The organism is Bradyrhizobium sp. AUGA SZCCT0431 (assembly GCF_018131065.1).
Taxonomy (GTDB): Bacteria; Pseudomonadota; Alphaproteobacteria; order Rhizobiales; family Xanthobacteraceae; genus Bradyrhizobium.
On record NZ_JAFCLR010000060.1, the window covers coordinates 1 to 43,594 of the forward strand.

General features: G+C 62.1%; 39 protein-coding genes and 1 tRNA gene. 17 read left to right on the forward strand and 23 right to left on the reverse strand.

Annotated elements, in window-relative coordinates:
* The first annotated feature begins 944 nt into the window (after positions 1 to 944).
* Entirely contained in the window at positions 945 to 1,136 is a 192-nt protein-coding gene (locus JQ567_RS35375) for a hypothetical protein (protein ID WP_212443099.1), read from the forward strand.
* A gap of 103 nt (positions 1,137 to 1,239) precedes the next feature.
* Here the strand turns inward: JQ567_RS35375 and JQ567_RS35380 are convergent, their stop codons facing one another.
* From JQ567_RS35380 to JQ567_RS35390, 3 genes are all read right to left on the reverse strand, one after another.
* The gene (locus JQ567_RS35380) at positions 1,240 to 1,476 is read right to left on the reverse strand and encodes a response regulator (RefSeq protein WP_249165941.1); all 237 of its coding nucleotides are present in this window, start codon (positions 1,474 to 1,476) and stop codon (positions 1,240 to 1,242) included.
* A gap of 88 nt (positions 1,477 to 1,564) precedes the next feature.
* Positions 1,565 to 1,759 (reverse strand): hypothetical protein, encoded by a 195-nt coding sequence (locus JQ567_RS35385; protein ID WP_212443100.1) that lies wholly within the window; start codon positions 1,757 to 1,759, stop codon positions 1,565 to 1,567.
* A gap of 62 nt (positions 1,760 to 1,821) precedes the next feature.
* Positions 1,822 to 2,010, reverse strand: coding sequence for a hypothetical protein (locus JQ567_RS35390; protein ID WP_212443101.1), 189 nt, complete (start codon positions 2,008 to 2,010; stop codon positions 1,822 to 1,824).
* 301 nt (positions 2,011 to 2,311) lie between these two features.
* Between JQ567_RS35390 and JQ567_RS35395 the strand changes: the two genes are divergently transcribed.
* Positions 2,312 to 2,476, forward strand: coding sequence for a hypothetical protein (locus JQ567_RS35395; RefSeq protein WP_212443102.1), 165 nt, complete (start codon positions 2,312 to 2,314; stop codon positions 2,474 to 2,476).
* 177 nt (positions 2,477 to 2,653) lie between these two features.
* The gene (locus JQ567_RS35400; RefSeq protein WP_212443103.1) at positions 2,654 to 4,912 is read left to right on the forward strand and encodes a lytic transglycosylase domain-containing protein; all 2,259 of its coding nucleotides are present in this window, start codon (positions 2,654 to 2,656) and stop codon (positions 4,910 to 4,912) included.
* A gap of 168 nt (positions 4,913 to 5,080) precedes the next feature.
* Here the strand turns inward: JQ567_RS35400 and JQ567_RS35405 are convergent, their stop codons facing one another.
* The 11 genes from JQ567_RS35405 to JQ567_RS35455 form a co-directional block, all read right to left on the reverse strand.
* A complete protein-coding gene (locus JQ567_RS35405; RefSeq protein ID WP_212443104.1) occupies positions 5,081 to 6,049 on the reverse strand; it encodes a tripartite tricarboxylate transporter substrate binding protein BugD in 969 nt (322 codons plus the stop codon).
* Positions 6,050 to 6,183: 134 nt separating this feature from the next.
* Complete coding sequence (locus JQ567_RS35410; protein WP_212443105.1) at positions 6,184 to 7,425, reverse strand: threonine synthase; 1,242 nt, start codon at positions 7,423 to 7,425, stop codon at positions 6,184 to 6,186.
* Between the two features lie 127 nt (positions 7,426 to 7,552).
* Positions 7,553 to 8,971, reverse strand: coding sequence for a dihydrolipoyl dehydrogenase (gene lpdA / locus JQ567_RS35415; protein WP_212443106.1), 1,419 nt, complete (start codon positions 8,969 to 8,971; stop codon positions 7,553 to 7,555).
* Between the two features lie 123 nt (positions 8,972 to 9,094).
* Positions 9,095 to 10,447 (reverse strand): pyruvate dehydrogenase complex dihydrolipoamide acetyltransferase, encoded by a 1,353-nt coding sequence (locus tag JQ567_RS35420; protein ID WP_212443107.1) that lies wholly within the window; start codon positions 10,445 to 10,447, stop codon positions 9,095 to 9,097.
* A gap of 2 nt (positions 10,448 to 10,449) precedes the next feature.
* Positions 10,450 to 10,755: a DUF5076 domain-containing protein gene (locus JQ567_RS35425; protein ID WP_192739539.1), complete on the reverse strand. Its 306-nt coding sequence runs from the start codon at positions 10,753 to 10,755 to the stop codon at positions 10,450 to 10,452.
* 6 nt (positions 10,756 to 10,761) lie between these two features.
* Complete coding sequence (locus tag JQ567_RS35430) at positions 10,762 to 12,165, reverse strand: pyruvate dehydrogenase complex E1 component subunit beta (protein WP_212443108.1); 1,404 nt, start codon at positions 12,163 to 12,165, stop codon at positions 10,762 to 10,764.
* Between the two features lie 56 nt (positions 12,166 to 12,221).
* Positions 12,222 to 13,268 (reverse strand): pyruvate dehydrogenase (acetyl-transferring) E1 component subunit alpha, encoded by a 1,047-nt coding sequence (gene pdhA / locus JQ567_RS35435; RefSeq protein ID WP_212443109.1) that lies wholly within the window; start codon positions 13,266 to 13,268, stop codon positions 12,222 to 12,224.
* A 216-nt stretch (positions 13,269 to 13,484) separates the two neighbouring features.
* The gene (locus JQ567_RS35440; protein ID WP_192739542.1) at positions 13,485 to 13,802 is read right to left on the reverse strand and encodes a septum formation initiator family protein; all 318 of its coding nucleotides are present in this window, start codon (positions 13,800 to 13,802) and stop codon (positions 13,485 to 13,487) included.
* 225 nt (positions 13,803 to 14,027) lie between these two features.
* Entirely contained in the window at positions 14,028 to 14,579 is a 552-nt protein-coding gene (locus JQ567_RS35445) for an NADPH-dependent FMN reductase (RefSeq protein WP_212443110.1), read from the reverse strand.
* Positions 14,580 to 14,705: 126 nt separating this feature from the next.
* Positions 14,706 to 15,668, reverse strand: coding sequence for an ABC transporter substrate-binding protein (locus JQ567_RS35450; protein WP_212443111.1), 963 nt, complete (start codon positions 15,666 to 15,668; stop codon positions 14,706 to 14,708).
* An 81-nt stretch (positions 15,669 to 15,749) separates the two neighbouring features.
* The gene (locus JQ567_RS35455) at positions 15,750 to 16,886 is read right to left on the reverse strand and encodes a zinc-binding dehydrogenase (protein WP_212443112.1); all 1,137 of its coding nucleotides are present in this window, start codon (positions 16,884 to 16,886) and stop codon (positions 15,750 to 15,752) included.
* A 666-nt stretch (positions 16,887 to 17,552) separates the two neighbouring features.
* Here JQ567_RS35455 and JQ567_RS35460 point away from each other — a divergent pair.
* Positions 17,553 to 18,656, forward strand: coding sequence for a hypothetical protein (locus JQ567_RS35460; RefSeq protein ID WP_409363654.1), 1,104 nt, complete (start codon positions 17,553 to 17,555; stop codon positions 18,654 to 18,656).
* 2 nt (positions 18,657 to 18,658) lie between these two features.
* Here JQ567_RS35460 and eno read toward each other — a convergent pair whose 3' ends face one another.
* Positions 18,659 to 19,942, reverse strand: coding sequence for a phosphopyruvate hydratase (eno, locus tag JQ567_RS35465; RefSeq protein ID WP_212214360.1), 1,284 nt, complete (start codon positions 19,940 to 19,942; stop codon positions 18,659 to 18,661).
* Between the two features lie 178 nt (positions 19,943 to 20,120).
* Here eno and JQ567_RS35470 point away from each other — a divergent pair, with 178 nt between their 5' ends.
* The 5 genes from JQ567_RS35470 (at position 20,121) to JQ567_RS35490 (ending at position 24,175) form a co-directional block, all read left to right on the forward strand.
* Positions 20,121 to 21,113 (forward strand): lyase, encoded by a 993-nt coding sequence (locus JQ567_RS35470; RefSeq protein WP_212443113.1) that lies wholly within the window; start codon positions 20,121 to 20,123, stop codon positions 21,111 to 21,113.
* The gene (locus JQ567_RS35475; protein ID WP_212443114.1) at positions 21,110 to 21,484 is read left to right on the forward strand and encodes a cytochrome c family protein; all 375 of its coding nucleotides are present in this window, start codon (positions 21,110 to 21,112) and stop codon (positions 21,482 to 21,484) included. The genes JQ567_RS35470 and JQ567_RS35475 overlap by 4 nt, the downstream gene beginning before the upstream one ends.
* A gap of 56 nt (positions 21,485 to 21,540) precedes the next feature.
* On the forward strand, positions 21,541 to 21,993 hold the full coding sequence (gene queF / locus JQ567_RS35480) for a preQ(1) synthase (protein ID WP_212443115.1): 453 nt from the start codon (positions 21,541 to 21,543) through the stop codon (positions 21,991 to 21,993).
* A 31-nt stretch (positions 21,994 to 22,024) separates the two neighbouring features.
* A complete protein-coding gene (locus JQ567_RS35485; RefSeq protein WP_212443116.1) occupies positions 22,025 to 22,993 on the forward strand; it encodes a hypothetical protein in 969 nt (322 codons plus the stop codon).
* Positions 22,994 to 23,206: 213 nt separating this feature from the next.
* Positions 23,207 to 24,175, forward strand: a complete 969-nt coding sequence (locus tag JQ567_RS35490; RefSeq protein WP_212443117.1) for a tripartite tricarboxylate transporter substrate binding protein — start codon at positions 23,207 to 23,209, stop codon at positions 24,173 to 24,175.
* Positions 24,176 to 24,223: 48 nt separating this feature from the next.
* Here JQ567_RS35490 and glsA read toward each other — a convergent pair whose 3' ends face one another.
* The 6 genes from glsA to secG form a co-directional block, all read right to left on the reverse strand.
* A complete protein-coding gene (glsA, locus tag JQ567_RS35495; RefSeq protein WP_212443118.1) occupies positions 24,224 to 26,098 on the reverse strand; it encodes a glutaminase A in 1,875 nt (624 codons plus the stop codon).
* 148 nt (positions 26,099 to 26,246) lie between these two features.
* Complete coding sequence (locus tag JQ567_RS35500; protein ID WP_212443119.1) at positions 26,247 to 27,443, reverse strand: MFS transporter; 1,197 nt, start codon at positions 27,441 to 27,443, stop codon at positions 26,247 to 26,249.
* 16 nt (positions 27,444 to 27,459) lie between these two features.
* Complete coding sequence (kdsA, locus tag JQ567_RS35505) at positions 27,460 to 28,326, reverse strand: 3-deoxy-8-phosphooctulonate synthase (protein WP_212443120.1); 867 nt, start codon at positions 28,324 to 28,326, stop codon at positions 27,460 to 27,462.
* A 93-nt stretch (positions 28,327 to 28,419) separates the two neighbouring features.
* Positions 28,420 to 28,746: an NIPSNAP family protein gene (locus tag JQ567_RS35510; RefSeq protein ID WP_212443121.1), complete on the reverse strand. Its 327-nt coding sequence runs from the start codon at positions 28,744 to 28,746 to the stop codon at positions 28,420 to 28,422.
* A gap of 87 nt (positions 28,747 to 28,833) precedes the next feature.
* Positions 28,834 to 30,465 carry a CTP synthase gene (locus tag JQ567_RS35515; RefSeq protein WP_212443122.1) on the reverse strand — a complete coding sequence of 544 codons (1,632 nt, stop codon included), beginning with the start codon at positions 30,463 to 30,465 and terminating at the stop codon, positions 28,834 to 28,836.
* Between the two features lie 166 nt (positions 30,466 to 30,631).
* Positions 30,632 to 31,015, reverse strand: coding sequence for a preprotein translocase subunit SecG (gene secG / locus JQ567_RS35520; RefSeq protein WP_212038300.1), 384 nt, complete (start codon positions 31,013 to 31,015; stop codon positions 30,632 to 30,634).
* A 225-nt stretch (positions 31,016 to 31,240) separates the two neighbouring features.
* On the opposite strand from secG, the gene JQ567_RS35525 reads away from it, so the two are divergent.
* The 3 genes from JQ567_RS35525 to JQ567_RS35535 are packed head-to-tail and all read left to right on the forward strand — an operon-like array spanning position 31,241 to position 32,696.
* On the forward strand, positions 31,241 to 31,807 hold the full coding sequence (locus JQ567_RS35525) for an XRE family transcriptional regulator (protein WP_212443123.1): 567 nt from the start codon (positions 31,241 to 31,243) through the stop codon (positions 31,805 to 31,807).
* Positions 31,808 to 31,812: 5 nt separating this feature from the next.
* A complete protein-coding gene (locus tag JQ567_RS35530; RefSeq protein WP_249165942.1) occupies positions 31,813 to 32,157 on the forward strand; it encodes a hypothetical protein in 345 nt (114 codons plus the stop codon).
* A 5-nt stretch (positions 32,158 to 32,162) separates the two neighbouring features.
* A complete protein-coding gene (locus JQ567_RS35535; RefSeq protein WP_212443124.1) occupies positions 32,163 to 32,696 on the forward strand; it encodes an N-acetyltransferase in 534 nt (177 codons plus the stop codon).
* 2 nt (positions 32,697 to 32,698) lie between these two features.
* Here the strand turns inward: JQ567_RS35535 and tpiA are convergent, their stop codons facing one another.
* Positions 32,699 to 33,451 (reverse strand): triose-phosphate isomerase, encoded by a 753-nt coding sequence (gene tpiA / locus JQ567_RS35540; protein ID WP_212443125.1) that lies wholly within the window; start codon positions 33,449 to 33,451, stop codon positions 32,699 to 32,701.
* 273 nt (positions 33,452 to 33,724) lie between these two features.
* Between tpiA and JQ567_RS35545 the strand changes: the two genes are divergently transcribed.
* From JQ567_RS35545 to JQ567_RS35565, 5 genes are all read left to right on the forward strand, one after another.
* A tRNA-Ser gene (locus JQ567_RS35545) sits at positions 33,725 to 33,797 on the forward strand.
* A gap of 458 nt (positions 33,798 to 34,255) precedes the next feature.
* Positions 34,256 to 35,941, forward strand: a complete 1,686-nt coding sequence (locus JQ567_RS35550; RefSeq protein WP_212443126.1) for a TolC family outer membrane protein — start codon at positions 34,256 to 34,258, stop codon at positions 35,939 to 35,941.
* Between the two features lie 308 nt (positions 35,942 to 36,249).
* Entirely contained in the window at positions 36,250 to 38,406 is a 2,157-nt protein-coding gene (locus JQ567_RS35555; protein ID WP_249165946.1) for a type I secretion system permease/ATPase, read from the forward strand.
* Positions 38,393 to 39,643 carry an HlyD family type I secretion periplasmic adaptor subunit gene (locus JQ567_RS35560; RefSeq protein ID WP_212443127.1) on the forward strand — a complete coding sequence of 417 codons (1,251 nt, stop codon included), beginning with the start codon at positions 38,393 to 38,395 and terminating at the stop codon, positions 39,641 to 39,643. Before JQ567_RS35555 ends, JQ567_RS35560 begins: the two co-directional genes overlap by 14 nt.
* Positions 39,644 to 39,857: 214 nt before the next feature.
* On the forward strand, positions 39,858 to 40,886 hold the full coding sequence (locus JQ567_RS35565) for a transglutaminase-like cysteine peptidase (protein ID WP_212443128.1): 1,029 nt from the start codon (positions 39,858 to 39,860) through the stop codon (positions 40,884 to 40,886).
* 83 nt (positions 40,887 to 40,969) lie between these two features.
* Here the strand turns inward: JQ567_RS35565 and JQ567_RS35570 are convergent.
* The coding region (locus JQ567_RS35570; protein WP_212443129.1) for an S-layer family protein at positions 40,970 to 43,594 on the reverse strand (2,625 nt) is incomplete at its 5' end.

A 43,594-nucleotide genomic window follows, 5' to 3' on the forward strand; every position in this document is an offset into this window, starting at 1 on the left:
AGGGAAGACCGGGTGCGCGCTGCACCCGCGGTCTCGCGTGCGGTTTGCACAAAACAAAGTGCACACGAGCATACAGGTCCAGCGGAGAACACCCGGCCTTCCCTGCGCAGTGGCTTTACGGCTTATATCGAGCTCTCCCTGGTGAACGGGCTTTCTTGCCACCATTGCCCCTGATCAGCTTTTGGCTTCTCAAGAACGTGACGCCAGCAACGGGGCGCCAGGACCACACGACTTCGCCGTACGCGTCAGTGCCGTTCGTCGCCAGCACTTCAGCGTCCACCGCAACCCGTCCAACGTCCGTGACGACGGCCGACGCCCTCTGAGTGGGACGGGATGGCTATTATGTGCCACTGATTTGGCCTTCGGGAAAAGCGAAATATTTTTTATTTTGGGGGCTTGACACGACTTCCGAAAAACAGAAGTGATTTGCCCCGGCTTCGCCAAGGCTACGCCGGGCGCGGCGGCCGTCGGGTTGATTTGTCGCACATTACCTGCCGTCAGCGCGATATGGCACAGCGCCATGAGCGGCATTCAACGGTGAGTTCTCCGACGTCACCTGCTCCCTATGCCGGCAAAGGTGTCGTGCGCCACGCGTGGTGATGAACTTTCGAATGTTCAGCGTAGGCCGGAACATCGGGCATGCGACATCTGATCACAATTTGTGAAGTTCGGTCTCGCCCGAAAGGCGATCGCCCGCGATTCCCGTGGCGAGTGGGCCGTCGGCCCATTGGGCCGCCTCCATCCTCGGCGGAGCAAGTTTATCGCAGAACACGCATTTCAGTTCGGCCCTGCCGCTCAAGCCGGAGGTGCGGACCAATCTTTTTCCGCAGCGCAAACACCGCGTCACCCGATCCATCTTCTGACTCCTGTTGCACCCGGTAATTCCGATGGGGAACTTTCGTTCCAATCGGAGGTTCCCTTTCTGGGGGCGTAAGGAGACTGCCATGCAAACGGCGATTGACCGTGTGATGAAGACCTACGGAATGATGGTCAATCTCACTTCGGAGCAGGAACGGCAGGCCAGGGACGAAGTCGCCAAATTTCTCGAAGGCAAGCGCTTCGATGAACGCACGCTGGCCGTTGAGGGTCTCAAATATCTGAGAGGCCGTCCCTCAAGGCGGCGCGAGCCGATCTAGTTCAGGACGGCGGCGAGTAACTCATCTGGCAGATAGGGTTTCATCAGGAAACGCGTATCCTGCGGAATGTAAGGTGGGCCGCGTCCGGACACCATCACCACGTTCAAAAGGGGGAACTTGCGTTTGGTACTGCGCCAGTTTCGACGCCGGACATATCGCCCGCGAGATTCACGTCCGTCACCAGGGCCCGCAGCTCAGTACCGGTCGCAACCAGCACGAGTTCGGCAGCCTCCGCGCTCGCGCACTCGACCACTTCGAGGCCTTGCTCTTTCAGCAGGTCAGCCAAAAACGCCCGCTGCAACGGGTCGTCTTCCACAACAAGAGCAATAAAATTCATCATGGTGGCCTCTGGGATTATCCAATCCCGGAAAGCCACTTTTGTTCACCAGGCCCTCGCCTGGCCACCCGATCGGCCGCGATAGCGCACGCTAACCGCTTCTCAATCGGTCGCGGTGTTGTTCGACCGCCCTTATCGCCACGTTGGTAAGCCGCATGCGACTGCGCACACCTGCGCGCCAGGCGTCCGCGATGGCATTTGCGGCCACCGTCTGCGTCTCCCGGAATTCGACGGCCTGCTCAGTGCGAATGAGATAGTCCATCGCGATATTGAGCGCGTCATCCATCACATTGTCGAATTCGCCAAACCGCCAAGGGTACATGGGACGCCCCTGAACCGGAGATACTCTCATCCTTGAAGGTCACCACGCGTCGTGCCGGACGCGGGGCTGTCGATCTTCTCCAGCCTCTCGGCGTCGGCGTCGTACTGTTTGGACAAGTCTTTCAATTTCACGGAGGCCTCGAGGTCGCTGATCGTCAGCGCGAGGCGGCTTGCTCGTCGGGCTTGCTCTCTGAGATCTTCGCTTTGCTTGCTCATCTGAACTTACCCCGAGAGTCCGCTAACCGACATAATTGTCATTCGTTCCGGGGCGGCCGCACCTTCTGTTTTTGGGGGAGCGAGAACCGGTAGCCAAGGAAACGGCCCCAGTAGGAGGGGGGCTAATGGCTGGGGCCGCCATTCCGCATCGGACGCAATCAGCGGTAATCGCCCGATGGATTGAATCAAGTTCATTGGGAAATGTTGGTTCCAACAGGTCCATCACGGCGGCTTGTTCTGGTTCTGGGAACACCGCCCGCCCCCTGCGATTGATTCGTGGGGCAGCAAGACTGGTGCTGCCATGTGGACCTCGCTACTGGCGTACTCCGCCGCCGCCATTGTCCTCGCGGCAATCGTGGTCGTTGGCCTGTTCCGCCTCGCGGCCTTGAAGCGGCCCGACGACCTGAAGGCCCCGTCCCAAGCGGACGAATGGGCCTCCTCCCACGAACTGCAGACGCCAAAATAGGTCAGCCGCCCTGCTGGGTTCCATCGACCTTCTGGTTCCGTTCCCCCTCGCGGTTTGTCGCGCGCTGTTGCGCCGATGCGACAATTGATTAATCGATCTCATGCTACCTCTCGGACGGCTCGGGCCGCACGTGACGTGCGAATTCTTGGTTTGTGACTCGCAGGGGAGCACCATGGAATGAACCGTTGCTTGCGTTCACTGTCCTGTCTTCTCGCCGCAACCGCGCTCGCCTTGTTCGCACCCGAGGCGACGGCGCGGACCAATCCCAAACAGCAACCCGCCAAGAAAACGCACGATGCGAAGAAGCCGCACGATGCGAAAAAGGATGCTGGTCCGCAACGCAACGCTGCGGTCGAAAAACGCCGCCACGCGAAACTTGCGAAGAACGCCAAACATACCGATGCGAAGAGGAAATCAAAGCGAGCAAAGGACGCCCCTGCTCCCAGGGAAACTGTCAAGGAAACTGTCAAGGAGGCCGCTCCAGCACTGACCGGCGATCTCGCACTGGTGAAGGAAGCGATCAATCTCGCGCGCAAGGCGAAGACCGACGAGGCGACCGCGACGCGCAACAGGATCGCCGATCCGGCCGCCCAAAAGCTCGTCGAATGGTTCATCCTGCGCCACTCCGAGACCACGGCGAATTTCAGCCGCTATGCCGCCTTCATCGCCGCCAATCCGGAATGGCCGAGCGCGGCGCAGCTGCGCCGGCGGGCCGAAGCGCGGCTGTGGCAGGAGCGCGCCGATGGCACCAAGGTGCGCGGCTTCACCGGGGAGGCGCCGATCAGCGCCAGGGGCAAACTCGCGCTCGCGCGCGTCAAGCTCAGTGAAGGCGATCGCGACGGCGCGGGCCGGCTGGCGCGCGACGCGTGGCGCTCGGACGAATTGTCGGAACGCGTCGAACCCGACGTGCTGGAGCTGTTCCGCGACCTCCTCACCCGCGACGACCACCGCGCGCGCATGGACAAACGCATCGGCGCCAAGGATCTCGCAGGCGCGAAGCGCGCCGCAAAACTCCTCGGCGACGACGACCTGGCGATCGTAAAGGCCTGTGCCGCGGTCAGGGGCAAATCGAACAAGGCCAAGGATGCGCTCGACGACGTCCCGGCCGAGGCGCGCGCCGATCTTGGCTACACGCTGTGCCGGATCCAGTGGATGCTCGCCGAGAAGCGCATCGATGACGCGGCCCGCCTGATGCTGGCGGCGCGGCCCGAGACGATGGCGCTGCAGGACACCGATCAATGGTGGCGCGAGCGGCGCTCGCTCGCCCGCAAGCTGCTCGATGAAGGCAAATTCCTGACCGCCTACCAGGTCATCCAGCCGGCCGCAGCGCCTGCCAACGAGTACTACCGCTCCGACTACCATTTCATGTGCGGCTGGATCGCCCTGCGCTATCTCGATGAACCCATTAGCGCGCGCGAGCATTTCGCCCGCATCGACGAAGGCCAGGCCAATCCCACCGTGCTGTCGCGGGCGAATTACTGGCGCGGGCGGGCCGCCGAAACCCTTGGCAACAACGACATGATGCGCGCAAGCTATGAAGCAGCCGCACGCTACCCGACCGCCTATTACGGCCAGCTCGCGCACGCAAAACTTGGCCGCGACAGGATCGAATTGCGCCCGCCCTCACCGGCTCTCGCGTCGGCCGACGCTTCGAGCGTTGACGAACGCGTTCGCGCCGCCGACATGCTGTACGAAATCGGCGAGCGCGACGTCGTGCTGTATTTCGTCACCGATCTCGGCGAACAGAGCTCCGACGTCACCCTGCTCGAAGCGCTCGGCGAACTCACCGGCCGCCGCAACGATGCCCGCGCGATGCTGCAGATCGGAAAACCCTCGCTCGGCCGCGGGCTGGCGCTCGACCATTACGCGTTCCCGACCATCGGAATTCCACCGCACAAGCAGATCGCGCCCGAAATCGAGCACAGCATGATCTATTCGGTGGCGCGCACCGAGAGCGCGTTCGACCAGCGCGACAAGTCTCACGCCAATGCGGTCGGGCTGATGCAGATCACCCCGGAGGCCGGACGCGATACCGCCAAGCGCTTTGGCGTCAAATATGATTGGGACCGGATGGTTTCCGATCCCGTCTACAACACGCAAATGGGCGCCGGCGAACTCAGCGCGCTGCTCAGCGAATACAAGGGCTCCCACATCATGACCTTCGCCGGCTACAACGCCGGCCGCGGCCGGGTGCGGGACTGGATCAAGGCGTATGGCGATCCGCGCGATCCCAAGGTCGATCCGGTCGACTGGGTCGAGCGCATCCCGTTCTCCGAGACGCGAAACTATGTCCAGCGCGTGATCGAGAATCTGGCGGTCTACCGCGTCCGCTTCGACAGCGGCACGGCGATGGCGGCGAAGAGCGGCGAGCGCGTTGCGACGCAGGAGACCAATGCGGCACCGCTTCCGGCGGCAGCGGCAAGCGCGGCGCAATAATTCTCACCGTCGTCCCGGACAAGCGAAGCGCGATCTCAGATGCGCAATTGCGCATCGGGGGACCCATACGCCGCGGCGGTTATTTTGCGGAAGGTGTCTAACGCCGGTGTCTCCACCGATAGGCCGCGGCGTATGGGTCCCGGCTCAAGGCCGGGACGACAGTGAGCCTCAATCCACCTTCACATTCGCGGCCTTGATCATCGGCCACCATTTTGCGATTTCCGCCTTCTGCCACTCACCGAGCGCTTCAGGCGTCAGCTTGTCCTTCGGCGTCATTTGCAGGCCGAGGTTTTCGAGCTGCTTGCGCACCGCTGGATCGTTCAACGCCTCGACGGCGGCGGCATTCAACCTGGTGACGATTTCCTTCGGCGTACCCTTCGGTACCCACAAGCCCGACCACAGCGTCATGTGAAATCCGCCCAAGCCCGCCTCTTCGGCGGTCGGGATGTCGGAGGCGGATTCCGAACGCTTGGTATCGGTGACGGCGTAGCCGCGGATGTTTCCGGCGCGCACCTGGTTGATCGAATTGGAGAGCTGATCGACGATCATATCGATCTGTCCGGCGACGAGATCGTTCATCGCCGGCCCGGTGCCGCGATACGGCACATATTGCAGCTTGATGCCGGTGACGTTCTCGAAATAGAGCCCGGCGATGTGACTGCCGGATCCGGCGCCGGCGGTACCGGTCGCCGCCGGCTCGGGCCTCGCCTTGAGCCACGCCAGCAATTCGCTCAGCGATTTCGCCGGCACCGCATTCTTGCTGACGACGATCATGGTGTTGCTCGGCAGCAGCACGACCGGTTCAAGATCGGTGACGAGGTCGTAGCCGAGCTTGTAGATCGCGCCGTTGGCCACATGGGTGCCGAGATGGCCGAAGCTGATGGTGTAGCCGTCAGGGGCTGACCGTACCGCGCGGCCGACGCCGATCGATCCGGCGGCGCCGGTGACATTCTCGATCTGGACGACCTCGCCCAGCGTCGCCTTCATGCGCTCGGCCAGGATTCGCGCCATCACGTCGGAGGGGCCGCCGGCGGAGAACGGCACGATGATGGTGATGGGACGTGACGGAAAATTCTGCGCGACCGCGGCGCCGCCGAACGCCAACACCGCAAACGCCGCCAGAACGAGTTTTCGCATCGCGCTCTCCCCTCAAAAACGTTTTCACCACCGTCATTGCGAGGAGCACTTGCGACGAAGCAATCCATGCTTCTGATGCCGCGCTATGGATTGCTTCGCTTCGCTCGCAATGACGATCTATAGTTTCGCACGGCCTAAAATTGCGCGTAGTCGATCGGCTGATGACGATCGAGCGCGCGCGTGACCGGCGGCAACGGATACTTAAGCCCTGTCGCACAATTGAACAGCATCACGCGATCATTCTTCGTGACGCGGCCGTCGGCAAGGCTTTGCTTGTAGGCAGCATAGGTCGCAGCGCCCTCCGGACACAACAAAAAGCCTTCCTCGCGCGCGACTTCGTTCAATGCAGCAGAAATCTTCTCGTCATCGACCGCAATGGCGAAACCTCTGCTCTCGCGGACCGCGCGCAGGATCAGAAAATCTCCGACCGCCTGCGGCACGCGAATACCCGATGCAATGGTGTGGGCGTCCTCCCAGCGCGGCGCGTGCTCGGTGCCGTTCTCGAAGGCGCGGACCATCGGCGCACAGCCCGACGCCTGCACCGCCACCATCCGCGGACGTTTTGAACCGATGAAGCCGATGGCCTCGAGTTCGGCAAACGCCTTCCACATCCCGATCAGGCCGGTGCCGCCGCCGGTCGGATAGAAGATCACGTCGGGCACGTCCCAGCCGAGCTGTTCGGCGAGCTCCAGCCCCATCGTCTTCTTGCCTTCGATCCGGTACGGCTCCTTCAGGGTCGAAGTGTCGAACCAGCCCGCCTTGGCCTTGCCTTCGCCGACGATCTTGCCGCAGTCATCGATCAGGCCGTTGACCCGATAGACCGTGGCGCCCTGCAGCTCGATTTCGCTGACATTCACTTCCGGCGTATCTGCCGGGCAGAAGATCGTGGTCTTGATGCCGCAGGAGGTGGCGTAGGCGGCGAGCGCCGCACCCGCATTGCCGTTGGTCGGCATCGCCATGTGCCTGATGCCGAGCGCCTTGCCCATCGACACCGCCATCACGAGGCCGCGGGCCTTGAACGATCCGGTCGGCAGCCGGCCCTCGTCCTTGACGATGATCTCGCCGCCGCCGAGTTTTTTGCCGAGCTTTGGCAGCCGGATCAGCGGCGTCGTGACCTCGCCGAGGCTGACGATATCGCTGACCTTGCGCACCGGGAGCATCTCGCGGTAGCGCCACATGTCGCCCGGCCGCCGCGCCAGCGCGTCCTTGGTCAGCACCTTCTTCACGCCGGCGAGATCGTAGCGCACCAGCAGCGGCTTGTTGGCCTTGGAGAGATTGTGGATCTGGTCGGCGGGATAATAATCGCCTTCCATCGCGCATTCGAGATGGGTGACGAACGTCGGACGTTCGATGGTCAGGTTGTCGTTGTCTTTCACGGGCCGTTTCTTTCTTGTTTGAATAGTTCTGTTGTCCGTCATTGCGAGGAGCGTCAGCGACGAAGCAATCCATAGCGCCGCGCGCGGATGGGTGGATTGCTTCGCTTCGCTCGCAATGACGCCGGCACTACATGTTCAGCACGCGGCCATAGGCGTCCAGCACCGCTTCCTTCATCATTTCAGACAGCGTCGGATGCGGGAAGATGGTGTGCATCAGTTCCTCTTCCGTCGTCTCCAGATTCATCGCCACGACGTAACCCTGGATCAGTTCGGTGACTTCGGCGCCGATCATGTGGGCACCGAGCAACTGGCCGGTTTTCTTGTCGAAGATCACCTTGACCAGGCCCTGGTCCTCGCCGAGCGCGATCGCCTTGCCGTTGCCGACGAACGGGAAACGCCCGACGCGGATTTCGCGGCCGGCCTCTTTCGCCTTCGCTTCGGTGAGGCCAACGGAGGCGACCTGCGGGTGGCAATAGGTGCAGCCGGGAATGAGGTTCTTGTCCATGGCGTGCGGATGCATGCCCTTGATCGCCTCGATGCAGACCACGCCCTCATGCTCGGCCTTGTGCGCCAGCATCGGGGGGCCTGCGACGTCGCCGATGGCGTAGATGCCGGGTACGTTGGTCTTGCCATAGCCGTCGATCACCACGCAGCCGCGATCGGTCTTGACGCCGAGTTTTTCCAGCCCGAGGTTTTCGATATTGCCGACGACGCCGACGGCGGAAATCACCCGCTCGAACTCAACCGTCTGCGGTTTCTTGCCGTCGTCGATGGTGGCGATGACGCTGTCGCTCTTCTTGTCGAGTTTTGTGACTTTGGTATTGGTGAGGAGCTTGATGCCCAGTTTCTCGAACGCCTTGTGGGCGAATTTCGATATCTCGGCATCTTCCACCGGCAGGATCTGCGGCAGCACTTCGACAACCGTCACCTCGGAGCCCATGGTGCGAAAGAACGAGGCGAACTCCATGCCGATCGCGCCGGAGCCGACCACCAGCAGCGACTTCGGCATCTTGTCGGGCACCATCGCCTCGAAATAGGTCCAGACCAGTTTCTTGTCGGGCTCCAGCCCCGGCAGCACGCGCGGCCGCGCGCCGGTTGCAAGGATGATGTGCTTGGCCTGATAGGCGCCCTCACCCAAGGTGCCCTTCGGCGACTCGACCGCGGACTTCTTCACCGTGACCTTGCCGGGCGCGTCGATCGAGGCGTCGCCCCAGATGATCTGGACCTTGTTCTTCTTCATCAGGAAGCCGACGCCGTCATTGAGGCGTTTTGAGACCCCGCGCGAACGTTGCACCACGGCCTTCGGATCGTAGGATACTTTTTCCGCCGACAGGCCGTAATCCTTGGCGTGCTGCATGTAGTGGTAGATTTCCGCCGAGCGTAACAGCGCCTTGGTCGGGATGCAGCCCCAGTTCAGGCAGATGCCGCCAAGATATGATTTCTCGACGATCGCGGTCTTGAAGCCAAGCTGCGCGGCGCGGATCGCCGTGACGTAACCGCCGGGGCCGGAGCCGATGATGATGACGTCGAAGGAAGTGTCGGCCATGCGCTCATTCTCATCATTCAACCGGACTATTCGCTTCCGTCATTGCGAGGAGCACTTGCGACGAAGCAATCCATGTTTCCGGTGGTGAAATGGATTGCTTCGCTGCGCTCGCAATGACGGGGGTCACACCATCATCATGACGGGGTTTTCAATCAGCATCTTGAAGGCGCCGATCAGTTCGGCGCCGAGCGCGCCGTCGACCGCGCGGTGATCGCAGGACAGCGTCACGCTCATGATGTGGGCGGCTTCGATCTTGCCGGCCCGCACCACCGCGCGCTCCTCACTGGTGCCGACCGCGAGGATGGTGGCATGCGGCGGGTTGATCACGGCGGTGAAATCCTTGATGCCGTACATGCCGAGGTTGGAGACGGCCGTGGTGCCGCCCTGGTATTCGTCGGGCTTCAGCTTGCGCGAGCGAGCGCGCGCGGCGAAATCCTTCATCTCGGCCGAGATGGTCGAGAGCGATTTGGTTTCGGCCTTGCGGATGATCGGCGTGATCAGGCCGCCGGGCATCGCCACGGCAACGCCGATGTCGGAATGCTTGTGCTTGAGCATGCCGCTTTCGGTCCAACTGACGTTGCAGTTCGGAATCCGCTGCAGCGCGATCGCCATCGCCTTGATGACGAAGTCGTTGACCGAGAGCTTGTAGAGCGGCTTCTTGTCTTTGTCCTTGGGAGCTGCGGCGTTGATCTCTTCACGCGCGGCGAGAAGCTTGCCGATGTCGCAGTCCATCGTCAGGTAGAAATGCGGCACCGTCTGCACCGAGGCGGTGAGACGCTGCGCAATGGTGCGGCGCATGCCGTCATGCGGCACGACTTCGTAGGAGCCCTCCTCGAACAGCGCGAGGATCTGCTTGTCCGACATCGACGGCGCGACCGAGGGTCCAGCGGCGGGAGCCGCGGTCGGCGCCTTGAGGCCCTTGCCGGATTTGGCTCCTTCGACGTCGCGCGCGACGATGCGGCCGTGCGGACCCGAACCGTTGATGCGCCCGAGTTCGATGCCGGCTTCTTTGGCAAGGCGCCGGGCAAGCGGCGACGAAAACACGCGGGCATGGCCATTGGCTTGCGGGGCGGAAGCCGCCGCCTGCGGCGCGGCAGCCTGCGTCGGCCCCGTTGCTGCGGGCTTTGGCGCGGGCGCGGCAGGCGCCGGTGCGGCTGCGGCAGGAGTTGCGGCGGGTGCAGGTGCAGCTTTTGCAGCCGGCGCAGGCGCGGCTCCGGCCGCCTTCACGTCCTCGCCATCGCCGGCCAGGACCGCGATGATGTCATTGACGGGAACGTCCTGCGTGCCTTCAGGCACCAGGATCCTGGCGATCGTGCCCTCGTCGACGGCCTCGACTTCCATCGTCGCCTTGTCGGTCTCGATCTCAGCGATCACGTCGCCGGACTTGACCTTGTCGCCCTCTTTCTTGAGCCACTTGGCAAGGTTGCCCTTTTCCATCGTCGGCGACAGCGCGGGCATCAAAATGTTGATCGGCATTGTCAGTGACCCTGTTGCGACCGCAGCGTGGTGTTACCCACGTCAGTCGGCCGATTTATTTCGGCTTCGAACATTTCGACGATACGCGCCAGCGCCTCGTCCTCGGTGTGGCCGCTTTCACGCGCATAGGCCCTCGCCGCATGGCGCGCGATGTCGACCAGCAGCAGGCCCCACATATCCGGCTCCTCGAACGCCCGCTGGAACGCGATCGAGAGCCCGCCATCGACCACGAAGGCGCGCAGCACTTCGATCGCGTCGTCACGACCGATGACGTCGGGCGGTAAAGGTTGCTCCTTCGGACCGGCCATCGGAGTTTACCGGTATGAAACGGCTTTGGCGGCGGCGACCACCTCGGCCACATTGGGCAATGCGAGCTTTTCCAAATTCGCCGCATAGGGCATCGGCACGTCCTTGCCCGACACCCGCGCCACCGGCGCATCCAGATAGTCGAAGGCGTGCTCCATGATGCGGGCGGCGATCTCGGCGCCGACGCCGCTCTGCTGCCAGCCCTCCTCCACCGTGACCGCGCGGCCGGTCTTCTTGACCGAGGCGATGATGGTGTCTGTGTCCATCGGCCGCAGCGTGCGCAGGTCGATCACCTCGGCCTCGATGCCTTCTTTTGCCAACTCGTCGGCGGCCTTGAGCGCGTAGCTCATGCCGTTCGACCAGGAGATGATCGTGACATGGCCGCCGGAGCGGACGATGCGCGCCTTGCCGATCGGGATCACATAATCGTCGAGTTTCGGGACTTCGCCGGTGTGGCCGTACAGCATCTCGTTTTCGAGGAAGATCACCGGATTGGGATCGCGGATCGCGGCTTTCAGCAGGCCCTTGTAGTCGGCGGCCGAGTACGGCGCGACCACCTTCAACCCCGGAATCTGCGAGTACCAGGCCGAATAATCCTGGCTGTGCTGGGCGGCGACGCGGGACGCGGCGCCGTTGGGGCCACGGAACACGATCGAACAGCCCATCTGGCCGCCCGACATGTACAGCGTCTTGGCCGCCGAATTGATGATCTGGTCGATCGCCTGCATCGCGAAATTGAACGTCATGAATTCGACGATCGGCTTCAGGCCGGACATCGCCGCGCCAACGCCGACGCCGGCAAAACCATGCTCGGTGATCGGCGTATCGATCACGCGCCTGGCGCCGAATTCCTGCAGCAGGCCCTGCGTTACCTTGTAGGCGCCCTGATATTCGGCGACCTCTTCGCCCATGATGAACACGTCGGGGTCGCGCCGCATCTCTTCGGCCATGGCGTCGCGCAGCGCTTCGCGGATGGTCTGGGAGATCATCTCGGTGCCCTCAGGCACTTCCGGATCGGGCTCGGCCACGGCAGCGGGTGCCGCGGTCGCCTTTGGCGCCGAGATCATCGGCTTGCCTTCGCCGACCGGCGAACGGGATTCTTCGACCTCCTTCGCGACACTGGGCGCGGGAGCTGGTGCTGCGGCCTTGCCGAGATCGGCAGCGCTTTCGCCATCGGCCAAAATGGTCGCGATCGGCGTGTTGACCGCGACGTCGTTGGTGCCTTCCGGGATCAATATCTTGCCGAGCGTGCCCTCATCGGTCGCCTCGACTTCCATCGTCGCCTTGTCGGTTTCGATCTCGGCGATGACATCGCCCGACTTGATCGTCTCGCCTTCCTTCTTCAGCCATTTGGCAAGGTTGCCCTTCTCCATGGTTGGCGAAAGCGCAGGCATCAATACTTGAATGGGCATATCAGCTCCCGAGATCACTCTTTAGTTTTGTTCTGAGCTACTTCGTTGGACGCGTATCAACGATAAACATCGGTCCACAACTCAGCCGCATCTGGCTCGGGATCGTGCTGGGCGAAATCCGCCGACTCATTGACGATCTCGCGCACTTCGGCGTCGATGGCCTTCAATTCCTGCTCGGTCACCTTGGCCGCCAGCAGGCGATTGCGCACCTGCTCGATCGGATCCTGGTCGTGGCGGACCTTTTCGACCTCCTCGCGGGTCCGGTACTTCGCCGGATCCGACATCGAATGGCCGCGGTAGCGATAGGTCTGCATTTCCAGGATGAACGGCCCCTTGCCGGCGCGGCAATGGGCCACCGCCTTGTCGCCGGCGGCCTTCACCGCACGCACGTCCATGCCATCGACCTGCTCGCCGGGGATGTTGAAGGAAATGCCGCGCTTGGAGAAATCGGTCTGGGCGGACGAGCGCGTCACCGACGTGCCCATGGCGTAGCGGTTGTTCTCGATGATGTAGATCACCGGCAGCTTCCAGAGCTCCGCCATGTTGAAGCTCTCATAGACCTGCCCCTGGTTGGAGGCGCCGTCGCCGAAATAAGCGAGGCTGACGAAATCATTGCCGCGGTAGCGGTTGGCGAAGGCGAGCCCCGTCCCGAGCGAAACCTGGGCGCCGACGATGCCGTGGCCGCCGTAGAAATTCTGCTCCTTGCTGAACATGTGCATGGAGCCGCCCTTGCCCTTGGAATAGCCGCCCTGGCGTCCGGTCAATTCGGCCATCACGCCCTTGGCTTCCATCCCGCAGGCCAGCATATGCCCGTGGTCGCGGTATCCGGTTATGACCTGATCGCCCTTTTTCAGGGCCATCTGCATGCCGACCACGATGGCTTCCTGGCCGATATAGAGATGGCAGAAACCGCCGATCGCGCCCATGCCGTAAAGCTGGCCGGCCTTTTCCTCGAAGCGGCGGATCAGCAGCATGTCCCGAAGGGCTGCCAGTTCCTGCGCCTTGGTGAATTCCGGTGGGGCGCCGAAGCCCTTCTGTTGACCCTTCTCTTTCCCATTTTCCTGCCCTGCTTCCTTGGTGACGGTTTTTTTGGGTACGGCCATGGCAATTCCGGATGAGAGAGAAGATCAGCCTCTCTAACCCAACTCAAACCGCCGTGAAAGGATTGCGTGCGCTCGGGAAAATATTGCTATGCCGCAGTGCAACGCGGCGCGACATTTTTGTAATCGATATCGCGAGATTTTGAAATTTGCGGAATCCGGTCGGCCGTCATCCCGGCGTAACAGTCCGGGGCGCGCAAGTGGCAAGTGGCCTGAAAGCTAGTTCGGCTTGAGGACCTTGATCAGGTCGCGGGGGTTGGCGTAGTCGAGCTGGAAGCGTGCGCGCTCGTCCAGCATGTCGGGGTCGACCCGGTCTGAGCGGAGCAGCGAAACGCGCTGCTCGCCCTGGGCCCGTTCCCGCTTCAGCCGCGCCAATTCGGACGTCAGCGCGATGATCTCCTGATCGAGCTCCTGCCGCGCGTTGAGCCCGTATTTGCCGGTATAGGCGTTGACGCCGAAATAACCGACCATCAGCGCCGCCATCGTGTAGAGGGCGAGCCCGGTCAGTATCGATTTCAGTCGGGTGCGGGAGACCATGACGCCAAGATGCGACGGTCAGGTTAATGGAATCCTAAGACCGTCAGAAGCTTGATGTTTCCTGCCGTCATTGCGAGCCACCGGGTCGCGCGAATGCGCGCCCGATGACAGGCTCCGCGAAGCAATCCATAGTGCGGCATAACGGACAGGTGGATTGCTTCGTCGCTTACGCTCCCTTGCGCAAACGCTTCGCGTTTGTCGCAGGCAATGACGATGAGGGTGCGACTACCGGTTCTGCTTTTCGATAAAGGCCGCGAATACATCGATATACTGTTGCAGCGTCTTCTGCAGTGCTTCCTTGGTGAGCGCGCCCTTGTCGTCGAAGGCGTCGCCGACGCCATTCAGGTAGATCTCGGGCTGGCCCAGAATCGGACCGGAGATCCCCGGCAGCATGTTCTGCAGATGCTTGGCCGCGCTGACGCCGCCGAGCGCTCCCGGGGAGTTGCTGACGATGCCGACGGGCTTGCCGAGGAACGAGCTCTTGCCATAGGGGCGCGAGCCGACGTCGATGGCGTTCTTCAGGACGCCCGGGATTGAGCGGTTATATTCCGGTGTCACGAACAGCACGCCGTTCGACTTCTGCAGCTTTTCGCGGAACGCGAGCCAATCGGCCGGCGGGGCGGCTTCCAGATCCTGGTTGAAGAAGGAAATCCCTTCCAGCGTGGTGACGTCGAGCTTCAGCGAGGCCGGCGCGAGCTTGGCCAGGGCATTGGCGATCTTGAGAGAAAAGCTCTCCTTGCGGAGCGAACCGACGATGGTGACGATGGTGTGAGCCATTGGAATTCCCTTTGAAGCTGAAGCGCCGGCGCTCACTTACGCCACATCGACACAAGGATGCAAGTGCATGAAATGGGCAATTCTGGAAACGCAGCGTTCGCGTAATGAGCCTATCGCCCAAAAGTGTCACTCGATCACTTCATCGGCCAAAGCTGACAGCGATGCAGGAACCGTGAGCTGCAGCAATTTCGCGGTACTCAGGTTGATCAGGAATGAAACATGGGTCGGCCGCTGGATCGGAAATTCCGCCGACTTTGCGCCGCGGAGGATCTTGCCGGCGACACCGCCAGCCTGCTTGAACAACTCGAAATTGTTCGGCCCATAGGAAACCAGGCCGCCGACCTTCGCATAAATCGGAAACAAGCCAATCGTCGGCAGCCGAAATTCGCGCCCGAGGCCGGCAATGGCCGCCGCCTGATCGACGAAAATGGGCGACGAATGAACCAGCACGGCATCGACCTTGGCATCTACCGCGCGCTGAAAAGCGCTGCGAAATTCGCTGGGTTGGTCGACACCTAGTCGCAGCGTCCCGATTCCAAGCTTGCGCGCTGTCTCCTCGCCGGACTTGAGCTGCGTCTGGTCGAGATGCGTGTCGTAGAGCAGTGCAACCGTCCTGGTTTTGGGAACCATTTCCCGGATGATCTGAATCCACTTGCCGGCGATCTCAGGCGCATCAAAGAAAATGCCGGTCACATTCCCGCCCGGTCGGTTGAGACTCTGGGCAGCGCCGTTTGCGACCGGATCGGACTCCAGATCGAGCGCAACGATTGGGATGGTTTTCGACGCTTGTCGGGCAGCCACAAGACTGTCGGACGCGACGGCAAGGATGACGTCTACGTCCATCACCAGTTCGGCGGCATACTTGCCCAACAGCTGGCCGTTGCCCTCTGCGGAACGGACGACCAGTACAACTTTTTCTCCGCCCAACTCCCTGACGAGCCCTTCGGTTATCAGCCTTTCCCGATCCGGGCCAAGCAGGCCCGGAAACAGGACGCCGACCTTCCTTGGCGCACTACTCTGTTGCGCGCGGGCGGTCAGTGGCCACAGCGAAGCCCCGCCCAAAAGAGATATGAACGTCCTGCGCTTCATTGCGGCTCCGCCATTAGGCGGATGCAGCGTAGCACATATCGAGCCGAACCGGCCCGTCGATGGCAAGACAGGCCGACGTCCTCACCCCTTATTCGGATTGATCAGGAATTTCTCGCCGGTGGCGCGCTTGTTGTAGACGTCGATGTTGGCGAGATCGAGCGTCTCCTGCAGCGACACCACCTTGGTGTAGTGGCTCGCAAACGTGGTCTTGAGTTCGGAGGCGACGCGCTGGCGCAATTTGCCGATGTCGGCCGGGCCGATCTTTTGCAGGAACGGCGTGAGCAGCCAGCCGCCGACGCCCCAGGTCAGTCCGAATGAACGGCTCAATTCGGTCGGACGGGGGTCGAGGCCGCCGTAGATATAGACCTGCTTGTACACGTTCGAACCGTAGCGGCTGTATTCCTTGGCGGTCTTGTTGGCCGCGGCCTCCATGCAGGTCAGGATCTGGCCGGCCAACTTGCCGCCGCCGATGGCATCGAAGGCGATCGTGGCCCCGGTTTCCACCAGGGCGTTGGTGAGGTCGTCCATGAAGCTGTCGGCGGTGGAATCGACGACATATTTGGCGCCGATCTTGTGCAGAATATCGGCCTGCTCCTTGCTGCGCACGATGTTGACGAGGCCGATGCCGTCCTTGATGCAGACCTTGTTGAGCATCTGGCCGAGGTTCGATGCGGCTGCCGTATGCACCAGCGCCTTGTGATTTTCGCGCCGCATGGTCTCGGTCATGCCGAGCGCTGTCAGCGGATTGACGAACCAGGACGCGCCGTCGGCAGCCGTGGTGCCGGCGGGCAGCTCCATCACGTCCCTCACCTTCATGGTGCGGTACTGCGCGTACATCGCGCCGCCGATCATCGAGACCGTCTTGCCCATCAGCGCCTTGGCGGCATCCGACGATCCGGTTCGGATCACGGTGCCGGCGCCCTCATTGCCGACCGGAAGCGATTGATCGAGCCGCGCCCCCATCACCCGCATCACGGCTTCCGGCATCTTCGCCGTCACGACAGGCTGCTCCTTGGTGCCCGACACCTTGGCGGTCGACATGTCGGCGGGGCCGATCAGGAGAAACAGGTCGGACGGATTGATCGGCGTGGCTTCGACGCGGACCACGACTTCATCCTCGGCCGGGTCTGGAGTCGGGACGCTGGCCAGCGATACCTCGAGTTCGCCGCTCTTCTTAACAAGCGAACGCAGTTGCAGCCCGGTCTTGCCGTCACTCATACTTATTTCCTCCCTGCCGGCGGTTCAGCAACCTGTGCCGATCCGCGCTTTGTGTCAGCGATATGGTCGCGGTCGGCGGTGATGTCCACCGGTATCAGCAATTTCAGTCAAATTGCGCGGCGAAGCAGGCCCGAACCTGGGTCGGCCGGCGCGTTGCACTCCGGCAACAGTTCCCGGAAACCGTCCTGTCCCCGCCGTTATCGCCCTTGCGCCTCCACATTGTAAGCCGAAACATTGGCGGCGTCGCGTGCTTGGCTCTGCAGTCTCTCTCCTGAAAAGTCTTTGGAGTGAGAAGCCTTGGAGGCTGGGATGATGAACCCGCGTCGGTTTGTAATCGAAATGTGGCCAACGCTCGTTTTCACGAGCGGACTTGTAGTATGGTTTGCTGTCGTCGGTTTGACCGGCAACCAGAACGTCAGCGCGGCGCGTGTCGTGGACCGCCTCGCACCATCTCTTGCCGCCAACGCCGCCTTGGTGGCCACGCCGCGGGCAAACGCGATGGGCAATCCGGCCGTCACGGCCGCCAATCCGATCAGCAATGCTGACGTGGCCAAGGCCGCCGAACTTTTGGCGGAGGTTGCGATCGACACCGCAGTTGCCCCGGACAAGCAGCAAACAATCGTCGTGGCCGCGCTGACCGATCCGGCGGAAGTGCTACCGCCGGCAATCCCAACCGTCCAGGGGCCAACCGCAAGCTCGGCCAACCCGGAGGTGGCTGTCGCCACCACAGCCGCCCCGGACAAGCAGCAAACAATCGTCGTAGCCGCGTTGACCGATCCAGCGCAAATTCTGCCGCCGGAAATCCCGACCGTCCAGGCGCCAACCGCAAGCTCGGCCAACCCGGAGGCGGCTGTCGCCGCCACAGCCGCCCCGGACAAGCAGCAAGCCATCGTCGTGGCCGCTCTGACCGATCCGGCAGAAATTCTGCCGCCGGAAATCCCGACCGTCCAGGCGCCAATCGCAAGCACGGCCGCGGCCGCAACGACGTCAGGCCGCGTCGAGCTTGTCGGCGAGTGCCTGGTGGCAGAGGCCTGCATCGACCAATTTCTGTGGGCGCTTTACCAGCGGACGCCCAAGGAGGACACCACCAAGGAGCGTGAGCTCAGGAAAGTGACGGTCAAGAGGAAGGGCAAACTGGTGACGGTCACCAGAAGCTTTACCAAGCTCGTCGACAACGACTTCACTTGGAAGGATCCCAAAGCGGCGGAACGAGTCGGCATGTCGATGATGGACTACGTGATCGGCGGCATGGATCGCAGCTTCAAGATAAAGCTGTTTCATACGCTTTACGCCGCCGAGGCCGCCGGGCTGCAGCCGGGCATCACCAGCGCCTTCCGCGACGACTACCGCCAATCGATCGCAAGCGGCCTGAAGGCGGCGGCCAACCGGTCGTTTCACGGCGGCAGTCTCCGCGGCGGCTATGGCCGCGGGCTTGCCGCCGATATCGTGAGCGTCAACGGCGCCAATCGCGCGCAGCGATGGGCTTCGACCGAAGCGCTCTGGAAATGGGTCGATGCGAACGGAAAACAGTTCGGGATCGGCCGGCCGTATCTCGCCTTCGATCCACCGCATGTTGGCCCGATCGACGGCCCGGAATACGCCTCCCGCCGCGGCGGGACGAAGTCGGCCAGCGCCGAGGTGAAGAAGCGCCAGAAACAGGCCGCGCAGGCCAAACCCGGCGCGGCAAAGCCGCAGGCTGGGGCAAAGCCGCAGCTTGCCGCGAGAAAGCCGGCCAGCAAACCCGCCGGCCGGCTTGCAGCAGCGCGCTAGTCTTACACCAGCGCCTTCAGCGCCGCCCGCCCCGCATATTTCGCCTGTGCGCCGAGCTGCTGTTCGATGCGCAGCAATTGATTGTACTTGGCGGTGCGGTCGGAGCGCGCCAGGGATCCGGTTTTGATCTGGCCGCAATTGGTGGCGACCGCGAGATCGGCGATAGTGGAATCCTCGGTCTCGCCGGAACGGTGCGACATGACCGAGGTGTAGCCGTATTTATGAGCCAGTTCGACGGCGGACAGCGTTTCGGTCAGCGTGCCGATCTGGTTGACCTTGATCAGGATCGAATTGGCGCGGCCGTTCTTGATGCCGTCGGCGAGCCTTGTGACGTTGGTGACGAACAGATCGTCGCCGACCAGCTGGCACTTCTTGCCGACGAGGTCGGTCAATTCCTTCCAGCCGTCCATGTCGTCTTCCGACATGCCGTCCTCGATCGTGACGATCGGGTAGCGCGCGACGAGATCGGCGAGATATTTCGCCTGTTCGGAGCGCGAACGGGTCTTGTTCTCGCCGCCATAAACGTAATTGCCGTCCTTGAAGAACTCGGTCGCGGCGCAATCGAGGCCGAGCATGACGTCGCTGCCCGCGCTGTAGCCGGCCTTGCCGATCGCGCTGACGACGAATTCGAGCGCGGCATCCGCCGACGGCAGGTTCGGCGCGAAACCACCCTCGTCGCCGACATTGGTGTTGTGACCGGCCTTCTTCAGTTCGCCCTTCAGCGTGTGGAAGATTTCAGCGCCGCAGCGCAGCGCCTCGGCGAAGGTCGCCGCTCCCACCGGCAGGATCATGAATTCCTGGAAGTCGATCGGGTTGTCGGCGTGCACGCCGCCATTGATGATGTTCATCATCGGCACCGGCAAGGTGCGCGCCGAGGTGCCGCCGACATAGCGATAGAGCGGCATGTCGAAGGATTCCGCGGCCGCCTTGGCGCAGGCCAGCGAAACGCCGAGGATGGCGTTGGCCCCTAGCCGGCTCTTGTTGGGCGTGCCGTCGAGATCGATCATGATCTGGTCGATCTGGACCTGTTCCTCGACCGGACGGTCGGCCAGCGCCTCGAAGATTTCGCCGTTGATGGCCTCGACCGCCTTCTGCACGCCCTTGCCGAGATAGCGCTTCTTGTCGCCGTCCCGCAGTTCCACCGCCTCATGGGCGCCGGTGGAGGCGCCCGAGGGCACCGCGGCGCGGCCGATCGAGCCGTCTTCCAGCACCACATCGACTTCAACGGTGGGATTGCCACGGCTATCGAGGATTTCGCGGCCGATGATGTCGATGATGGCGGTCATGTCTTGTACTTTCCTGGATGGTTCCGGGGCTGGATTTGGGCGCGTCTTACACGGCGCGCAAGCAAATGTGAACGCTTAGTCGCTCGGCTTCGCCTGACGGGGCAATGTGGTAAGACTATGCTGATCCAGGGTTGATCTTCGCGTCCAAACCTTCTCGTTCAAGAACCGGGGTAACGCAATGAATCGCCGCCAGTTTCTCAGGACTACCGCTGCCGGAATTTTAGCCACGCCGGCGCTTGCGCGCTTTGCGGATGCCCAGGAGAGCCCGTTCCGGGTCAAATATTATCCGGTCGCCGCAGGCATGGGCTCGCGCGACGTCACGCCGGCGCCCGATGGCACGATGTGGTTCTGCGGTCAGCGCAACGGCACGCTGGGGCGGCTCGATCCGCGCGACGGGTCATACAAGCTGGTCGACCTCGGCAAGGGCGCCGCTCCCCATGGCGTCATCATCGGCCCCGATGGCGCGCCCTGGGTCACCGAAGGTGGGCAGAACGCGATCGCCCGCGTCGACCCTAGCGATCACAAGGTGGCGCTGTTTCGCCTGCCCGAGAACGAAGCCTATGCCAACCTCAACACCGCCGTGTTCGACAAAAACGGCATCTACTGGTTCACCGGCCAGTCCGGCATCTATGGCCGGCTCGACCCGAAATCGGGCGACATGACGGTGTTCAAGTCGCCGCGCGGCCGCGGCACCTACGGCATGACCATCACGCCGAAGGGTGACATCTGGTACGCCTCGCTCGCCGGCAATCACATCGCGAAGATCGATCCCGCAACCGGCAATGCCACCGTCGTGGACCCGCCGACGCCCAACCAGGGCGCGCGCCGGGTGTGGTCGGATTCCAGGGGCCGGATCTGGGTCAGCGAATGGAACAGCGGCAACGTGTCGATGCACGATCCTTCTGATGGCTCCTGGAAGGCCTGGAAGCTGCCCGGCGACAATCCCCGCACTTATGCGGTCTATGTCGACGACAAGGACAAGGTCTGGCTTACCGACTTCGGCGCCAACGCGATCGTGCGCTTCGATCCCGTGACCGAGAAATTCAATGCGTTCCCGAGCGACAAGGCCGGCGCGAATGTGCGGCAGCTCGACGGCAAGCCTGGCGAGACCTGGGGCGGCGAGTCCGGCACCAACCGCCTGGTCGTGATCCAGACGGTCGCGCCTGCGTGAAATGGTTCGCGTCCCTGTTGCTGCTGCCGATGCTGGCTGCTGCCCCCGCCTCGGCGGACGAAAACGGCGCGCGGCTGTTCGCGCCATGCCGGGCCTGCCACAGCCTTGATCCCGTCGAGCGCGGCCTGCCCGGCCCCAATCTTGCCGGCGTGGCCGAACGCGTGGTCGCCGGCGATCCGGCGTTCGACTACTCGCCGGTGCTGCGCAAGGCGCGCGATGATGGTTTGCGCTGGGATATGCCGCGTCTGGAAAGCTTCCTTGCCGATCCCGCCGAGATGTTTCCGGGGCTGTGGATGTCGATGCGCGGGATCGAGGATGCCGCCGAGCGCAAGGCGCTGGTGCGCTTTCTCTCGGATCCCGCCTCGCGCTGACGGTTGACGGCCAAGCCTGATGCGTCCATGTCAGCGGTCGCAACAGGACGATCAATATGGCCAAAAAATCATTGCAGCTCGGCCGCGCCGTGGAATGGCCCGACAGCCCGGAAAAAGCGACGCTGGACCGCGTGCCCAATCCGCAAAAGGACACCAATTATCTGGTGCGGTTCACGGCGCCCGAATTCACCTCGCTCTGCCCGGTCACCGGACAGCCGGATTTCGCCCATCTGATGATCGATTACGTGCCGGGCCAGTGGCTCTTGGAATCCAAATCGCTAAAACTCTATGTCGCGAGCTTTCGCAATCACGGCGCATTCCATGAGGATTGCACGGTTTCGATCGGCAAGCGGATCGCCACCGAGATCAAGCCGAAATGGTTGCGCATCGGCGGCTACTGGTATCCGCGCGGCGGCATCCCGATCGACGTGTTCTGGCAGATCGGCAAGCTGCCCAAGGGCGTATGGGTGCCCGACCAGGGCGTCGCGCCCTATCGCGGCCGGGGTTGAACCGAACGGCCGGTCATCCCGACAACCGCCCATGCAAAAGCCACTCGCCGCCCTCATCCGACTTGCCGCCGCTTCGTGCGTCTTCGGGACGCTTGCAAGCGCCAACGCCGCGCCTGCCTCACCGGAGGACCGCTACATCGCAGCCCGCGACGCCGCGATCGCGAAAATCACGAAAATGTACGCGGACAAGAAGGACGACGAGGCCTTCAAGCTGACGGAATCGCTGCGCGCTGATCTCTTGGCGAAGCTCACGCCGATCATCGCCGAATCCGCTCGCAAGGGTTTTGGACCGGCCAGGCTCAATCTCGATGCCTTGTCCAAGGGCGACATGGGCTTTGGCCTGCTCGATGGCGTACGCTTCGACTCCGAATTGGGCGATAATGGCGAGAAGGCCGGTCAGAATGGCCGCGACGGCAAATATGTCGAGCCGAAATCCCATATCATCGTGACGACGCAGTCGATGTTCGAGCGCTGGCTGCGCGCGCACAAGGACTGGTGGGGCAACAAACTCAAGAACGTGCCGCAACAGATCGGCGCCGCGCTCAAGGACGAAAGCTTCTACACCCAGGCGATCTCGACGGATGCGGCGGTCGTGAACTTCAACGAATTGCCGATCGCCAAACCCGCCTCCGCCACGTCAGCCTTTGCGATGCTGGGCGGGCGAACCCAGGACGCCGTCCCCGAGGCCGCAGACGAAGTGTTCGTTTCGGCGCTGGCCAACGGCAAGGTCTACATCGCCTATGGGTCGATCAAGCCCAAGGTGGAGGTCTCGGCCTGCGTTGCGATCAAGGCGGATTACGACAAGAAGGCCGACAAGGCTGCTGACGATCTGCAGTCCAAGCGGATCGACAGAAAGGCCTACGACAAGCTCGGCGATCTCAGGCAAAAGGGCGAAGACGCCTACAAGAAATGCTTTACCGAGCGCGCGCCGCAGCAGCCGTCATTTGCCGAGGCGACCAGGCAGGCGCAGGCCTTGCTGGCGGCGGCGATGGGAAACTAGCGCGAGGCGTCACAGCCAGGGCGTGAACCAATTGATCCCGAGCCGTCGCACGTGCACTCCAGCATGCATTGCGCACTCAAGTCAGACGGCAAGCCATGCACCTCGTGCAACAAGAGACGTTGCCTCGACACCTATCTCACTCACATCCAGATGATGTAGCCTGCCCGCAGGAGGCGCCGCGCATGACGCTGGCGCTGTTGAGGAAACGACATCATGAAATATTTATTCCGCGCTCTTGCAGCGTTCGCTGTTCTTTTGACCTGCGCAGGCGGCGCCGGGGCACAAGGCTGGCCGAACCGGTCGATCCGCATGGTCGTTCCCTACACGCCGGGCGGCTACACCGATCTGATGGCCCGTCTCGTCGGGCAAAAACTCTCCGAGGCGCTCGGCCAGCCCATCGTCTTCGAGAACAAGCCAGGCGCCAACGCCATCATCGGCACCGACGTCGTCGCCAAGGCCGCGCCCGACGGCTACACGTTCGGCACCGTGATCGCGGCGCATGCGGCCAACGCCACGCTCAATCCAAAGCTGCCCTACGACACGCTGAAGGATTTCAGCTACGTCTCGCTGATGAGCGTCGCGCCGCTGATCATGATCGCGCACCCTTCCGTGCCGGCGAACAATTTGAAGGAGCTGATCGCGCTCGCGAAGGCCAAGCCGGGCGAACTCAATTTTGCGTCGAGCGGCATCGGCGCTGCGGCACATCTCACCATGGAGATGTTCATGAGCCGCACCGGCATCAAAATGCAGCACATTCCCTACAAAGGCACGGCCGGCGCACTGCAGGATACCGTCGGCGGGCAGATCAACGTGATGTTCGACATCGTCGGTCCGCTGATGCCGCAGGTGCGCTCCGGGAACGCCAAGGCGATCGTCGTTACCGCAAAAGAGCGCATTCCGGCGGCGCCCGACGTGCCGACGATGGCGGAACAGGGCGTGCCGGATTTCGTGTCCGGCACCTGGGCCGGAATCATCGCACCGGCGGGCACGCCAAAGGAGATCGTCGACCGCGTCTCCGCCGAGGCCAGGAAGGCGCTCGCCGATCCCGCATTGCAGGCAAAACTGGTCGAACAGGGCATCGTCCCGATGGGCAGCAGCCCGGAGGAATTCCGTGGCTTCGTCACTGAAGAGATCGCGCGCTGGCGCAAGGTGATCACCGACGCGGGAATCAAGATGGAGTGAGGTTCCATTCCTCCGCATCAGGTAGGGGTCGGCGGCCAAGCCGACAGCTTAGTAAGCGCTGAGCAGATCGACCTTGGCGTTGGCGAGGATCAGACGCCGCGCCAGCAGCGCGGACAGATTGCGCATGATCTTGATTGCGATTTGCGGATGGAGTTGGCGATAGTCGGCAAAACTGTCGAGCGGCAACTCGAGGCAACTCACCGGCGTGTCGGCCCAGACGTCGGCGCTGCGCCTGTTCTCGATGATCGCCATCTCGCCGAACTCCATGCCGGGTCCGAGTGACGCCAGCCGCACGCCACTTGGCAGCTTCACGCTCACCATCCCGCTCTGCAGGAAGAACAGCGAGTTGGCGGGCTCGCCGACGCTGATAATGCGCTGACCGGCTTCATAGCGTCGTGTGGTTGACAATTCCGCCAACGCGGTGATTTCATCGGCGGCAAGGTCCGCCAGCAGCGCCTGCTCGCCGAGATGGATGGTCTCTTTCTGCGTCGTGAATCCGCCGTAGCGGTAGATGATCTGATCCTCGGCCCATTCGATCGCATCATCGAGCAGCGCGAAGCGCCGCAGCCGCTGCGGCTCCGCGGCCCGTGCGCAAACCGTCGACCACACCGCCGACGTCGCCTCCAGACCCGTCACGATCACGGTGACGCCGGCATTGCCGAGGATGGTGAGGTTCTCGCCCAGCAATTGCGCTCCCGCCGCGGTCAGGTCGGGCACGCGGCGAAAATCGAGGATCAACAGCGGCGCGTTCGGCGGCTCGCGGGAGAGCCGCCGGGTCACATAGTCGATCGCCGCGAAGTTCAAGGCACCAACCAACTCGATTACGCGGATGTCGCTGTGGCGCTCGTCGAGAATCTGCTGCTCGTGGGGTTGGCGGCTGCGGCGCGACGAAATGCCGTAAATATCGTAGTCGGCAATGATGCAGGTGCGGACGTCGGCGCTGCGGTTGAGCATGTGCAGGTCGAAGCGCGACGACAGCGCCTCGCAGACTTTGAGCCCGCGCACGCTGTTGCCGTGGCTGTCGAGGCACGGTGAGAACGTGCCGAGCCCGATCTGCGACGGAAGTGCTGCAACGATGCCGCCGCCGACGCCGCTCTTGGCAGGAATCCCGACGCGATAGATCCATTCGCCGGCGTAGTCATACATGCCGGAGCTCGTCATGACAGACAACGTGCGGGCGACGATGTTCGGCGTGATGACCTGAACGCCGGTCACGGGATTGACGCCGCGATTGGCGAGCGTCCCAGCCATCACGGCGAGATCGCGCGCGGTGACCAGGATGGCGCATTGCCGAAAGTAAGTATCCAGCACCGCGTCGACGTCGTCCTGCAGCACCAGATAATTGCGCAGCAGCCAGGCGATCGCACGGTTGCGGTTGCCGGTCAAAGCCTCCGAGGCATGAACGGCATCGTCGACGCCGAGTTCGCGTCCGGCAAACAGACTGAGTTTTTCGCGGATGCATTCGAACGCCGAGGCGCCCCCGGCTTGATGGATCAGTCCGGAGCAGGCGATCGCGCCGGCATTGACCATCGGATTGAACGGACGGTTGTCGTTGGTCAGCCTGATCGAATTGAACGCCTCGCCGCTGGGCTCAACGCCGATCGCAGCCGACACGCGTTCCTCTCCGACAAGATCGAGCGCGAGCGCAAACACGAAGGCCTTGGAGACTGACTGGATGGTGAAAGGCACGGCGCTGTCGCCGACCTCGTAGACATGACCATCGATGGTGACAAGGGCTACGCCGAAATGCGTCGGGTTGGCGCGTTTCAACTCGGGAATGTAATCGGCAACCGTGCCGGAATCATCCGATTTGAATTCCTCGTGACAGCTGGTCAAAAAGCGCTGTAGCGGAGGCTGGGTGGCGTATCCGGTATTTCTGGCCGCAACATTGGCCAGGATCGAGTGAGAAACTTGAACGTCCACGATGTCACCTTAAATACCGGAAATTCAAGCAATCCTTGTGCCATTGCAGCTATTTGCTTGGGCATTCGTGCCTGCCGGCATGCATCAGGCGTGCGTCATCCTGACGCGAGGCGACCATTTCCTGCTAGTTCGCAGTCGAACGACGCCATTAGCCCGGCCGCGCGTCCGCCGGCCGGGTCTGCTTCAGCAGCCGCGCGCAGACAATTCCGAGCGCGACCATGATGGCCGCGGCCGTGAGCAAGGTCGGGACCTTGCCGGCGTGCTGGATACCGAAGCCGTAGGCGATGGGGCCGAGCGTCTGGCCCATGAAAAAGAAGAACGAGTGCAGCGACAGCGCGGTCGCGCGCGCTTCGACCGACAGCTCGCTGGCAAATACCTGCAGGCAGCCGTGGATCATGTAGAAGCCCCAGCCCATGAACAGCAAGCTCAAGGCCTGGAGCTTCCATTGCGGTCCCATCGCGACCGCAACGAGTTGCACCGCGACCAGCGTCGCACCGGCAAGCATCATGCCCTTGACGCCGATCCGGGGCAGGAAGCGCGAAATCGTCATGGTGTAGAACAGGCCACCGACCGCAAAGCCGGCGATCACGATGCCGGCGATCGAGAGCGAGGTCTCGCCGAGTTCGAACAGGAAAGCGGCGATGAAGGGGAACAGGCCGAGCACGCAGCAGCCTTCGATGAACACCGCCGAATAGCAGATCCGCGCGTTCGGGTTGGTGAAGATGGTGCGGTAGCCATGTGCGAGTGCCGAGAGGCTGGTCCGCGGCGGATGCTTCAGATCGGCGCCGCGAAATCCGGCGGCCACCGCAATCGCGGCCAGCACGACCAGCGCGCCGAGGATCGCCAGCACGCCGCGCCAGCCCATGAAATCGCCGATCAATCCGGAGAACGAGGCGCCGAGCAGGTTGCCGGACATCGAGCCCATCAGCGTGCGCCCGATCGCGAGCTGGCGCTTCTCGGGCCCGACGAGATCGCTGGTCAGGCCGAGCGCAATCGGAAACACGCCGCCGGAGCCGATACCGGCGAGAATGCGCGTTGCAAACAATTCCGGAAACGACGTCGCCATCGCGCCCAGGATGTTGGCAACGCCGAGCAGCACTAGGCAGACGATCATCAGTCGCGCCTTGCCGAACATGTCGGCGGTGGCGCCGAGCACGGGCTGGATGATTGCGAAGGTAAACGCGAACACGGCGGCAAAGCCGGCGGCGGCCGCGATGCTGACGCCGAAATCCTCGGCGACGTGCGGCAGGACCGGATCGAGCGCGCGGGCCGACAGGCTGGCCGCAAAGGTCGCGAGTGCGATGATGTTGAGGGCCGGCGGCAGGCGGTTGGTTGCTGCGGTCACGGCATGGCCCGCGCCATCAGCGCGCCGTGCTGTTGGCAGTTAGGTTTTTGGCGAGCGCGTCGAACCCCATCAGGGTCTTCACCAGCGCTTCGAATTCGCGCAGCGGCACCATGTTGGGTCCGTCGCACGGTGCGTTGTCAGGATCGGGGTGGGTTTCGATAAATACGCCGGCAACGCCGGCCGCGACCGCCGCCCGCGCCAGCACTGGCACGAATTCGCGCTCGCCGCCGGATGAGGCGCCCTGCCCGCCCGGCTGCTGCACCGAATGGGTGGCATCGAAAATCACAGGCGCACCTGTGGTGCGCGCCATGATCGGCAGCGCGCGCATGTCAGACACCAGCGTGTTGTAGCCAAAGGACGCGCCGCGCTCGGTGACCAGCACATTAGGATTGCCACCGGCGGTGATCTTGCTGACGACGTTGGCCATGTCCCACGGCGCCAGGAATTGTCCCTTCTTGACGTTGACGACCTTGCCGGTCGCAGCCGCCGCCAGCAGCAGATCGGTCTGCCTGCACAAATATGCCGGGATCTGCAGCACGTCCACCGCCTGCGCCACCTCGGCGCATTGGCCGGACTCGTGGACATCGGTGAGCACGGGCAGTCCAATCGAAGCGCGTATCTCGGCGAAGATCGGCAAAGCTTGCGCAAGGCCAATGCCTCTCGCAGCGGAGACGCTGGTGCGGTTGGCCTTGTCGAACGAGGTCTTGTAGACGAGCCCGACGCCGAGACGGCCCGCGATTTCCTTCAGCGCGCCCGCCACTTCCAGCGCGTGGCTGCGGCTTTCGAGCTGGCACGGGCCGGCGATGATCGAAATCGGCAAAGCATTGCCGAATTTGACCGGGCCTACCGTCACAATGGGCGCAGCAGAAATGTTCGCGTTCAAGGGCATTTCCTTCTTGCCTGACGCGGACCATGCCGGTCCGCGCCATCAGGATCAACCCTGTTTAACCCCGGAATATCAGGGTTGCACGCCCGGTTACTTTACCGACGAGAACGCCGTCGGCACCAGCAACTGACTGACGATGTTGTCGATGATCTGGCCGTCCTCTTCGCTCTTGGCGCGGCCGGCGATCCAATCGGGATCGGACTGAAATGCCGTCCATTTCTTTTCGCGGTCGGCGAGCGAGTCCCACGCGACGAAATAGGTCAGTTCCTGGTTGGAGGTCCCGATCAGCGTGGTGAAGAAACCGGCCTGCTTGATGCCGTGCTTTTCCCACAGTTTCAGCGTCAGCGTATCGAAGCGCTTCATCAGCGCCGGCAGGCGGCCCGGCAGACAGCGATAGACACGCATTTCCATGATCATTGGTGGCACTCCCCTGATTGTTGTTCTTGCACGTAACGGAAGCGGTTTGTCGCAACAATTGGCGCGTTCGTCAAAGGCCGCCCGCCACTACACCAGCCGCGACTGCACCACCGCCGCCTGAATGAACGATGCGAACAAGGGATGCGGCTCGAACGGGCGCGATTTCAGTTCGGGGTGGAATTGCACGCCGATGAACCAGGGATGGTCCTCATATTCGACGATCTCCGGCAGCACGCCGTCGGGCGACAGGCCCGAGAAGCGCAGGCCGTGCTGTTCGAGGCGGTCCTTGTAGGCGGTGTTGACCTCGTAGCGATGACGGTGGCGTTCCGAAATCTCGGTGGCGCCGCCATAGACTGCCGACACCCGGCTGCCGCGATTGAGCGCCGCCGGATAGGCGCCCAGCCGCATGGTGCCGCCGAGATCTCCGGACTTCGTGCGCTTCTCGAGTTCGTTGCCGCGCAGCCATTCCGTCATCAGGCCGACCAGCGGCTCGCTGGTCGGACCGAACTCGGTGGAATTGGCGTTCTCGATGCCGACGAGATTGCGCGCGGCTTCGATCACAGCCATCTGCATGCCGAAGCAAATGCCGAAATACGGCACGTGGCGGACGCGCGCGAACTGCGCCGCGCGGATCTTGCCTTCGGCGCCGCGCTGGCCGAAGCCGCCGGGCACCAGGATGCCGTTGACGTGTTCGAGGAACGGCGCCGGATCCTCGTGCTCGAACACTTCGCTCTCGATCCAGTCGAGATTGACCTTCACCTTGTTGGCGATGCCGCCATGCGACAGCGCCTCGATCAGCGATTTATACGCATCCTTCATGCCGGTGTATTTGCCGACGATGGCGATGGTGACCGCGCCTTCGGGGTTGCGCACCCGCTCGTTGATGTCGTTCCAGCTTTGCAGCGCGGGCGGAATCTTCGGCGCGATGCCGAACGCGGCCAGCACTTCGTCGTCGAGACCGGCCTCGTGGTAGGCTTGCGGCACCGCGTAGATGTTGTCGACGTCCCTCGCCTCGATCACTGCGCTTTCGCGCACGTTACAGAACAGGCCAAGCTTGCGCCGCTCTTCCTTCGGAATCTCGCGGTCGGTGCGGCACAGCAGGATGTCCGGCTGGATGCCGATCGAACGCAGCTCCTTGACCGAATGCTGGGTCGGCTTGGTCTTCAACTCGCCGGCGCTCGGGATGAACGGCAGCAGCGTCAGATGAATGTAAACCGCGTGCTCCCGCGGCAATTCGTTCTTGAGCTGACGAATGGCTTCAAAGAACGGCAGCCCCTCGATATCGCCGACGGTGCCGCCGATCTCGACCAGCACGAAATCATATTCGTCGTTGCCCGAGAGGACGAATTCCTTGATCGCGTTGGTGACGTGCGGCACCACCTGGATCGTCGCCCCCAGATAATCGCCGCGGCGTTCCTTGGTGATGATGTCCTGATAGATGCGCCCGGTGGTGATGTTGTCGGCCTTGGTGGCCGGACGCCCCGTGAAGCGCTCGTAATGGCCGAGATCGAGATCGGTCTCGGCGCCGTCGTCGGTCACGAACACTTCGCCGTGCTGATACGGCGACATCGTTCCGGGATCGAGGTTGAGATAGGGGTCGAGTTTGCGGAGACGGACCTTGTACCCGCGGGCCTGCAACAGCGCACCGAGTGCCGCTGATGCCAGACCTTTGCCGAGCGAAGAAACCACGCCGCCGGTGATGAATATGTACCGCGCCATGGGACTCAACCTTTAAGGCCACTGCTCCGATTCGCCAAAACCAATCGCTCGCCAGAGCGAACATTTTGCCGGGCTGTGGGTGACGTGAAATCTAAAGCGAAATCAGAGCATTGATGGGAAATTCTGATGCAGGACGGTAGTCGCCGTCCTGCATAGCCACCCTGCTTTATTGCGAACGCGGTGCTTGCGGGCCCGATGGCGCCGGCGGGCTCTGCTGTTCATCGACCTTCTTCAGCGTATCCAGGACGCCGCCGCTGGTCGGCGGCGCGATCGGCGCCCCTCCGGGCTGGGACGGCGTCGCCGGGCCCGTGAGAATCGAGCTTGGCTTGCGATCGAGGCCCGCGGACCAGGCCAAATACAGGCTGGTGACAAAGAAGCCTGCGGCCAGAATCGCGGTCATCCGCGTCAACAGATTGGAGGTTCCGCGGCTCGACATGAAGCCGGCGCCGCCGCCCATGCCAAGGCCGCCGCCTTCGGATTTCTGCAGCAATACCGCGCCGATCAGCACGGCGACGATCATGAGGTGAACGACAATAACGACGGCCTGCATTTCTAACCTTCCGTCACAAGCGACGAGCGCCGGGCTTCGGCTGCACTATTGAGCTTGCGGGTTTTCCTGAAGTTGCGCGGTGTTACACGATCGGACGGGGCATTGTCACCCCCAACAGCTGCTCCGGAGATAATTGCCGCAGCCTTTCCAACAAGCTGCGAAGCAGCACGAAGTCGCGACATTTCCAGCTTGCGAACGGCGGCTGAGTTCTCTTATAGTAGACATATGGCCACTATTGTAGACGATCTAAGTAACCGTCTGGCGCAGCGCCTGCGTCTCGAGCGCGACAGTCGCGGCTGGTCGCTGGCCGATCTCGCCGAACGATCGGGGGTCTCAAAGGCCACCATCAGCAAGATCGAGCGCGCCGAAGTCAGCCCGACCGCGGTGGTGCTGGTCCGGTTGGCAAGCGCCTTCGACCTCACGCTTGCCGGCCTGATGCTGCGCGCCGAAGGCCAGGGTGAGCGCCTTTCGCGTGCCAGCGAACAGCCGGTCTGGCGCGATCCCGAGACCGGCTACCTGCGCACACAGGTATTCAATCGCCCCGATCATCCGCTCGAAGTCATCAGGGTCGAATTGCCGGCACGGCAGCGCGTGACGCTGCCGGCCTCATCCTACGCCCATATCCGACAAGTGGTCTGGGTACAGGCCGGCGCACTCGTGATCATCGAGGCCGGTGAACGGCATTTGCTCAGCACCGGCGATTGCCTCGGATTCGGTCCACCCGCGGAGACGACCTTCGCCAACGAGGGCGCCGCACCCTGTACCTACATCGTGGCGTTGGCCCGGAGCTAGCGACGATGCCGGAGGCTGCCCTCAAGAGCTCCGCGATCGAACAAGCGTCCCCCGACAACACTATTGCGGCCGGCCACAATGGCGGCCCACCACTCGACGATACACACCGGCCGGAATGGGGTGATGGAGGAATCGGAAATTACTTCTACTGGAAGGCCGCGCACCACAGGGCGTGGCACAACCCCTCACCCGGCATCGTCGCCTTTCGCATTCAAAAGGCCGAACGGCTCGGGCTCACTTATGAAGAGTACACGTTGGAAGTTCTCGAACGCGGCCGACATCTCCAGATCGAGGATGTCGAGCGGATTGCAGAGATCAAGCAGGCCCGTGCGGCCAGGAAACGAGGCTGAACGACATGCCTGATATCGAAATCAAACCCTTGAGCCCTTCGCCCGATATCCGCGTAAAGCTCAGCGAGATACTGATTGAAGCGGTGGCCCATGGCGGCTCGGTCAGCTTCATGCATCCGCTGCATCAGGAGGTCGCAAATGCCTTCTGGGAGAAGTCGCTGGCTGCGGCGGCGCGCGGAGAACGGATCATTCTCGGCGCCTTCGACGGCGATCAGCTGGTCGGAACGGTAACGCTGGTGCTGGACCTTGCGCTCAACCAGCCGCACCGGGCGGAAATCGTGAAGATGTTAACGCGGGTCAGCCATAGGGGCCGCGGCGTGGCGAAGGCGCTGCTATACGCGGCCGAGCGCGCTGCCGTCGAGCGCGGGCGCTGGCTTCTGGTGCTCGACACCGCCGACGACGAAGGCGCGTCCGGATTATACGAGCGTGTCGGCTTCAAGTTGGCCGGGATCATTCCGGACTACGCGTACAAGCCCCTCGGCGGCATGACGGGCACGATGTTCTACTGGAAGCGCCTAAAGGACGCCGCGCCCACCTAAGCTCAACACCCCGCCGCGATCGCCAAAAAGTCCGCCGCCTTCAGGCTGGCGCCGCCGACCAGCGCACCGTTGACGTTGGCGACCGCCATCAGCTCGGCCGCATTGGAAGGCTTGACCGAACCGCCATAGAGAATCCGGATCTTGCCGCCCTCGGCCTTAAATCGGTCGGTGAGAACACCTCGGATAAACGCATGAACTTGCTCGACATCTTTTGCCGTCGGGGTCAGCCCGGTGCCGATCGCCCAGACCGGCTCATAGGCCACCACCAGATTGGCTGACGTCGATCCGTCCGCCAACGAGCCTTTGAGCTGGCCACCGCAGACGTCCAGCGTCTGCCCGGCGTCGCGCTGGGCCTGGGTTTCGCCTATGCAGACGATCGCGGTAAGCCCCGCCCGCCAGGCGGCTTCCGCCTTCTGCCGGACCAGAGCGTCAGTCTCGCCATGGTCGGCACGCCGCTCGGAATGGCCGACAATGATGGCGCTGGCGCCGGCATCGGCCAGCATTTCGGCCGAAAGGTCGCCGGTATGGGCGCCCGAAGCCTTCGGGTGGCAATCCTGGGCGCCCACTGTGAGTTTCGAGCCCTTGGCCTTGTCGGCAAACGCCGCAACCAGGGTCGCCGGCGGGCAGACCAGCAGGTCAGCCTTGGCGGCCACCGCTCCGGCACCTTCGCGCATCGCTTCAAATTCGGCCAGGGAGGACTTGAGGCCGTTCATTTTCCAGTTGCCGGCGATCAGGGGCCGAATGGCGTCAGGCATGTCGATTTTCTCTCGAATATGGGGTCCCCATCCGCTAGCAGAGGCGCGCCGCCAGTTCCAGATACCGCTTCAATTGGCCCGTGCAGCCGAGGTTGCGAGGGGCGACTGCCACTTTATGATGCGATCTCAACTCGGGTAGACGCCCCGTTGCGGTATTCCAATCCAAAACCGCCTTGGCTATGACCCGGTTCCCCTCCTACAAGTCGAAAGTGCGGGAATATAGGGGCTTTGAAGCTCAATCCTTATTTTGAGCGCCTCCCGCACCGTGCGTGAGAGCTAGGCGGCCGCAAGATGAACCCGTGACTTTCAATCATGGAGTCGAGGGTTCGAGTCCCTCCGCTCACCATGAAAATAAGCCCTTTCCGCAATTCAGCCCGACTTGCGATTTTCCTTGGGGTTTCGAAGAACGCGGAGCATTGTTGCCGGTTTTTCCCGATCTTCATCAGGAGAACTACTGACAAGGTCAAAGATTTCCTCGGCAGCGGCATTGCCTTCCGGAAACGGGGCTCGTGTTTCCATGGGGAACATATCAGAGCACTCAGGCGGGAGAGTGGTTAGCTATTCAGTAGGACTTGCAAGAAGGATGGCATCCATCGCAACGGACCATGCAATGGTCTGCTGCTCACACTTCAAGTGCCGCCGGATTGAGCCTCACATCCGCCCCGGTTCCGATTCTTCCCGCCCAGTGTTGCAAAAATATCATAGGTGACGACCACTCCTTTTGGTAGGCTGAGATCAGAATTTAAGCTTTTCGACGTTATTTTAGACGTAAGTTTATTGTTTTGGCTAACGGGGATGGGGCAAATGAAATCCGCATATTTGGCGATCGCGGGCCTCATTTTGGCCGGCTGCCCCTTGGCAGCCGAGCCCTATTCGATAAATGATGCGCTGAAACAAGCCGTCCAAACCAATCCCGGCGTAGGCGAAGCGTCGGCAAACCGGCGCGCAACCGAATCAGAGCTTCGGCAGACCCAAAGCACCCTGCTTCCGCAAGTGCGGATCGAAGCTCGCTACGGCCCAGAGAAATTCGACCAGAGCAATCCGGTTGTGAGTTCAAGCGCATTGCCCGTTCCGATCGCCGGAAATGGAGCATGGCGGAATGGCTCGCAGGAATCAGTGGTCGTCCGGCAAGTTCTTTTCGACGGCTTTGCATCTATCCACGACATCTGGCGCCAATCTGCCCGAGTCAACGCTGCAGCATTTCGCGTACGCGAGCGGACGGAACTGATCGCTCTGGACGCTGCCGAGGCGTATGTCGATGTCGTGCGGTACCTGCGGTTGGTGGGCCTTGGCGAGCAGAACGTTGCCAGCCACGAGAAGATATTCTCGAACGTGAATACGCGCTTCTCGGGCGGGCGGGCCGGCGAAGGCGACCTCGAGCAGGCCCGGGAGCGCGTCGAAAATGCGCGCGCCACTCTCGCCGAGCTTCGCAGGAGTCTGGACGAAGCGCGGGCAAAATACCGCAAGGTTGTTGGGCTTGAGCCGTTCAATTTGAGATTCCCCGGTCCCCTCGCCGGTTTGCCGAGCACCAAGGATGAAGCCTTGGCTGTGACCATACGGTTCAATCCGACCATTCTGGCTGCGCAAGCGGACGTTACCGCCGCAAAGCACGCGTTTCGGGTAACGGATGGCGCATTCGTTCCAAACTTCTCCCTCGAAGGCCGTGCAACTCACAACGACAATACGTATCCCTATTTGGGCGTTACCCACGATAATTATAGCGGCAAAGTAGTGATGTCCTGGGACATCTTCCGAGGCGGCCAGGATGTTTGGCGCCGCTCGGAAATGGCCGAGCGCCACACCGAGACCACGATGCGCCATGCGCGATTACAGCGCGACGCGCTCGAGTCGATCGACAAGGCATGGGCGGCACGGACGATTACTGCAACCAGGGTCGCCGCCCTGGTCCGGCAGCTGCAGGCTGACCGGAAGACGATTGCCGCGTTCGACAAGGAATACGAGCTTGGTCAGCGCTCGCTGATTGATCTTTTGAACGCACAGAACCAGTATTTCAATGCGGCTGTATCGCTCACCTCCTCGCGTGGCGTTATCGTTTTCGCCGACTACCAGCTGCTCGCGGCAATGGGAACACTTCTCGAGTACCTCAAGGCGCCGCCTCCCGTGGATGCCGCGCCGCTCGACATCGGCCCTGGCGGTCTGGTTCCCTACAAATTTCCTACGCTGCGAGTGACGCTGCCGCAGACGGGGTCGGAGCCCCTCCGTGTATCTACGGCACCTGTCGGTGCTCCCGTTGGCGTGACCTCCTACGCAGCGGTCGATCCTCAAGATGGCTTCAAGGATCGCTGGCCCCGTTTGGCGTCTGCAGCAAGAATGATCGGCGCAATGGAATGGTTCGCCGAAAAACGAGGCCACAAGCCGGAGGGGTCGGTTGCTTTCGTGAACCCGAATGGCCCCAACGCCATGGCGTACGCCGGCGCCGAAAAGGGCAAGCCTCATTGGTTGCTGACAGCCTTCGCTCCCGAAAAGTGAGCGTTGCAGACTTGCAAGTGCGGGCCGCAATAACGGCCAATGCATCATAGTTAATGGGGCCCGATTAACTGTTTGTCAGGATATTCGCGCCTCGCGAATGATTCGGTTCGCAGACTGCTGTAATGTGCCAGTCACTGGCCGCGCTCGATATTTCGCTGGTCTGGTTCGTTTTCGATCAGAGGCTTTAGATTTTGTTGTTTCGGACGCCCAAGTCGGCCAAAGGCCGGCCATCCAATGATGAGCCGGAAGCGACGGTTGTTGCTTCGACCAACGCAGACACGCTCCGAAGCGATCCCCTCGCCGCCTCCCTGACCTATCTGGCTGCCCACCATGGTCGCGCAGTAAGCCGTGAGGCGCTGCTCGGAGGGCTTCCAATACTTGATGGCCGACTTTCCGTCGCCTTGTATGACCGGGCAGCCAGGCGTGCCGGCCTGGAAACCGAGGCGGTCAAGCGGGCCATTCTCGACATTCCTGCAATGGTTCTTCCCGCCGTCCTGATCATGAAAGACGGGACTGCGCTGATCCTCCTCGGGATCGATGCGAAAAACCAAAGCGTCAAGGTTCTTGATCCGACGTTGGATCGGAGCAATCCTCGGATTGCGGGCGTTAGTTCGCTGATCGCAAACTACACCGGCTATGCGTTTCTTGTCAGGGCGGCAGCTGAAGCTGACGCACGCGCAGTCGCTGCGGGCGACCTCCCGCGGACCCATTGGTTCTGGTCGGTCGTCAAGCTGTACTGGCGCAGCTACGGCCACATCGCGCTGGCCGCCTTTCTGGTCAACATGCTCGCGCTTGCCACGCCATTGTTCACGATGAGCGTCTACGATCGGGTCATCCCTAACGGCGCGATCCCTTCGCTCATTGCGCTATCGATAGGGCTTGGCCTCGCGATCGTTTTCGACTTTGTACTTCGTGCCGTGCGAAGCCGCATGATCGACGTGACAGGCAAGACCGTAGATGTCGTGCTCGCTGCGAATATTTTTGAACACGTGATGGCCGTCAAGCTGGCACAACGTCCCGGCTCAGTCGGTATCGTTGCCAATCAGCTCCGCGACTTCGACTCAGTGCGCGAGTTCTTCACTTCGGGCAGCGTGGTATCTGTAACCGATTTGATCTTCGCACTCCTCTTTATCGGTGTTCTGTTCATCGTCGCGGGACCGTTAGCCTGGATCCCGCTCATCATGTTACCGATCATGATCGCATTGGGCCTGACGATGCAGCGTCCGCTTGACCGCGCAATGAAACGACTGCAGGCGGAATCCTCTGCGCGCCACGGCGTTCTCGTCGAATCGCTTTCCGGCCTGGAAACGGTCCGCGCGACCGGTGCCGAAGCCCGGATGCAGACGGCCTGGGAGCGGTCGGTCGCCGCCACGGCACGGTCGGGCGAGGATGTTCATTTCTGGGCATCGCTCACCTTAACGAGCGCAAACGCTGCACAGCAGATAACCAGCCTTCTGTTGGTGGTCGTCGGTGTTTTTCTTATCCTCGACGGCAAGCTGACCGTTGGCGCCCTCGTCGCGGCCAATATGCTGGCCGGCCGCGTCCTGTCCCCGATCGCCGGCATTGCCTCGGTAATAACGCGCGGGACCCAAACCTTCGCGGCGCTCAAGGCGATCGACCGCATCATGTCGCTGGAGCGCGAACGGTCTCCGCAGCGGGCCTACGTTGCCAGGAAAGTCAGCGAAGGCCGCATCAATTTCGAGAACGTCTCCTTCGCCTATCCAAACGCCCCTGGCAAAGCGCTGGATAAGGTCTCGTTCAAGATCGAGGCCGGCGAACGGATCGGCATTATTGGACGTGTCGGATCGGGAAAAACGACAGTCGGGCGCCTTTTGCTCGGTTTCTACGAAGCCCAGGAGGGACGGATTCTCGTCGATGGCGTCGATTCACGTCAATACGACCCTTCGGATCTTCGTGCCGGCATCGGATTTGCGATGCAGGATACCGACCTGTTCTTTGGAAAATTGCGCGATAATATTGCTTTGGGCAGGCCCGAGGCGAGCGATGAAGAAGTCCTCGCGGCAGCGCGACTGTCGGGGGTGGAAAATTTCATCGCCGGCCATCCGATGGGCTACGATATGCCCATTTCGGAAGGTGGTCGCAGTCTGTCTGGCGGACAAAAGCAGGCTATCGGACTAGCGCGCGTACTGATCCGAAAGCCGCGCGTCCTGTTCCTGGACGAGCCAACGGCGCATTTCGATATCAGGAGCGAAGCCGAATTCCTGGAGCGACTGAAAGCAATGCGCGGAGAGCAGATGACCATCATCATCTCCACTCACCGCCTCTCGCTTCTCGGAATGGTTGATCGTCTGTTGTTGTTCGATAACGGCCGCCTGGTGGCGGATGGGCCTCGCGACAAGGTTTTGGCCATCCTCAAAGGTCAGCCGACGGCGTCTGCAGGCGACGGCAACCCGCAGCCCACTCAAAGGGCAACCCTGGTGCAAAAGCCCAATGTCTCCATCTGACTTTGCCTTTGCCAACGACGTCCGCGCCGCGGCTGCTCTGCGCACGCCGCGGACGTCCCGCATGCTCCTGTTCACCTTTCTCGCCCTGCTGACGACCTTTCTGATCTGGGCCCATTTTGCCGTTCTGGATGAGGTCAAGCGCGGCAATGGCCGGGTCGTGCCCTCGCGCCAGACTCAGGTGGTCCAGACTCTCGAGGGTGGTATCGTAGGCGATATCCTGGTGCAGGAAGGGGCGATCGTACAACAGGGACAATCCCTGATGCGTATCGACGACACCAAATTCGCGTCGGAGTTCGGCGAAATCAGAGAGCGGCGCGCGGCGATGGCTGCCCGCGTGGCGCGCCTCGAAGCGGAAGCACGAGGACGAAGCGAAGTCACGTTCCCTGATCAGCTTGATCAAGTAGTACCCGCTGCCGTCGCGACAGAGGCAAGTGTCTTCAGAATGCGCGCGCAAAAGCTGGCGCAAGATGTTGACGTCTTGAATCAGCAGGTAACTCGTCTCAGCGGCTCCCTCAAATTGCTCGATCGGGAACTCACCCTCACCCGCCGGTTATACGAACAGAAGGTTGTGCCTGAGATCGAAATGCTGCGGCTTGATCGTCAGGCAACTGAAATGCGGGGTCAGCTTGCCGAGTCACAATCGAAGATCGCCTTTGCAGTTACCTCATTTCGATCACAAGCCGACGAGGATCTCGCCAAGTCAAAGGGCGATTTGGCCGTCCTTGATGAGAACATCAAATCGGCGCAGGACCGCGTGCGGCGTACCGACCTCAAGGCTCCGGTGCACGGCATCGTTAACAAATTGAACGTCACCACGCTTGGCGCGGTGGTGCAACCCGGCGCCAACGTGATGGATATCATTCCGCTGGACGATTCCTTGCTTGTTGAGGGCCGGATTCGGCCGCAGGATATTGCGTTCATTCGCCCCAACCAGGACGCGGTGGTCAAGATTTCTGCCTATGATTCTTCCGTTTACGGCTCGCTCAAAGGCAAGGTTGAGCGCATAAGCGCTGACACCATCGTCGACGACAAGGCCGAGAAATCGGAGCGTCAGGAAACATTTTACCGCGTGATGGTCCGCACCGAAAAGAACCATCTCGGAACTGCCAAGAATTCCCTACCGATCATTCCCGGCATGATAGCGACGGTCGAAGTCCTCACCGGCGAGAAATCGGTTCTGGATTATTTGCTCAAGCCGGCACGCACCTTGCGCGACGACGCCCTGCGCGAACGTTGAGCGACGGCGGTTTGCTTAACGGATCGTTGCCTTCGATTGTTCAATTTTGAACGATCGCGCAAACCGGTGATTGACCGGCTTTTCGACATTACCTCCAAGCGCCGCCCATATTTAACTTCGCATAAGAAGCGAGGGCGCAGGCTCCGTCCCGATAACAGATTGGGGCGGAAGATCGACGCAAAGACGTTGACTGACGTTCCGGACAGGGGACGTCATGATACCGCGCTTGAATTGGCGGAAGCTTCGCTCGTCTGCATTGATTGCTGCGCTTACTGTTGCGGCCATCGTTTGCGCAGCCTCCCCTTCATTCTCAGCGGATGAACCGTTAGTTGTCGACACGACCACCGATTTCATCCCCGGCTCCGACCGGGCGTCGGCGCGGCCGCCCGCAACCTTCTTCAGCATCAACGCCGTTCTGGCGAAGCTCGATCGTCAGCGCGGCCGCGGACCTGATGCCATTCGCCTCGCCTCGCTCCCTCCTTCGAATTCCGCGACGGACGCACCGCCCGCGGTCAAGGAAGTGCCGACCGTCGGCCTGGAGCCATTCGGGCTATTCACGTTCCGCGCGCCTGACGGCCTGCTCTGGCGCAAGTGGCGGGGCGTCGAAGCCGCCATGGCAAAGGAAAAGGCTGTCCTGGATCAATGCCGTAACGAAGCCGGCAACTGCCCTGCCAATGCCGCTCAATTCCTGCGGTTGATCGGCGTGGTCAGCTCAAAGTCCGGACGCGACAAACTTGAAGAGGCCAATCGCGGCGTCAACGCGGCGGTCCGCTATGTCAGCGATTATTCCCAGCATGGCGAAGCTGATCGCTGGAGCACCCCACTTGCGACGTTTGCGACCGCGAGAGGCGACTGCGAGGATTATGCGATTGCCAAATACGTCGCACTGGCCGCGGCGGGATTTTCACGGAACGACCTCCAGCTCGTGCTGGTTCGCGACCGCGCCGTCCGTCAGGATCATGCTGTACTGGCCGCTCGTCTCGACGGCCGTTGGCTGATCCTGGACAACCGGCATTCCGCATTGATTGAAGACTCCGACGCCTCGAGCTTTACGCCGCTGTTCGCCATCAATCAGCATGGCGTGCATCTGTTCGCCGCTCCCTATGCCAGGCGTCCGCTGCTTGCGAATGAGACTGAGGCGTCACCTGCGGCGGCCGGCAATGGTAGCCTCGGAGAATGGACCGGCACCGACAATGCCAGTTACGGTGCATTCCAACTGGGCACGCTAGCGCTGCTGATGTGAAAGCGTGACAATGAGCTGTTCGTCAACGCCACGAAAAACCCGCCGGATTGCTCCGGCGGGCCTTTTTTCGCGACGTCAGATCATCAGACCATCTTGATATGAGCCGCATCAACCGTGCCGCCATTTTCCAGCACAGCCATCGCGATCGCGGCACCCGCGCCACTACCACCATCGGCGTCATACAGCAGCGTATGGGTCGCCGTATTGAAGTGGAAGCGTTCCGCCGCGCCGAAGTCGTTGGACGCATCACTGCCGAACTGAGCCGCCGTGGGTGAGCCTAGCGCCAACCCCGCCCCCGTGAAGCCCGACAGCAATATGTCGACCGTATCGCCCTCCGCGGTGCTGAAGTCGAGAATGTGATCCAGCCCTTCGGACGGTGCGCCATAGCGGAAGTGATCAGCCCCTGTACCGCCGGTGAGCGTGTCAGAGCCTGCTCCTCCGTTGATAATGTCGTTGCCACCGCGCCCAATGATCGTGTCATCTCCTCCGTTACCGGAAAGCGTGTCGCTTCCTGATCCTCCATAGATCAGGTCAGACAAGGTGGTGTTTCCACTGACGGTTATTGCCGGATTGCCGGGATCGAACACCTCCAAGGCGAAGGTCAACAGCCGCGCCTGTTCATTGCCGGGCGTGTTGTCATCATACTGAATCGTCCAGGTCTCGCCCGCCACAACTGGATTCAACGCAATATACTGGGCGAGTGATTGGCCCGGGTTGGTCGTGTTGATGATGCTGTCAAAATCAACAACGGCCTTCATGAGCTGCCCGTCGAACAACCATGTATTCGCGTTTCCGTCCAAATGAGAGATGGCCTGGAACTTGATCCCATCTACATAAATATAGACGTCGACCTGAGCCTCCAGATCATTTCCGTTCTGGTCACCGGCCTGAATGGGAACCGAATAACCAGGTCGATGCTGGAAATCCGTCCGTAGAGTAATTGACCCAGCGGAAGGATCGTTGTCGACAGCCGCCGCGAAGGCTGCTGACAAAGTGAATGTAGCATCGGCGTCGTTTCCGGACGTCAGCGGATTATTTGCGTCGCCGGCGATATTGCCCGTTGGACCGGGAGTGCTTGTTGGCGCAACCTCATGGATGTTGACCGTCTCCGTTGCATGTACGGTGCCGTCATATACATCCAATGTCAGTGCGACGTTCACAGTATCCGTTACCGTCGCCGTTGGACGATACACCAGGTTATCAAGCAGATTGACGCCCGAGACAGTGTCGAACAGCGTCATCCCAGCAGTAACGGCGTGGTATGATCCATCATAGTAGAACAGACCCGTTGGAACAGTGCCGTTGGCCGTAACGACTAAAGGATCGCCGTTCGGATCCGTTGGCACATTCACCAGCAGCGGATAGCCATCGGTATAGTTCGGCGACTGTTGCGCAGGGTCGCTCGGCATCCAATTGTGGGTGTCGGCAACAATGGGCGCGGCATTGTCGTTCACACCATTGATCGTGATGGTGAGTTGTGCGGTGGATTGATCGGTATCACCGTCCCGAATTGTATAGCTGAACTTGTCTTCGAGTGTCTGGCCATTGTTCAGATTCTGGACCGCTGCCAGACCATTGTTCAATGTGTAGGTATAGGTACCGTTTGCATTCAGCGTCAGCGTGCCATATTGGCCCGCGAACGAGGAACCAACCGTCCCTGAAGTCGCCAGATTGACGCTGCTCACGGCAAACACCGTTGCACCGTCAGCCCCCTTCGTGTCCGCGTTGCCGTCCGTCGTGTTGCTGTCGCCGGCGTCCGTTCCACCGGCAATTACATTGCCGGTCGCCACGGTCGGGCCGTCTTCCGTAACACTGTCCGTGTCCGCAACCGCGGTCGGAACGTCGTCGACGACATGGACCACCAGGTTGTCGCCCGCCGTCGTGCCGCCGATGCCGTGCACCGTCAGCGCCACGCTGTCGTCGAAGCCCGCGCCGTTGACGGCGTCGTTCCCGGTCGCAGTCACACTGTCGTTGTCGATCGTCGCCGGCAGCGTGTAGCTGTAGTTCACCGTGCCGCCGAAGCTGTCGCCGGTGTAGCCCGTCAGCGTCAGCACGCCCTGGCCGGTGTTCACCACGCCATTGGTGGTGCCAAACGCCTGGATCTCCGCCAGCGTGAACGTTACCCCGCCGATCACGATGTCCTGCACCCCGTCCGTCGCAGAGATCGTGAAGTTGCCCGTCGTCGTCGTCGTGCCGTCACCCGCACTCGACCCGTTCGGGGTCAGCCCGGCCTCGAGCACCGTCGCGTCCGCGCCCGTCGCCTGCGCCGTCACCACCGAGGCGCTATCGTCCGCACCCTGGATCGTGATCGTCAGCGTCGCCGGCGAGGTGTCGCCGTCCGCGTCCTGCATCGTGTAGTGCAGCGTGTAGCTCAGGCTGCTCGCCGCCGTCAGCGCCTGCGTCGCCGCAAGGCTGTTGTTCAGCGTATAGCTCCAGGTACCGTTGCCGTTCTGCACCAGCGTGCCGTAGCTGTTCAGCGCCGCAACCGACGCCGCGTCGGTGATCGCATCCCACGCCACGAAGCTCTTCGGCGTGTCCGCGCCCGAGGCGTCGTTGGTCAGAACGCTCCCCGACACCAGGCTCGCGCCGTCCTCGACCACCCCGGCAGGCCCGTCATTGGCCGCCAAGGGCACGTCGTCGACGACATGGACCACCAGGTTGTCGCCCGCCGTCGTGCCGCCGATGCCGTGCACCGTCAGCGCCACGCT

What these genes read in the sequence shown, in the direction of transcription:
- JQ567_RS35425 (WP_192739539.1), bottom strand. Translation starts at nt 10,755, where the DNA reads ATGGCCGGTCCGAAGGAGCAACCTTTACCGCCCGACGTCATCGGTCGT.
- JQ567_RS35490 (WP_212443117.1), top strand. Translation starts at nt 23,207, where the DNA reads ATGAAATATTTATTCCGCGCTCTTGCAGCGTTCGCTGTTCTTTTGACC.
- JQ567_RS35440 (WP_192739542.1), bottom strand. Translation starts at nt 13,802, where the DNA reads ATGGTCTCCCGCACCCGACTGAAATCGATACTGACCGGGCTCGCCCTC.
- JQ567_RS35390 (WP_212443101.1), bottom strand. Translation starts at nt 2,010, where the DNA reads ATGAGCAAGCAAAGCGAAGATCTCAGAGAGCAAGCCCGACGAGCAAGC.
- JQ567_RS35405 (WP_212443104.1), bottom strand. Translation starts at nt 6,049, where the DNA reads ATGCGAAAACTCGTTCTGGCGGCGTTTGCGGTGTTGGCGTTCGGCGGC.
- JQ567_RS35420 (WP_212443107.1), bottom strand. Translation starts at nt 10,447, where the DNA reads ATGCCGATCAACATTTTGATGCCCGCGCTGTCGCCGACGATGGAAAAG.
- JQ567_RS35380 (WP_249165941.1), bottom strand. Translation starts at nt 1,476, where the DNA reads ATGATGAATTTTATTGCTCTTGTTGTGGAAGACGACCCGTTGCAGCGG.
- JQ567_RS35450 (WP_212443111.1), bottom strand. Translation starts at nt 15,668, where the DNA reads ATGAAGCGCAGGACGTTCATATCTCTTTTGGGCGGGGCTTCGCTGTGG.
- JQ567_RS35530 (WP_249165942.1), top strand. Translation starts at nt 31,813, where the DNA reads ATGCCGGAGGCTGCCCTCAAGAGCTCCGCGATCGAACAAGCGTCCCCC.
- JQ567_RS35485 (WP_212443116.1), top strand. Translation starts at nt 22,025, where the DNA reads ATGCAAAAGCCACTCGCCGCCCTCATCCGACTTGCCGCCGCTTCGTGC.
- eno (WP_212214360.1), bottom strand. Translation starts at nt 19,942, where the DNA reads ATGACCGCCATCATCGACATCATCGGCCGCGAAATCCTCGATAGCCGT.
- JQ567_RS35395 (WP_212443102.1), top strand. Translation starts at nt 2,312, where the DNA reads ATGTGGACCTCGCTACTGGCGTACTCCGCCGCCGCCATTGTCCTCGCG.
- JQ567_RS35565 (WP_212443128.1), top strand. Translation starts at nt 39,858, where the DNA reads ATGATACCGCGCTTGAATTGGCGGAAGCTTCGCTCGTCTGCATTGATT.
- JQ567_RS35445 (WP_212443110.1), bottom strand. Translation starts at nt 14,579, where the DNA reads ATGGCTCACACCATCGTCACCATCGTCGGTTCGCTCCGCAAGGAGAGC.
- JQ567_RS35535 (WP_212443124.1), top strand. Translation starts at nt 32,163, where the DNA reads ATGCCTGATATCGAAATCAAACCCTTGAGCCCTTCGCCCGATATCCGC.
- JQ567_RS35375 (WP_212443099.1), top strand. Translation starts at nt 945, where the DNA reads ATGCAAACGGCGATTGACCGTGTGATGAAGACCTACGGAATGATGGTC.
- JQ567_RS35430 (WP_212443108.1), bottom strand. Translation starts at nt 12,165, where the DNA reads ATGCCCATTCAAGTATTGATGCCTGCGCTTTCGCCAACCATGGAGAAG.
- JQ567_RS35510 (WP_212443121.1), bottom strand. Translation starts at nt 28,746, where the DNA reads ATGATCATGGAAATGCGTGTCTATCGCTGTCTGCCGGGCCGCCTGCCG.
- JQ567_RS35550 (WP_212443126.1), top strand. Translation starts at nt 34,256, where the DNA reads ATGAAATCCGCATATTTGGCGATCGCGGGCCTCATTTTGGCCGGCTGC.
- JQ567_RS35525 (WP_212443123.1), top strand. Translation starts at nt 31,241, where the DNA reads ATGGCCACTATTGTAGACGATCTAAGTAACCGTCTGGCGCAGCGCCTG.
- JQ567_RS35455 (WP_212443112.1), bottom strand. Translation starts at nt 16,886, where the DNA reads ATGAGTGACGGCAAGACCGGGCTGCAACTGCGTTCGCTTGTTAAGAAG.
- queF (WP_212443115.1), top strand. Translation starts at nt 21,541, where the DNA reads ATGGCCAAAAAATCATTGCAGCTCGGCCGCGCCGTGGAATGGCCCGAC.
- JQ567_RS35470 (WP_212443113.1), top strand. Translation starts at nt 20,121, where the DNA reads ATGAATCGCCGCCAGTTTCTCAGGACTACCGCTGCCGGAATTTTAGCC.
- tpiA (WP_212443125.1), bottom strand. Translation starts at nt 33,451, where the DNA reads ATGCCTGACGCCATTCGGCCCCTGATCGCCGGCAACTGGAAAATGAAC.
- JQ567_RS35560 (WP_212443127.1), top strand. Translation starts at nt 38,393, where the DNA reads ATGTCTCCATCTGACTTTGCCTTTGCCAACGACGTCCGCGCCGCGGCT.
- JQ567_RS35400 (WP_212443103.1), top strand. Translation starts at nt 2,654, where the DNA reads ATGAACCGTTGCTTGCGTTCACTGTCCTGTCTTCTCGCCGCAACCGCG.
- lpdA (WP_212443106.1), bottom strand. Translation starts at nt 8,971, where the DNA reads ATGGCCGACACTTCCTTCGACGTCATCATCATCGGCTCCGGCCCCGGC.
- JQ567_RS35385 (WP_212443100.1), bottom strand. Translation starts at nt 1,759, where the DNA reads ATGGATGACGCGCTCAATATCGCGATGGACTATCTCATTCGCACTGAG.
- JQ567_RS35515 (WP_212443122.1), bottom strand. Translation starts at nt 30,465, where the DNA reads ATGGCGCGGTACATATTCATCACCGGCGGCGTGGTTTCTTCGCTCGGC.
- pdhA (WP_212443109.1), bottom strand. Translation starts at nt 13,268, where the DNA reads ATGGCCGTACCCAAAAAAACCGTCACCAAGGAAGCAGGGCAGGAAAAT.
- secG (WP_212038300.1), bottom strand. Translation starts at nt 31,015, where the DNA reads ATGCAGGCCGTCGTTATTGTCGTTCACCTCATGATCGTCGCCGTGCTG.